The following is a 56,558-nucleotide window of genomic DNA, read 5'->3' as shown; positions in this document are numbered from 1 at the left end:
CGGCGGTGGCGCCGGTCACCGTGTCCTCCACGACGGCGCAGCGGCGCGGATCGACGTCCAGCGCGCGGGCGGCGGCCAGATAGACATCGGGCGCCGGCTTGGAACGCGGCGTTTCGTGGCCGCTGAAGATGCGGCCCTGGAAAGCATCGAGCAGGCCGACCTTGTCCAACTGCAGTTCCACCTTGATCCGGTCGGCGCCCGAGGCACAGGCAATGCGTCCGCCCAGCGCGGCATGCAACGCACGGACAGCCGACGGCGCCCCGGGCACGACGAGCAGGTCGCGATCGAGCGCTTCGTTGCGGCGCGCACGAAAGCCTTCCAGCCATCCGTGGTCCACGCGAAAGCCGGTCTTGGCCTCGATCAGTTCGATCTCGTCCTTCACCGCCTTGCCGACGAAAGTGCGCATGCATTCGTCCAGCGTGAGCGACCAGCCCAGCTCCTCCAGCATGTCGCGCAGCACGCGGTTGGTGATCGGCTCGGAGTCGACCAGCACGCCGTCGCAGTCGAACAGCACGGCATCGAAAGGCAGCATGGCCATCGGTGCCGCCATCAGGCCTGGGCCAGCCGCGCGTTCTGCGGGAACAGCGCCTTGCGCGCGTCGTCGTCCATGTCGGCCTTGTACGCATGCGCAGTCTTCAGGGCCTCCACGCGCTGTGCGGCCGGGTGCGTGTTGATCTCGTCGAGCAGGCGCTTGACGTTGGGCAGTTGTTCCCAGCACTGCGGGTTGCCGGTCACATAGGGCACGACGCGGGCCCAGCCCCACACGGCCATGTCGACCAGGGTGTAGGTGTCGCCCAGCATGAAGCGGTGCTTGGCCAGTTGGGCGTCGATCAGCTTCCAGTGGCGCCAGGCCTCGAAGTCATAGCGGTTGAGCGCGTACGTCTTGGGCTCCGGCGCAACGTGGCGGAAGTGCACGCTCTGGCCGGAATAAGGGCCGATGCCGGTAGCCACGAACATGAGCCACGACAGCATCTGGCCGCGCGCGGCCGGGGTGTTCTCGGGCAGGAACTTGCCGGTCTTCTCGGCCAGGTACAGCAGGATTGCGTTGCTGTCGAAGATGGTGGCGTCGCCGTCGACGAGTGCCGGCGTCTTGGCGTTGGGGTTGATGGCCAGGAATTCCGGCAGATGCTGTTCGCCCTTCTTGGTATCCACCGTCACCACTTCGTACGGCTGGCCGGCCTCTTCGAGAAACAGCGCGACCTTGGCGGGATTGGGCGACGGGTGGTAGTAGAGCTTGATCATGTCGTCAGTGCTTGTGCAAGAGAAGATGGAATTCGCGGGTCGGGCGCGCCCAACCGCGCGGGCATGATGGCATCGATGCCCGCACGGCGCCGGCGTGGGGGTGTTCGCCCCGGCGCCGCCTTATCCGGGATCGGCGTCCACGTAGTACCAGCGGCCTTGTTCGCGCACGAAGCGGCTGCGCTCCTGCATTCGCGTGGCCCGGCCATCGGCACCACGGCAGCGAGCGGCGAACTCGACCATGGCATGGGTCTCGTCGATCGCGCGATGCGCCTTCACTTCCAGGCCCAGCCATTTCGCGCCGGCTTCGAAATCCAGCGTGGCCGGGCGTTGGCTCGGGTGCCATGTGGCCAGCAGGTAGTCGGCCCGCTCCCGCACGAAGGCGGTGTAGCGCGAACGCATGAGCGATTCGGCATCGGGCGCCGGGGTGGTGTCGAAATGGTCGAGATAGCGCCCGCAGCAGGCCGCGTAGGCGAGCGGCTTTTTTTGCGCGCCGATGCGGCCGCAGGGACAGGCTTGCAGGTCGGCCGCCATGCGCGTCATGCGGCCAGCAATGCGCGCAGACGCTTCGCGTCGGCGGGCTTGTACAACAGGGCGAAGCCGGCGAGCTCGACCTCGCTGCGGTGCGAGGACGCAGTCTCGCCGGTGAGGATGGCCACGCGCCTGACCTTGCCCTGTCCGTGCAGGGCCTGCGCCGTCGACAGGCCCGACAGCCCGCTGCCGAGGCGCAAGTCGCCCAGCAGCAGGTCGAATTGGCCCGGGTGGGCCCAGGCCTCGTCCGGGTTGGCGGCCACCGCGACGTCGTGGCCCCAGGCCCGCAGCAGCGTCGCCATGGCACGGCGCACGGGTTCTTCGTCATCGAGCACCAGCACGCGCCGCGGCGCGGCGGATGCCAATGGCGCCGGCGCGCTCTCAGGCGCGAAATCCGCCACCGGCGCGGCCGGCAGCGTGACGCTGAACACGCTGCCCCGTCCAGGGCGCGATCGCAGATGGATGCGCGAGCCGAGCATGCGCGCCATGCTGGCCACGAGCGACAAGCCAAGCCCCAGGCCGCGCGAACGATCGCGGCCGGGGTTGTCCAACTGGAAGAAGGCCTCGAACACCTGCTCGGCGTGCTGCTCGTCGATGCCGATGCCCGAGTCACGCACCTCCAGTCGCCAGGCGGGCCGTCCTTGTGCCGTGGCGCGCCGCACGGCCACCATCACCGTGCCGCGCGGCGTGTACTTGATGGCGTTGTCGATCAGGTTGCCCATCAGGCGCGACAGCACGCGACCATCCGAGCGCACCGCCACGTCCGGCACGGCGAAGCGCAGCGCCAAACCCTTGGAAGCGGCCATGGGCTCGAACCGGCTGCGCAGCGAACGCATCAGCGGCACGAGGGCGACCGCATCGGTGGCGGCCTTGTCGCTGTCGCCGTCGAACTGGGCAATGTCGAGCAGCGCGTCGACCGAGGTGCGCAGGGCATCGACACTGTCGCGCATGGCGTGCAGCGTGTCGGCCGCGGGCGGGGTTTTAGGGCTGAGCGCGTCGACGAAGATCGACAGCGCGTGCATGGGCTGGCGCAGGTCGTGGTTGGCAGCCGCGAAGATGCGGGTGCGCTGGGCGGCCAGCGCAGCCACCTGGTCGAGTTCATGCGCCAGCGCCTGGGCCAGCCGCGTGTTCTCGAAGCCCTTCTCGATCGACTCGACGATGATGCGGTGTTGCTTGTAGCTGTAGAACAAGGCGGACCACAGCTGCACCAGCGCCAGCACCCCCATCAGGATCGTGAGGTTGTCGCCCTCCCAGATGAGCCGGGCCGACAGGCTGAGGTAGCCGGGAATGGCAAACAGCGCGGCAGCGCGCCACCAGTGGGCGGTGGCCATGGTCGAGCCGCTCGTCATGCCGCTGATGAAGAAGTACATCAGCAGGATGTAGGGCAGTTGCCCGCTCGGGAAGAACAGCCACGGCGCCAGCGCCCATACCAGGCCCGGAAACAGCATCCGCGTCTCGAGCCGGCGCCGGATGCGGAATGCCTCTTCGGCCGGATAGTCCTCGGGCCGTTCGCCGTGCAGGTGGAAGTACATGCTGACCTGCATGCCATGCACCAGCACCGCCCAGACCAGCGTGCCCTTGTCGCCGGTGAGAACCAGGAAGGTGATCCAGAACATGGCGGCCACAAAGGCAGCCGAGAAAGGCGTGTCGCGCGTGTCCAGGATGTAGGCGCGCGCCAGCCGCTGGTCGACGAGCGGGTTGGGGTGCGGGGTGTCGGTCCAGAGGTGGCGTAGGCCCCGGATCAGGGCGGCCACCGGACCGCGCTGGGCTGAAGCGGCGGTATCGGGCATGGGCGACACCAATTGTTGCCCAAACGTTGCGAATTGGCGCCAAACTTTTTTGCCGCTCCGCGCGCGGCTGACTTCGCCGCCCAGGCGGCAGGGCGCCCGGCGGGCGCCCCCCGGTTCAGTGCGACTGCTTGGGCAGGTTCAGGCTCTGCAATACCGGCAGCCAGCGATCCGCCTCGCGCTTGACGAATGCGGTGAGTTCCTCGGGCGTGCCGCCACGTGGCTCCATTCCGATCGCGCGCGCCCTGGTGATGAACTCCGGGTCGGCCACCACCTGGTTGACCGCCTTGTTCAATCGGTCGATGGCGTCCCTGGGCGTGCCTGCGGGCATCGACAGCGAATACCACAGGGTGGCCTCCATGTCGTAGCCCTGCTCGGCGAAGGTCGGTGCATCCGGCACCTGCGGCAGGCGCTTGGTGTCCATCACGCCCAGCACGCGCAGCTTGCCCGCCTTGATGTAGGGCAGCGAACCCGTGATCGACGTGCCATGAATGTCGATCTGGCCGCCCAGCAGCGCCTGCACCGCAGGCGAATCACCGTTGAAAGGGATGTGTGTCGTACTGAAGCCTTGCTTTTGCTCGAAGGCCATCGGCGCGAGATTGGTCAGGATGGCGGCACCGGGCGAGCCCCGATTGATCTTGCCGGGGTTCTTCTTCGCGTATTCGACCATCTCCTTGATGTTCTTGTAAGGCAGGTCGGTTCGACCCACGATGATGGCCGGCTGGTAGGCGATCTGGGAGACCGGCGCGAAATCCTTGGCCGGGTCGTAGGGCAGCTTGTCGTAGAGCACGCTGTTGTTGGCCAGCGTGCCCAGCGACGAGACCAGCACCGTCTGGCCATCCGGCTTGGAGCGAGCCACATAGTCGGCCGCCACGATGCCGCTGGCGCCCGGCTTGTTCTCGACGATGACGTTCATGCCGTGCTTGGCGCTCAGTTCCTGCGCCAGGATGCGGCAGTACTGATCGGTACCGCCGCCGGCAGCGAACGGCACGACGATGCGCGTGACCTGCTGAGCCAGCGCCGAGCCGAAAATGCAGACGCCGGTGGCCAGTACCGCGAGGGGCTTGAGGTATTTCACAGGTTGTCTCCTTGGTGGTTCAAAGTTCGTGTCGGTACCCCGGGGCGAGCGCATGGCGCGGCTTCAGCGCACGACCTTCTGCGTCTTCAGTTCATGCAGCCGCAGCGCGTCGACGCCGGCCAGTTCCAGCAATACTTCATCGGTGTGTTGGCCCAGACCCGGCGGCGTGTGGCGCACCTCGCAGCGCGAACCGTCCATCACGTAGGGCGGCGCATGAATCGCCTGCGCGCCGGCGTCCGGATCGTCGAAGTGGTGCAGCAGGCGTGTCTGCGCCGTGCGGGGCGACTGCATGGCTTCATAAAGCCCCAGCACTTCGCCGCAGGGGATGCCGGCCTCGCGCAGTCGGTCGAGCAGGTGCTGGCGCGTGCGCTCGCGGATGCACGACTCCAGAATCGGCAGGAGCTCTTGCCGGTGCTTCGATCGCTCGGTGTTGGTCGCGAAGCGCGGGTCGTTGGCCAGATCGGGCCGCTCGATGACATCGGTGCAGAACTTGCGGTACTGCCCGTTGTTGCCCACCGCAATCACCAGCGGTCCATCCGCCGCATCGAACACACCGTAGGGCACGATGGACGGATGCGAGTTGCCGAACTTGGCCGGATCCTGCTTGTTCACCCAGGCAGTCAGGCCGTAATAGGAGCCGATCATCATCCCGCTGTCGTAGAGCGACATCTGGATGTGGCGGCCACGGCCGGTGCGGTGCCGTTCATGCAGCACCGCCAGGATGGCCTGGGCCGAGTACATGCCGGTGAACATGTCCACGGCCGCCACGCCGAACTTCAGTGGCCCCTGGCCTTCCTCGCCGTTGGCGGCCATCAGGCCCGATTCACCCTGCACGACCAGGTCATACCCCGGGCGGGCGCGTTCGTCGCCCAGCACCGAATAGCCGGAGATGGAGCAATAGATCAGCCCCGGGTTGTCGCGGCTCAGGTCTTCGTAGCCCAGCCCCATCTTCTGCGCGCCGCCGTACTTGAAGTTCTGGATCACGATGTCAGAGCGCGAAGCCAGTTCCCGCGCCAGCGCAACGCCCTCCGGCGTCTGCAGGTCGACACAGACCGATCGCTTGTTGCGGTTGCAGCTGTTGAAGTAGGAGGTGTTGTTGCGGCCGATTCGCAAGCCCCAGTCGCGCGTATCGTCGCCGCGTTCGGGGTGCTCGACCTTGATCACGTCCGCGCCCAGGTCGGCCAGCGCCATGGCGCACAACGGCCCGGCCATGACGCGGGAAAGGTCCAGGACGCGGATGCCGGACAGAGGCTGCAGCGTGCTCATGGTGTCGTGCCTCTTCAGTTGGCCAGATAGCCGCCATCGACCGGAAGGATGACGCCCGTGACGTAGCGCGCCTGCTCCGATGCCAGGAAGACCACCGGTCCCGCGATGTCTTCCGGCAAGGCGGCCCGTCCCAACAGGGTGCGCGACACCATCCGCTCGTGGCGCGCCGCGTCCTGCAGAACCTTGGCCGTCATCGGCGTGACGACCAGGCCAGGAGCCACCGCGTTGACTCGAACGCCGTGCGGGCCGAAATCGCGCGCCAGGAACTTCGTGATCTGGCCGACCGCGCCCTTGGACGCGCCATAGGCCAGGTGCGCTCCCGTTGCCACCATCGTGGTGATGGAGGCCACGTTGACCACGGCGCCGCGCGTGCGCTTGAGGCCTTCGGCGCAAGCCATGGTGAGATTGAGCACGCCCTTGACGTTCACCGCCATCACGCGGTCGATGTCGTCGCCGAGCGAATGCGCGTCTTGCGCCGCGGCGCTGCCGCCGACGCCAGCGTTGTTCACAAGAACACCCACCGGGCCCCAGGCGTGCTGCAGATCGGCCACCACCGCCGCGCAGCGGTCGGCATCACGCACGTCCAGCGCATAGGGGCGGACGGCACCCGGTTCGGCGTCGATGTCCGAGGCGGCGCGGCGCGCGGCATCGATGTCGACATCGGTCAACGCAACGCGGCAGCCAGCGCGCGCCAGGGCGACCGCGATGGCCTGCCCGATGCCCTGGCTGGCCCCGCTGACCAGCGCGACTGCGCCTGAAAGCATGGTCGGCGCAACCATCACTGTGCCTGGCGTGGCAGTTCCAGCCGCTGCAGCAGCGGGATCCAGCGGGCGCTTTCGACCTGCACATACTGGCCGTACGCCTCGGGCGTGCCGCCGCGCGGCTCCATCCCGATGGCCCGCGCGCGGGCGGCGAAGTCCGGGTCGGCCAGCACCTCGTTGATGGTGCGGTTGAGCCGGTCGATCGTGTCCTTGGGCGTCGCGGCCGGAGCCGACAGGCCGTACCACAGCAGCGCCTCGATGTCGTAACCCTGCTCCTTGAACGTGGGCGCCTCGGGCACCTGCGGCAGTCGCTTGCCGTCCATCACGCCCAGCACGCGCATCTTGCCGGCACGGATGTGCTGCAACGGCCCCGTGATGGAAGTGCCCTGGATGTCGATCTGGCCGCCGAGCAGCGCCTGTAAGCCCGGCGCGTCGCCGCTGAACGGAATGTGGGTGGTGCTGATGTCCGCCATCTGTTCGAACGCCATCGGCGCGAGATTGGTCAGGATCGAGGCTCCGGGCGATCCGCGATTGATCTTGCCCGGGTTGGCCTTCGCATAGGCCACCATCTCCTTGATGTTCTTGTACGGAAGATCCATGCGGCCGACCACGATGGTTGGCTGGTAGGCGATCTGCGAGACGGGCGCGAAGCTCTTTTGCGGGTCGTACGGCAGCTTCTCGTACATCACCGTGTTGGTGGCCAGCGTGCTCAGCGACGACATCAGCACGGTCTGGCCATCGGGCTTGGAGCGCGCCACATAGTCAGCCGCCAGGATGCCGCTGGCGCCCGGCTTGTTCTCCACGATGGTCTGCAAGCCCCGGTGACCCAACTCGGCCGCGAGCAGGCGCGCATATTGGTCGGTACCGCCGCCAGCGGCAAAGGGTACGACGATCCGCATGGGTTGCTGGGCAGAGGCAGTTCCGGCCATGGCCATCAGGCCCAGCAGCAAACCGCCAACGTACTTTCGAAATGGCATGTGCTTGTCTCCGTCGGGGCGGGGGTTCGCCCCTTTCGATTCAGTCTAAGCATCACGCTCGCCGCCATGCATGCAAAGCCTGAAAAGCATCTTTGCAGGCCCCGATGCAGCGACGCGCGGCCGGCCATCACACTGCGCGCATGGACGTGCGAATCAACCGAATCGGAGAGACCAGGGACCTGTTGGGTGAAAGTCCCTGTTGGGACGAGCAAGCCAAGGCCGTTTGCTGGATCGACGCCCTGGCCGGAACGCTGTGGCGCCTGTATCCAGCGCAGGCGAGGCTCGAGCGTCACCTGCTGCCGGCCCCTGTGGGCGCGATCGCGCCGTGCCAGAGCGATGCGGTGGTGGCCGCGCTGCGCAACAGCTTTGCGCGCTACGACTTCGAAACCCGCGCGCTCGAAGTGCTCGCGTACATCCCGGTGGACCATCCGGACGTTCGCTTCAACGACGGGAAGTGCGACCCGTTCGGCAACTTCCTGGCTGGCACCATGCACCTGAACCGTCGGCCCGGCGAGCGTGTGCGGGGCGGGTTGTACCGCCTGCGGCCGAACTGCACCGTCGAGCAATTGGCCGGCGACATCGGCTTTGCCAACGGACCCTGCTTCAGCCCCGACGCGAGCACGCTCTACTTGGCCGACAGCCTGGAGCGCAAGGTCTGGGCCTACGACTATCACCCCGACAAGCCGCTTGGCAACAAGCGCTTGTTCGTGGACACGCAACGCTTCGACAGCGGCCCCGACGGCGCCACGGTCGATGTCGAAGGCTTCTACTGGACCGTGCTCACGCGGGCCGCAGCGCTGGCACGCTTCTCGCCTCGCGGAGAGCTCGAACGGCTGCTGCCTCTGCCCGCCACCTATCCGACCAGCCTGTGCTTCGGCGGCCCCGGCTTCGCCCAGGCCTTTGTGACATCGATCTCCAGGAGCACGCGGCTGGAAGGCACGCGGCCGGACGACGGCGGCATCTTCCTGATCGATGGCCTGCCCGCGGCAGGCCGCACGGTGGACCGGTTCGCCGATCGGTAGCGGGCGTCGCCGACACGCGCGGGTGGCTGGCCTATCCGCCAGGCTCCCGCAGCGCTTCGGCCAGGAAGTCCACAAAGGCGCGCACCTTCAAGGGCAAGGACCGGTTCTGGCGGAACACGGCGAAGATGCCGTTGGAGAAGGCGCGCACCGCGAACCGGTACTGCGGCAGCAGACGCACCAGCGTTCCGTCCTGCAGGTTGGCGCGCACCGTGGGCTCCGACAGCAAGGCGACGCCCATGCCGCCGATGGCGGCCAGGCGAAGCAGCTCACCGTTGTTCGCGCTCAGCACGCCCTGGATGACCAGATTTTGCTGCTCGCCCTGCTCATCGACGTATCTCCAAGTGGTGGTCTCGTGCTCGCGCCGGTAGGTCAGGCACGGGACGTGCGGCAGGTCGCTCGGATGCTTGATGCGCGAATAGACCTTGAGGAAGGCGGGGCTCGCCACCAGCACTTCGTCGCTGGACAGCAGGCGCTTGATCACGAAGCCTGAATCGTTCGATTCCCCGGTTCGGATGTCCACGTCGAAATCGTGTTCCACCAGGTTGACCGGATGCTCCGACAGGTCGAGCTCGATGCGGATGTCGGGGTACTGCTTCGCAAAGCGGGGCAGGAGCGGCGCCAGCACCCGCAGCCCGATGTGCGTGCGCGAATGCACGCGCAGTCGCCCCTCCGGACGCTGACGCGACGAACGCGCCGCCTGTTCGGCGTCGGCCATGGCCTCCAGCACCACCTCGGCCCGCTCCAGGAAGGCCTGGCCGGCCTCGGTCATCTTGAGATTGCGGCTGGTGCGGTCGACCAGCTGGACACCCAGTTCCTCTTCCAGCGCGCTGATGCGTCGCGAAATGGTAGCCGGCGACAGGCTCAGGCTGCGCGCCGCCGCGGACAGGCTGCCCTTGCGCTGGGTGGTGACGAAGATCCGCAGCGAATCGAAGGCCTTCATTTCGAAAGACGCAAAGAAGGTGTGCGCACGTTGGTGATCTGCGAGGGGCTGTCGTTCCTACGATTGGCCAACGTCATCAACACCAGCCAATCAGGAGCAAGCGCCATGGATTTCGGAATCTTCATTCTGATGCAGCAGCGAAACAAGCATAAGACCTCCCACCAGATCCTGCGCGATGCGGTCGAGCAGACGCGTCTGGCCGATGAGCTGGGCTTCGGGGCGGCATGGTACGCGGAGCACCACTTCAGCAACTACGGCATGTGCTCGTCGCCGCTGACCATGATCGCCCATTGCGCCGCGGTCACCCGCAACATCCGCTTGGGGACGGGCATTGTCGTCGCGCCGCTGTACACCCCCGCCCGCCTCATCGCCGACGTGGCGATGGTGGACCAGCTTTCCAACGGCCGCCTGAACCTGGGCATCGGCTCGGGCTACCAGCACTTCGAGTTCGAGCGCTTCGGTGTCTCGCTCGATACGGCCAAGGGCCGCACCTTCGAGATCCTGGACATGCTCGAGATGGGCCTCAAGCAGCCCAAGTTCAGCTACGACGGCGAGTTCTACCAGCAGCCGATGAGCGCCATCAGTCAGCGCGCGGTGCAGCAGCCCATGCCGCCGATGTGGATCACCAGCGTGGACCCGGCCTTCATCTCACGCGCGGTCAAGTCGGGCCACCACGTCTTTGTCTCTGGCGGCGACGGCGGCCTGGAAAAGCTGGCCGGCACCCGCGCGCTGATCGACAAGGTGGCCCAGGCGGAAGGCAAGGACCCGGCCGCCGTGCCCGTGGGCCTGCTGCGTGCCGCCTATGCGAGCAACGACAAGGCCGAGGTCGAGGCATACCTGGACTGCGCGCGCTACCAGCGTCGCATCGCCGTGAGCCTGAAGCGCCGCACCGCACAGATCGCCGACGACTACCAGGTGGAAGAAGGCATCGTCGAGGGCGAGCCCAGCCTCGACGAAATGCGCGCCCTGTTGCCGGTGGGCAGCATCGACACCGTGATCGAGCGCGTGGTCAAGGAGATCCGCACCTTGAAGCCGGTGCACTACTGCTTCCAGACCCAGATGGGCGACTTCGACCACAAGACCATGCTGCGCCAGCTGGAGACGTGGGCCAAGGTGATCATCCCCGCCGTGCGCCAGGAAATCGCCAACGATCCTCCGCACCGCGCCGCCGAACCTGCGCGCGAACTCGCCGCCGCCTGAACGACGCCAGCCGACGTCCAAGGAACCGCCATGTCCGAGCTTGCCGAACACGTTCTGCCTGCCATCGAACCCGTGCTGCTGCGCCAGCTGCTCGGATGCTTTCCAACCGGCGTGGCGGTCATCACCACGCGCAGCGCCGACGGTACGCCAGCCGGACTGACCTGCAATTCGTTCAGTTCGGTCTCGCTGGAGCCTCCGCTGGTGCTGTTCAGCTTGCGCAAGGCGAGCCGGCTGCTGGCGACCTTCGAAGGCGCAGACGGCTTCGCCATCAACATCCTGTCGGAGCAGCAGGACGCCCTCTCGGGACGCTTCGCTTCCAGCAAGATCGACAACAAGTTCGAAGGCGTGGCCTGGCGCGAAGGTCCGCTGGGCATGCCGCTCATCGACGACTGCCTGGCCAGCTTCGAATGCAGCGTGTTCGCAGCGCACGAAGCCGGCGACCACACCATCTTCATCGGCCAGGTGCGACACATGAGCGGCGGCGCCAGCGACCAGGCGCTGGTGTTCTACAAGGGCGCCTACATGATGCTGGCCGAGTCGCTGCGCAAGCTGGTGGTGCAGGGCGAACTGGACACGGCCGACATCGACGAAGCCTACCGGACGCTCTACGGCACCTTGCTGCGTCTGGCCTGCGAGCGCGCCGACGATGCCGAGCTCGATGCGGTGCAAGCGGCGGTGGACGCCATCGAGGCGCACCCCGACGATGCGCCGCTGAAGGATCGCATCGCTTCGGCCAGCACCTTCTTCTCGGCCATCGCTGCAGCAGGGCACAACGGTGCCCTCACGCTGATGGCCCAGACCATGACCACCGTGCTGCGCGAGCGCATGACCCATGTCATGCCCGTGCGGCCACGCCCCGACCTCTACCCCCTGCGCCGCAACATCGCCAACAGCTTGCGGCAACGCGATGCCGACGGCGCCACGGCGGCGCTGAACGAACTCATCACGCAGCTGCGCCGCGGCTGACTGCCCATCCGAGGAGACAACAAAAGATGTCCATCGACTACGCCGGCTTCCGGCGCGAACTGGAGGAGTTCGCCCGCAAGTCCTGTCCGCCCGAGATCCGCGCCGTCGTGGCCGCCGGCCAGAAGATCACCAAGCGCGAATACCAGGCCTGGCAGAAGATCCTGAGCGCGCGGGGCTGGGGTGCGCCGAGCTGGCCCACGGAGGCCGGTGGCACCGGCTGGGACATCCGCCAGCGGCTCATCTTCGAAGAGGTGATGGCCGAGAACGATTGCCCGCCGCTCTATCACCACGGCCTGGGCCACATCGGACCGGTGATCATCCGATTCGGAACGCCCGAGCAGAAGGCCCGCTTCCTGCCGCGCATCCTGGACGGCTCCGACTGGTGGTGCCAGGGATATTCTGAGCCCGGATCCGGCTCGGACCTCGCTTCGCTGTCCACCACCGCACGCCTGGATGGCGACGAGTGGGTGATCAACGGCCAGAAGATCTGGACCTCGCATGCGCACGAAGCCAGCATGATCTACATGCTGGTGCGAACCTCGAAGGAAGCCAAGCGGCAGGACGGCATCTCGCTCATCCTCGTGCCGATGGATGCGCCGGGCATCACCGTGCGGCCGATCCACACCATCGACGGCTGGCACCATCTGAACGAGGTGTTCTTCGACGACGTGCGCGTGCGCGCCGACAACCTCATTGGCGAAGTCGGCAAGGGCTGGACCTGCGCCAAATACCTGCTGGAGCGCGAGCGCCTGCCCCCTGCCAACGTGGCGAGGCTGGAACTGCTGCGTCGACAGGTCACGCGACTGGTCGAAGACGCGTCCAGGACCACTGCCGGCCGGCGCGACTTCAGCGGCCTGCATCACAAGCTGCTGCTGTGCGAAGCCGACGTGAAGGGCGCCCGCGTGATGATGGCGCAGGCCACCGATGACCTGATCCATCAGCGGCCGCTGGGCGTGCAGCCCTCGGCCATCAAGATGACCGTGGCCGACTGCGCGCAGCGGCTGACCACCATTGCGCTCGACGCCGTCGGCCCCGACGCCGCGCACCGCTTCCTCGCGGACGCGGAAGACCGGGACGTGCCCGATGCCACCTGGATCCAGAACTACATGTTCACCCGCGCCCGAACCATCGCCGGCGGCACTTCGGAAGTGCAGCGCAACGTGGTGGCCAATCAACTGCTGGGAGCCTGAGCCCATGTCCTCCCTGTCCTTTTCCCCCCTCTTCCCGGGCATGCTGCTCGACGCGGCCGAACGCTTTGCGCAGGACCATGCCGGCGCGCAGCCTGTGGCCGGCGATCCGGTTCGTGAACTCGGCTGGACAGCCACCATCGTGCCCGAGGACTGCGGCGGCGTCGGCGGCACCCTGGCCGACCTGGCCAGCGTCGTCGAAGGCCTGGCCACGCATGGGCTGCAGTTGCCCGTCGTCGAGACCTGCGCCGTGGTGCCGCTGCTGCTGCAGGCCGGGTCATCCGAAGTCGCTGCCCGTTGGCTCGAAGCCGTGGCCGATGGCAGCGCGCAGATCGCACCGCTGTGCCCCCTTTCCGCACTGCCCGACGAGCCGATCGCGATGGCCCGCCACCTGGACATCGGCCATGCTCTGAGCGGCACGCTGCAGGGCGTCGATGTCTCACTGCCCGCCACGCACTACCTGCTGCCGGCGCTGCAGGATGGCGAGAGCGCGATCTTCCTGGTCGACGCCGAACGCGTGGGCGCGCCGGCCGCGGCCTATCGCACCATGGAGGGTCGCCGCGGGGCCGACTTCGTCCTCGACAGCGTCGCGGTGCCAGAAGCCGCCTGCATCGCCCGCGGCCCGGCCGCCCTGGCCGCATTGGCTGCGGCGACCGATGCGGCGATGCTGCTCACGGCGGTCGACACCGTGTCCGCGCTGGCGGCGATGATCCAGCAGACCGTCAACCACCTCAAGGAACGCCGGCAGTTCGGCGTGTCGTTGTCCACCTTCCAGGTGCTTCGACATCGCACCGCCGACATGTACGTCAGGTACCTGGGTGCCAAGGGACTGGTCACGCATTGCTTCGATGCGCACGAACAGCAGGCCGCCGACTTGCGTCGCACCCTGCGCCTGGCCAAGGTCTCGCTGGCCGAGTCGGCGCGTGCGTGCGCCGAGGCCGCCATCCAGATGCACGGCGGGATGGGCGTGAGCGAGGAGGTGCTGGCCACCCGCCTGGCACAGCGCCTGATTGCCTCCGAGTTCCGCTACGGCGACCGTCTTGCCCATGCGGCACATCTGCTTGCGCCGCATGCGGCCGACACAGGCCGTTCTTTTTCCAACCTCACCGGGAGTGCGCGATGAGCGTCAGCCTTGAAGTCTCCGAATACATTGCCGTCGTTCGACTGGACAAGCCGCCCGTCAACGCGCTGGACCGCGCCACCCGACAGCGTCTCATCGATGCCTTCGACGAAGTATCGGAGCGCAGCGATATCCGCGTCGCCATCCTCACCGGCACCGGCAAGTACTTCTGTTCCGGCGCCGACCTGAAGGATCGCCCCGATCCGGAAAAGGCCGGCGACTTTCTCGGCCACAACCGGCTCACCCGCGAAACCGGCAACGCCATCCGCGAGTGCGCCAAGCCGGTGATCGCCGCCGTGAACGGCCCGGCGCTGGGAGCGGGCTTCGGCCTCATGTCCGCCTGCGACATCTTCCTGGCATCGGAAGACGCAACGTTCGCGATGCCCGAGATCAACGTCGGTCTGGCCGGCGGCGTTTCGATGCTGCGCACGATGGTCGGACGCTCGTTCACACGGCGCATGTTCTTCACCGGCATGAAGGTGCCGGCGGCCGAGCTGTACCGGCGCGGCGTGATCGACGAGGTGGTACCTGCCAGCGAGCTGATGCCACTGGCCATGCAGATCGCGCAGGAGATCGCGTCCAAGGCGCCCCTCGCAGTGGCCTACGCCAAACAGGCGGCCAACATGATGGACCTGATGCCGCAGCGCGATGGCTACCGCTTCGAGCAGAACTTCACCATGGCGCTGTCGCGCACCGAGGACGCGCAGGAAGCCCGCAAGGCCTTCCTGGAAAAGCGTACGCCGGTCTACAAGGGCCGCTGAGATGGACGGCATGCCAGTAGGGCACGGGCTCGAAGCCCTTTTCGCGCCCCGCTCGATCGCCATCGTCGGCGCGTCGGACGACGTGACCAAGATCGGCGGCCGGCCGCTTCAGTTCCTGCTCAAGTACGGCTACACGGGCGCCATCTACCCCATCAACCGCAAGGCCGGCCAGGTGCAGTCGATCGCGGCCTATGCCAGCGTGGCACAGACACCCGAAGCGCCCGAACTCGCGGTGATTGCGGTGCCGCCCGCGGCCGCGCTCGATGCAGTGAAGGAATGCGCAGCCCGCGGCGTGCGCGCGGCGGTCATCCTGTCGGCGGGCTTTTCCGAGATGGGCGAAGAAGGCAGCCGCCTGCAGACGCTCATCGGCCAGGTCGCGAAGGGCAGCGGCATGCGCATCGTGGGACCCAACTGCCTGGGCGCGATCGGTGTTCCGCAAAAGAGCATCGCCACCTTTTCGGTCGCCCTGGAGTCGAGCTTTCCGGATGCGGGGTCCGTCGGCATCGTCTCCCAAAGCGGCAACCTGGGCAGCTTCACCTTGAGACTTGCTTCGGAACGGGGGCTGGGCATCAGCCGGATGCTGACCACCGGCAACGAATGCGACGTCGACATCGCCGATGCGATCGCATCGCTGGCGCAGGACCCGGGCACCTCCGTCATCCTGTGCTGCATGGAAACGTGCCGCAACGGAGACAAGCTGCGGCAAGCCATGGCGCTCGCGCGCGATGCGGGCAAGCCGCTGGTCGTTCTGAAAGTGGGTGTGTCGGAAGCCGGCAGTGCAGCAGCCGCATCCCACACCGGCGCGTTGGCCTGCTCCGACGCGGTGTTCGACGCCGTGCTGCGACAAGGCGGTGCCATCCGGGTGCCGAGCATCGAGCAGTTGCTGGAAGTGGGGCATGCCCTGTCGGTGGTCGAATCCGGCCGCGTTCCGCGCGGCAACAAGGTGGCGATCCTCACGGCGTCGGGCGGCTTCGGCGTTCTTCTGGCCGACGCCGCCAGTGCCCAGGGTCTTGCGTTGCCCAGGCTGGCGCAGCGCACCCAAGAACGCGTTCTGTCGATCGTGCCCTTCGCATCGCCGGCCAATCCGGTGGACATGACGGCGCAGGTGTCGAGCAAGCCCGAGGTGCTGGCACAGGTGCTGGCGGCCGTGGCAGAGGACGAGACCTGCGACGCGCTGATCCTGCAGTCGGCCAACGCGTTCTTCGTGCCGCGTCTGCGCGAGGTTTTCCTTTCCGCGCTGACGCAGGTCGCCCGCGAGCATCCCGCCCGATTGATCCTCCTGTGCGCACGCGCGCCACAGGATGTACGAGCCCAACTCAACGCCATGGGCTTCCCGGTCGTCGAAGGCATCGACGCCGCTTGTGCGACGCTTGCCGCGCTGGTGCGCTTCGGCGCGCGCGAAGCCCGGCCCGCGGCTTTGCCGACTGAAGCGGCCCAAGCGCTGTCACCGGACGCCTTTGCCACCGAAGCCGGCGCCAAGCAGGTGCTGGCCCGCGCGGGCGTCCCGGTGCTGCAGGAGGTGGTGGCCAGGAGCCGCGAGCAGGCCCTGGCGGCGGCGCGCGACATCGGCTTTCCGCTGGTGCTCAAGATCGTCTCACCCGACATCGCGCACAAGACGGAGGTCGGCGGCGTGGTGGTCGGCGTGCGCTCGGAAGGCCAGTTGATCGATGAATACGAGAGCCTGCTCGCCCGCGTGGCACAGAAGGCGCCGCAGGCGCGCATCGACGGCGTGCTGGTGGCGCAGATGGTGCAAGGCGGCACCGAACTCATCCTGGGCAGCAAGCGCGACCCGGTCTTCGGGCCCATGGTCATGGTGGGCCTGGGCGGCATCCATGCCGAGATCATGAAGGACGTCGCGCTTCAGCCAGCCCCCGTGGACGAAGCCCAGGCGCTGGCCATGCTGCGATCGCTCAAGGCCTTCGCGCTCCTGGACGGCGCCCGGGGTCGGCCCAAGGCCGATGTCCAGGCTGCGGCCCGCGCCGTGGCCGCGCTTTCCCGGTTTGCTTCGGCACAGGAAAGACACGTCGCAGAGATCGACGTCAATCCGCTGGTGGTACTCGACGCCGGACAAGGCGCCTATGCGCTCGATGCACTGCTCGTTCCCGATCACATGGAGGAGACGCCATGAATGCCATTCACCCCACTTCCCTCGCAGGCCGCGCGGCCTTCATCAGCGGTGCCGGCCACGGTATCGGCCGAGCCACGGCCCGCGCCATGGCGGCGCTGGGTGCGACTGTCGGCATCAACGACCTGAAGCAGGAGTTCGTCGACGAAACGGTGGCCGAGATCCGGGCTGCGGGCGGGCAGGCCATTCCGCTGCCGATGGATGTGTCCACCCGCGACGGCATGAGCGAGGCGGTTCAGCGCTTTGCCAGCGATGCGCGCCGGCTCGACATCCTCGTGAACAACGCCGCCTGGGTGCGCTACCAGCCGCTGGCCGAGATCACGCCGGAGGTCATGGACCGAATGGTGGAGATCGGCTTCAAGTCGGTGATATGGGGCATCCAGGCGGCATCCGAACTGATGGACCCGCAGCGCGGTGGATCGATCATCAACGTCGCCTCGATCGCCGGCTTCAAGTCGCCGATGCGATCGGTGGTCTACAGCGGCATCAAGGCGGGCGTGCTGGGCATCACCCGCGCCGCCGCGGCGGACCTGGGAGCGCGCAACATCCGTGTGAACGCGGTGGCGCCCGGCGCGATACCGACGGAGGGCACGGCCAAGCACCGCAACGCCGAGTTGGATGCGCGCCGCATCGCACGGACGCCCCTGGGCCGGCTGGGCACCGTCGAAGACATCGCCGATGCGATCTGCTTTCTGGCGGGCGACGGCGCGCGCTTTCTGAACGCGGAAGTGCTTCGTCTTGACGGCGGCGCTTCGGAGACCTCGCTGTGAGCGGGCAGCCCTTGGCGCCCAAGCGGCTGCAGAACGTCTATGTGGTGGCGAACAAGCCCGACGCGCTGCATGGCTTCTACGAAGGCGCGCTGGGACTGCAGCTCAAGTTCCGCGACGAGGACCGCTGGATCCAGTATGGCTTGGGCAATACCAGCATGGCCCTCGCTTCACCCCAGGAAGCGGCGCCAGCAACCGCAGGCGTGGTGATGGTGTTCGAAGTGGAAGACTTTGCCGGCGCGCAGGAGCGCATCGAGGCCGGCGGCGGCCAGGTCCTGGGCGTGCGCGACATGGGCTCGCATGGCGCCGTGCTTTCGCTTCGCGATCCCGAAGGCAACGTCGTCCAGCTTTTCAAGCGCGCCGCATGAGCGCTGCAGACCTGCAGCGCCTTGTCGATCGCGAGGCGATCCGCGACTGCATGTACCGCTATTGCCGAGGCATCGACCGGGCTGATGAAGCGGCGCTGCGATCGGCCTACTGGGAAGACGCCACGGACTGCCATGGCGCCTGGAACGGCAGCGCGTCCGGCTTCATCGACCAGGCGCTGCGCAAGCTGCGCGAGGGCGGGAGGCGCGTTCACCAGGTGAGCAGCATCCTCATCGAGCTGCACGGGGATGTGGCGGCAGTGGAAAGCGCATTCATTGCGTTGCAGGCGCCGGCGGCCGCACCGCAGCGCGAAACTTTCCTGTGCGGACGCTACGTGGACCGGTTCGAACGCCGCCGCGGCGAATGGCGCATCGCCGCGCGAACAGTGGTCTACGACTGGATCGAGGAGCGCGAACGGTCCGAACTCGCACAGGACGATGTGCAACTCTACGGCCCGCGCCAGCCAACTGCGGCGTCGGCGCCTTACGACCCGATCTATCGCCTCCTGGCCAAAGTACGCGAAGGCACCCTGGGGTAGTGCGCCTGCCCCTCAGAACGGCGCGCCGGCGTCTTCTTCGTCCTGCGGCGCGGCTTCAGTGCCCGACGGTCGGCGGTTCAACTGGTCGAGCAGGTTCATCACCTGCTTTCGAAGGCCGGTGTTTTCCGCCGTGAGTTCGGCCACGCGCTTGCGCAGCGATTCCACCGTGTCGCCGGATGCGTCTGCGGCGCTGGCGTCGTCGGCATCGCTCTTGGGCGATGCCGCGCCTGCTTCGGCGGCGGACGTCTCGCGCGGCTTGCGCTTGGCTTCGCGCACCCGCTTGGCGGCCTGCTTCAGTTCATCCTTGCCGGCGGTGGCGGCAGCCACCTGCTCTTCGGCCGGCAGGCTGGCGACGGCCGCCGCGCCGTTGATGGAGATGTCGCCCGCCTTCACGGCGGCCACCAGTTCCGGCGTGGCCTGCTTCTGGATCTTCTCGATCATCGCAACCTGCGTGTTGCTCAGTCGCGCGACGCGGGCCAGCGCCTCGCGCGTGGCAAGCGCTTGTGCCTGCGCCTCGGTCTCGGCGGATGTGGCGGCTTCGGAGGCTTCAGCCTGCGCCTCGGCCTGGACATTCGCGGCTGCCCGGGCGCGGCGTTCGGCCACGATCTCCCGCTTGCGCAGCGCCAGCACGCCGCGCTGGAAGTCGGACACGCTGCGGCGGCCCAGGTGCTGGTCGATCATCCAAAGGTGGACGTCTTCCATCGACTTGAAGCGCGTGTTCTGCACGGTGTTGAAAGGCAGGCCGTGCTTCTGGCAGATGGCGTAGCGGTTGTGGCCGTCGACCAGCACATCGCCCCACAGCACCAGCGCGTCGCGGCAGCCTTCGGCGAGCAGGCTGCGTTCCAGTGACTCGTACTCATCCGCGGTCAACGGGTCGATGTAGGCCTTGAGTTCTTCGTTGACGACGATGTCCGTATTCATTTGCTTGCGCGCGCACCAGGTGGGTTCCAAAGGGGGCGCATTGTAGGCAATCGCCTCCGCGCCACCCATGGGCGCGGAGGCGATCGGTGGCGCGGATCAGAAGGTCGCGCGCAGACCCACCTTCAGCGAACGTCCAGGCAGCGGCACGCTCGGATAGGCGGTGGTCGTGAGGATCGACGTGGCGCTGTAGGCGAGCTCGTTCGTGATGTTGTCGATGCGCGCATACCAGGTGAGGTTGGCGCGCTGCACCTTCATCTTGTAGGTGAGCGAGGCATTCCACAGCGTGTAGGAATCGGTCGCGCGGTCGCCCTCGGGGACGCGGTCCTGCGCGGCGTAGTAGTCAAATCCGAACCGTGCCGCCCAGGGACCCGTGCCGTAGGCCAGCGTGGCACCGACCCGAACGGGCGAGATGCGCGGCAGCGGCAGGTACAGGTCGGTGTTGGTGGCCCGCACCACGTCGCCGCGCCATTCCAGATCGAGCGTAGAAGGCTCTTCGGGCCGCGCCAGGCCTTCGTTGCCCAGCAGGCGCAGCGTGCCGTTGGCCTCGATGCCCACGAAGCGTGCCCGCACGCCGGAGTAGGCGTATTCGGGCAGGCCCTCTTCACCCTCGGGATTGAGCTCACCCTCTTCGCCGCGCGTATTGCCGGTCGACAACAGGCCGATGTAGTTGGAAAAGCGCGTGTAGTAGGCATTGATGCGCGCGTTGTTCGGGCCGGAAGTCCACTGCGTCCCCAGGTCCACGCCGGCCGACTTTTCCTTCTGCAGGTCGGCGTCGCCCGTCTCCCAGGCGCCGGTGGCCACGTGCGGGCCGTTGGCGAACAGTTCGTAGTCCTTCGGTGCACGCTCGGTGTAGGCGAGGTTGGAGGTCAACCGCCACTGCGGGCTGAGGTTGACCAGCGCACCCAGGGCCGCGCTGCTCGGGCGGAAGCTGCGCTCGCCGACGAAGAAGCGGTCGATGTCCGGATCGGTCGATCCGCCGGACCGGACTTTCACATCCTCGGTGCGTGCGCCGAGGCTCAGGCGTCCCCAGGATGTGGCCAGGTCTTCCTGCAGGAACACGGCGTTGGCGCGGGTGCGGGTGGTGGGCACGAAAGCCTCTTCGCCTTCGGCCGAGAAGTCGCCCGACTCGCTGGAAAAGCCGATCAGCCCTTCGAGGTTGCCCAGCTTCTGGTGCCGGGCCTCGAGGCGAAAGTCGTTGGTGTCGCGCGAGAAGACCGTGCCCGTCTCGCTGCCTTCGAATTCGGTGTGGCCGTAGTTGGTGCGGCTGGCCTTCATGTGCAAGCTGCTGAAAAAGCCGCCGGGGCGCCATTCGCCCTCCAGGGCGTAGCGGTCGGACCTCATGCGGATCGACACGTCGTCCTCGGCCACGCTGCCATAGTCGCTGCGATAGGTGCTGGCGGACGCGCCGATCCAGCCCTGGTCGAAGAACAGTGTGCCGCCGAAGGCGCCACCGTCGGCCTGGCTGGCCGAATTGCAGATCTTGCGCGCCTCGCCCGGTCGCTGCGGGTTGTCGCAGGGCAGGTCGATCGGCACCGAGACGTCGTCCGAATCACGGCGAAACGCATCCGCATGCACCGCAATGCGGCCGTTGCCGGCCTCGACCAGCACGCCGCCGGACTTCTCGCGATTGCCTGTGGCGTAGCCCACGTCGGCCCGGCCGCCGACGCCTTCGATCGGCTCGGTGGGAATGCGGTTGTCCAGCAGGTTGACCACGCCGCCGACGGCGCTGCCGCCGTACTGAAGAGCCGAGGTGCCGCGCAGCACTTCGGCGCGCTCGATGACGAGCGAGTCGACCGGCACGGCGTGGTCGTAGCTCAGCGCCGAGGCATCGGCCGTTACCCCGCCGTTTTGCAGGATGCGGATGCGGTCGCCGTCCTGGCCGCGGATGGTCGGCCGGCTGGCGTTGGGACCGAAGTAGGTGCTGCTCACGCCCGGCAGGCCGTTGAGCGTCTCGCCCAGCGACGGCGCGTCGCGCAGCAGCAGGGCATCGTTGGACAGCGAGGTCACGGGCGCGATCGGATCGGGAGCGCCCAGCGGATTGCCGGTGACGGTGATCTCGCGCATGGCGGGACGGCTGTCAGGCGTCGCGGGCTGCGATTGCGCCCAGGCCGTCGCGCAGCACGACAAGGAAAGAACTGCGGCGCTGACGGCGCTGCGGCGATATGAATGAAACATGATGAGAAGACGCGTTGAATCGACGACGACGAAGCGCGCCGCCGGTTGCCGAGCAACGTCGGCAACAGCGGTGCGATCGAACGGAGGAGGGATTCAGCGGGCCGAGGGCGGCCCGCGCGCGTCGAAGAGCGCGACCCAGCGAGCCACCGCCTCCCCTTCCAGCCAGACGAAGGTCGCCGCCGGAAGGACGATGGGCAGCAGCACCTGCGGCACGCTCATGGGCGCGTGCCAGCCGGTGAACTGGTCGTAGAGATTGCAGTCCGAAACCGTGTGGTGGCCGAACAGCGCAAAGAGCCCGAAGGCGTGCCGGGAAGACTGCTTGGACGGGCCCTGCGCCTTGGCAGTCACATAGGCCGGCTCGGCCACGTAATGCGCTTCGGGCACGTGCAGCGTGCGGTGCACCATGCCGAGCATGGCGGCGAACCATACGGCGAACGCCAGCGCCGCCAACAGGCTACGCGCGCCCGCCGAACGCGCATGCCCACCCGACCGCCAGGGCGCGCGGTTGCGGCTGGCTGGGCGGGATCTGGAGATCGTGGGCGCGCTGGCGAAAAGCATCGAAGGCTCGGGAGAACCCTCGATCATAGGGCGTCAGCCCCGAAAACGTCAGTATTTGTGTCCCGCGTCTTCGCTTATGGCGTGTCTTCGGCGGAACCCGACCCGCTCACATGCAAGACCAGCTCCGGGCCATTCACGGTTTTCCAGACATCACCGTCCTGCCTCAATTCCCGGCCGTCTTCGAGCCGGGCGTTGACGGCGCTGATCTCCCAATGGTCATGTTTGGGGTCGGCGGGATCGTTGACTTTCTTTTCAACGAACTCGCATTTCACGACATAGGTGTTGCCGTCAGCGTCTTCGCCGGTCAGCTCGCGGTTGGTGCTTCGGTGCGTCGTCATGGGGCCATGGTGAACAGCCGCGAGCGGCGACCGCCTCGGCCTGACGGCCGATGTGGCGTAGGACTTTGCCGATGGGTCGGCGCGCCGAACAACTCGACACCGGCGTGCGCGCACGCCCAGGGCGGAACTTGTCGGACAGCGCGATCAGGCGTCGCGCGTGACGATGGCCGCTCCAGGAGACCATCGCCATGAAATTCAAGCTGCTCAATCAATCGCCGGAACGCACCTTCGCGCTCATCTTCGAGAAGGGCGACGAGGTGGTCCCGCTGCTGGAGTCCTTCGCGAAGGAGCAAGGGCTGGATGCCAGCCGATTCAGCGCCATCGGCGCGCTGCAATGCGCGCAACTGGGCTACTTCGAGTGGGAGAAGAAGGAGTACGAGCGCATTCCCGTGGACGAGCAGGTGGAGGTGCTTTCGCTCAATGGCGACATCGCCCTGGATGGCGACGAGCCCAAGGTGCACGCGCACACCGTGCTCGGCCGGCGCAACGGCAGCACGGTCGGCGGCCATTTGCTGCAAGCCATCGTGCGGCCGACGCTCGAGGTGCTGCTCATCGAGTCGCCGGGCTACCTGCGGAAAACCTGCAACGCCGAGACCGGGCTGGCCCTGATCGATGTGGAGGCCTGATCCGCAAGACGCTCGTCGCGCCATGCAGCGCGACCGCGCCTTGCGTCAGAGCGCGCGCTGGATCAGCAGCTTCTGGATGTCCGAGGTGCCTTCGTAGATCTGGCACACGCGCACATCGCGGTAGATGCGCTCCAGCGGGAAGTCGTTCACGTAGCCATAGCCGCCCAGCGTCTGGATCGCCGCGCTGCACACGCGCTCGGCCATTTCGCTGGCGAAAAGCTTGGCCATCGCCGCCTCCTTGAGGCAGGGCCGGCCCGCATCGCGCAAGGCTGCGGCATGCCAGATGAGCTGGCGAGCCGCCTCGATCTGCGTGGCGCAGTCGGCCAGCCGAAAGCCGACGGCCTGCTGCTCGAAGATCGTTCCGCCGAAGGCTTGACGCTCCTTCGCGTACTGGACCGCCACGTCGAACGCGCTGCGTGCCATGCCCACGCTTTGCGCGGCAATGCCGATTCGCCCGCCTTCCAATGCGCCCAGCGCGATCTTGTAGCCCTCGCCCTCCGCGCCGATCAGGTTCTCGGCAGGAATGCGGCAGTTCTCGAAATTGATCTGCGCGGTGTCGCTGCTGTGTTGGCCCAGCTTGTCTTCCAGCCTGGCCACCTGGTAGCCGGGGTTGTCGGTGGGCACCAGGAAGGCGCTCATGCCCCGCTTGCCGGCGGCCTTGTCGGTCACGGCGATGACGATGGCCACCTGGCCGTTCTTGCCGCTGGTGATGAACTGCTTGACGCCGTTGATCACGTAGCCGTCGCCCTCTTTCCGGGCGGTGGTGCGCAGGCTGCTGGCATCGCTGCCGGCCTGCGGCTCGGTCAGGCAGAAAGCGCCCAGCATCCGGCCCTGCGCCAGTGGCACGAGCCACTGCTTCTTCTGCGCCTCGTTGCCGTAGCGCATGAGGATGGCGTTGACGGGGCAGTTGGTCACGCTGATAGCGGTGCTGGTGCCACCGTCGCCGGCGGCAATCTCTTCCAGCACCAGCGCCAGCGTGAGGTAGTCCAGGCCCGCACCGCCGTATTCCTCGGGCACGCAGATGCCGTAGGCGCCCAACTCGGCAAGGCCGGCGTGCGCCTCCTTGGGGAAGGCGTGCTCGCGGTCCCAGCGCGCGGCATGGGGCCACAACTGCTCCTGCGAGAAGGCACGTACGGCGTCGCGGATGGATTCCTGATCGGGAGTCAGCAGCATCGTCTTCAGACCAGTTCGATCGCCACGGCCGTGCCCTCGCCACCGCCAATGCACAGCGTGGCCACGCCGCGCTTCTTGCCGCGCTGCTGCAGCGCGTGGATCAAGGTCACCATGATGCGGGCGCCGCTCGCGCCGATGGGGTGGCCCAGGGCGCAGGCGCCACCGTGCACGTTGACGATGTCGTGCGACACGCCCAGTTCCTTCATGAGCGCCATCGGCACGACGGCGAAGGCTTCGTTCACTTCCCAGAGGTCGACGTCATTGACGCCCCAGCCGGTCTTCGCGAAAAGCTTGTGGACGGCGCCGACCGGCGCGGTGGAAAACCACTCGGGCTGCTGCGCGTGCGTGGCGTGGGCCACCAGGCGCGCGATGGGCTTGGCGCCGATCTTCTTCGCGTGCGATTCGGTCATCATCACCAGCGCCGCGGCCCCGTCGTTGATGGACGAGCTCGATGCCGCCGTGATGGTGCCGCCATCCTTCTTGAACGCGGGCTTGAGCGACGGGATCTTGTCGACCTTGATCTTGCCCGGGCCTTCGTCGATCGCCACCACCGTCTCGCCGGCACGGGTCTTGACCGTCACGGGCGTGATCTCGGCCTTGAACAGGCCGTCCTTGGTGGCGTGCTGGGCGCGCTGCACGCTCGCCATGGCGAAGGCGTCCTGCTCTTCGCGGGTGAAGCTGTACTTGGCGGCGCAGTCCTCGCCGAAGGTGCCCATGCTGCGGCCGGGCTGGTAGGCGTCTTCCAGGCCGTCGAGCATCATGTGGTCGAAGATGCGGTCATGGCCCATGCGGTAGCCGCTGCGGCCCTTGAGCATCAGGTAGGGCGCGTTGGTCATGCTTTCCATGCCGCCGGCCACCATGACATCGTGAGTGCCGGCCAGGAGCATGTCGTGCGCCATCATCGCGGCCTTCATGGCCGAGCCGCACATCTTGCTGAGCGTGACGGCGCCCGCCGCATCGGGCAGGCCGCCCTTGTAGGCCGCCTGGCGCGCCGGCGCCTGGCCCTGGCCCGCCATCAGGCAGTTGCCGAACAGCACTTCGCCCACCTGGTCGGGCGCGACACCCGAGCGCTCCAGCGCGGCCTTGATGGCGGCGCCGCCGAGATCGTGCGCGGCCAGCGACGAGAAGTCGCCCTGGAAGCTGCCCATGGGGGTGCGCGCGGCACCGACGATGACAATGGATTCGCTCATGATGTTGCTCCTGTGGCTATGAATGAAGAATGGGTGTCGTTGCGTGCGGACGGCGAGGCGCCGTCCTGGACGAAGCGCCTGGCCTCGTCGTAGGGAAAAACGTCGAGCATCTGGCCCGCGCCGATGCGCTCCTTGTGGCTTTGCCAGAACGCGGGGTCGAGCAGGTCGGCGTGGTGGGCCATGAAGGCCGCGCGCACGCGGTCGTTGCCCAGAAGGAAGGGGGCGAAGGTCTCGGGGAAGACGTCCTTCGGACCGACGCGGTAGTAGATCTCGCCGCTCATCTCTTCTTCCTCGTTGCGTGGCGGCGGCACCTTGCGGAAGTTGCAGTCGGTGAGGTATTCGATCTCGTCGTAGTCGTAGAACACCACCTTGCCGCCACGGGTGACGCCGAAGTTCTTCCACAGCATGTCGCCCGGGAAGATGTTGGCGGCCACCATGTCCTTGATTGCATTGCCGTACTCCACGACCACATCTACCAGGTGCTGTTGCGCGCGGCGCGCTTCGGTTTCGCCGTCGGCATGGTCGATCTGGTCGAAGGCTTCCTGCAGGTAGATGTTCAGCGGAATCATGCGCCGCTCGATGTAGACGTGGCGCAGCACCAGTTCCATCTCACCATTGCCGTCGCGGTCTCCGATCTCGACCTGGCTGGGCGCGAAGCGGCGGATCTCGTCGACCAGAGCGCTCTCGAAGCGCTCCAGCGGAAAGCCGACGTTGCTGTATTCGAGCGTGTCGGCCATGCGGCCCACGCGGTCGTGCCGCTTGACCAGCAGGTACTTGCTCTTGACCTGTTCGCGCGTGGTTTCCTTGGGCGGCGGAAAGAAATCCTTGATGACCTTGAAGACGAAGGGGAAGGACGGCAGGTCGAACACCAGCATCACCATGCCCTTGATGCCCGGGGCGATGCGGAACTTGTCGCTCGAATAGTTCAGGTGCGAGAGAAAGTCCCGATAGAACAGCGTCTTGCCCTGCTTGGCCAGGCCCAGCGCGTTGTAGATCTCGGCGCGCGGCTTGCGCGGCATGAGCGATCGCAGGAACTGCACATAGGCCGAAGGCACTTCCATGTCGACCATGAAGTAGGCGCGCGCGAACGAGAACAGCATCTGCAGGTCGTCCTCGCCAAACAGCGCCGCGTCCACGTAGAAGCGGCCGCTTGCGTCGTGCAGGATGGGCAGCGCGAAAGGCAGTTCGGTAAAGCCGTTGATGATCCTGCCCACCACGTACGCGCCCTTGTTCCGATAGAACAGGCTGGAGATGACCTGGATCTGGAAGTTGGCCCGCAGCCGCACCTTGCGAAAGCGCGCCAGGATGGCCTGCGCGACCCGGCGTGCGTCGCGCGGCTTGTCCGCCCAACGGCCGAGCAGGCCGTAGTCGTCCAGCATCCGCGCGATGGTGTCGTCCAGCGATTCATGGGGCGGGTAGTAGGGCCGGTAGGTGGGCGCGTCGCGCGTCTCCAGGTACTCGGTGCTGATGGCGGGGCGAACGAAGATGAAGTCGCTCTGGAAGTACGAGCGGTGCAGGATCTTGGTGGTGACGGAGTTGAAGAAGCTCTCGGCCAGCTCGGGCTGGTGGTGGTCCACCAGCAGCCCGATGAAGTGCAGCTTGACCTGCTGCCACACCTCCATCGGCTGCTCGCCCGCCTTGAATTCCTTTTCGAGGCGGGCCACCGCCTCGGCCACGCGCAGGTCGTAGAACTCGATGCGCTCGCGCTGCGCACGCTGCTGGCCGCGCCAGTCGGCCGTCTCGAAGCGATGCTTGGCGCGCGCCGATTCGGCACGGAACAACCGGTAGTGCCGGTTGAATCCGTCGGCCATGGCCTTGGCCACCGAGTAGGCCAGTGGCGAATCGAGGCGCTGCGGAAACATGCGCTACGAGCGAGGGCGATGGCGCGGGTGCGTCGGCCTCAGGCCGCCTGCGTCCACTTGGCGCGGATGCGTTCGATCGCTTCGGGATACACGGTATGGAATTTCTCGGAGCTGTTGACCGTCAGCTTGAGGTCGTTGAGCAGGCCGTCGTGCACGCCGAAGGTCCAGCCATGCACGCGAACGTTCTGGCCGCGGCCCCATGCGTCGAGCATGACGGTGCTGCCACACACATTGGCCACTTGCTCCACCACGTTGAGCTCGCACAGCGCGTCGGCCCGCTTGTCGGTGGGCACGGCATCGAGCAACGCGCGATGGCGGTCGCGCACGTCCTGGATGTGGCGGATCCAGTTGTCGGCCAGGCCCACGCGGATGCCGTCCAGGCCCGCCTTGACGCCGGCGCAACCGTAGTGACCCACCACCATGATGTGCTCCACCTTCAGCAGGTCCACCGCGAACTGGATGGTCGACAGCGCGTTGAGGTCCGAGTGCACCACGATGTTCGCCACGTTGCGATGCACGAACACCTCGCCAGGCTCCAGGCCGGTGATCTGGTTGGCCGGCACGCGGCTGTCCGAGCAGCCGATCCACATGTACTTGGGCGTCTGCTGCGCCACCAGGCTGGTGAAGAAGCCGGGCCGGTCGCGTTCGGTCTGCGCGGCCCAGGAACGATTGAGGGCGAAAAGGTCGCTGAGGCTGTCAGGCATGGTGTTGTGCTCTTGGTGGGTGAATGGGGTGGTGGTGGTCGACGGGGACAGAGGTGGTCAGGCCGCTGCTCGACGCGCCCGGGCCAGGTTGCTGCGCCCCTGGCGCTCCTGGGCGCGCACTTCCTCGAGATTGGCCTGCAGGTCTTCGAGCTGCGCCTCCAGCTGCCGGCGGTGCGTGCCGAGCACCTCCAGGAAGCGCTCCAGCTGCGGCACGGTGTCACGCGGGCTGTCGTACATGTCGAGGATTTCCTTGGCCTCGTTCAGGCTCAGGCCCAGGCGTTTGGCGCGCAGCGTGAGCGCCAGCCGCGTGCGATCGCGCCCGCTGTAGACCCGCTGGCGCCCGCCCGGGCCGGCGCGCTCGGGCGCCAGCAGCCCCATGTCTTCGTAGAAGCGGATCGCACGCGTGGTGAGATCGAACTCCTCGGCCAGCTCGCTGATGGAATAGGTCTGGGCAGACATGTATCGATGCGTGTCAAGCGTGGCGGTTGCAGGGGCGACAGCAGCAATTGGCTGCAGTCCCTAAAATGTACTGCTCACCAATGACGTTTACGTAAACGTCAATCGTACATGAATCTGCTCGAACGCGAACTCCAATATCCCCTCGGCGATCAACTGCCCTTGCCCGGCACCACGGTGGAGGTCGCGCCCGGCGTGCGCTGGGTCCGCATGGTGCTTCCATTTGCGCTCGATCACATCAACCTCTGGCTGCTGCGCGACGAGATCGACGGGCGCCAGGGCTGGACGGTGGTGGACTGCTGCATCGCCCGTGACGAAGCCCGCGCGCAGTGGGACCAGATCTTCGAGACGCAACTGCAGGGCCTGCCGATCCTGCGCGTGGTCGTCACCCACATGCATCCCGACCACATCGGCCTGGCCGACTGGCTTTGCCGACGCTGGAACGCGCCGCTGTGGATCAGCTCCACCGACTATCACACCGCTCGCGTGCTGTGCTCCGCCGGCGATTCGGCCGCCGGCGGCGAGGCGGCCGCCAAGTACTTCCGCTCGCACGGACTGACCGACCCCGACGCGCAAGCCGCCATCCTCGGGCGCAAGAACTACTACGCCGACATGGTGCCCTCGGTGCCCGCAGAGTTCGTGCGCATGCTCGACGGCGACGAACTGGTCATCGGCGGCAACGTGTGGCGCTGCATCAGCGGCTACGGCCATGCGCCGGAGCACATCTCGCTGTACTGCCCCACGCTGAACGTGCTGCTGGGCGGCGACATGATGCTGCCGCGCATCTCCACCAACGTGAGCGTCTACGCTGGCGAGCCGGAAGCGAACTCGCTCAAGCTGTTCCTGTCGAGCATCCGGCGCTTTCTCGAACTGCCCGCCGACGTGCTGGGGCTGCCCGCGCACGGCAGGCCCTTCGTCGGCGTGCACAAGCGCGTGGAGCAACTTGAGAACCATCACCGCAAGCATCTGGCTGCATTGCTGGAGTTTTGCAGCACCCAGGCGCGCACGGCGGCCGAGTCGCTCCCCATCCTGTTCACCCGCAAGCTGGATGTGCATCAGACCACCTTCGCGATGGGCGAGGCTGTTGCGCACCTGCACTACCTGCGCTTTGCCGGCCAGTTGCAGCGCACGCTGGGCGAAGACGGCATCTACCGCTTCGGCCTGCCCGGCAGCGCGGGATGACGGACGCGGCGACCGCGCGCGTTCTCGACGACCTGCGCGCCGGCCGGCTCCAGGGCACGCGCGAGCTCAAGCTGCGCGGCGGCCTGACCGAGTTTCCGCGCGAAGTCTTCAACGTGGCGGACACGCTCGAAGTGCTCGACCTGTCCGGCAACTCGCTCGATGCACTGCCAGGCGACTTCGCGCGCCTTCGCCGTCTGCGCATCGTGTTCGGATCGGACAATCGCTTTACCCGTCTGCCAGACGTGCTGGGCGACTGCCCGCTGCTGGAGATGGTGGGCTTCAAGGCCAACCGCATCGAGCATGTGTCCGCCGCTGCGCTGCCGCCGCTGCTGCGCTGGCTGATCCTGACGGACAACCGCATCGCCGAACTGCCGGCCGAACTCGGCCACCGCCCTCGCCTGCAAAAGCTCATGCTGGCCGGCAATGCGCTCACGACCTTGCCGCCGCAACTGGCGGGTTGCGATCGCCTGGAACTGCTGCGCATCGCCGGCAACCGGCTCGATGCGCTGCCCGACTGGCTCCTTGCCCTGCCGCGTCTGGCCTGGCTGGCCTTTGCCGACAACCCCGCCTCCCAGGCTGCCGAGGCTCGCGCCCTGGCGGCGCACCCCGTGCCCGACATCGACTGGTCGCGGCTGGCGCTGGGCGAACTGCTGGGTGAAGGCGCATCCGGTCGCATTCACCGCGCAACCTGGATGGACGGCGCGGGCGCCCCCCAGGACGTGGCGGTCAAGCTGTTCAAGGGCGCGGTGACCAGCGACGGCTCGCCCCTGAGCGAAATGGACGCCTGCATCGCCGCAGGCGCGCATCCAACACTGATCGGCGTGCGTGGCCGCGTCACCGGCCATCCGGACGGCACGCCCGCGCTGGTGCTCGGCCTGGTCGATCCTGATTGGCGCAACCTGGCCGGCCCGCCGAGCCTGCAAAGCTGCACGCGCGACGTGTACGCGCCGGACACGCGCTTCGACCTGCCCGCCGCGCTTGGCATGGCCGGCGGCGTAGCGTCCGCCGTGCGGCAGTTGCATGCGCATGGCATCACCCACGGCGACCTCTACGCCCACAACATCCTGTGGGATGGCGGCGCGAGGGCGCTGCTCGGCGACTTCGGTGCCGCGTCGTTCTTCGAGCCATCAGGCGCGCATGCCGCCGGCCTGCAGCGCATCGAGGCACGCGCCTTCGGCTGCCTGCTCGAAGAGTTGATCGACCGTGTCAATTCACCCCCCACCGACGCCGATCCAACAGAAGGCGAAAACCACTCGGCCGTGCAAGCGCTTCGGCGGCTGCAGGCCCGCTGCAATTCCCCAGTGCCAGCCGAGCGCCCCAGCTTCGCCGAGATCGAAGATTCGCTCGAAGCGATCGGCCGCTCCCTTCGCGGCACGCACGGCGCCTGAAAAGCGAACCCCGCGGCCGCGCGACCCGGCCATGCCCGACTGGCGCCAATGTGACGCCATCCGGCCACCTTGCGCACTTAAGCTCCGGCCTTCGATCCTTCAGGAGACAACAGGCATGGACACCAGCCAACTCTTTTCGCTCAAGGGCCGCAGCGCCCTCATCACAGGCGGCTCGCGCGGCATCGGCCGCATGATCGCCGAAGGCTTCCTGGCCCAGGGCGCGCGCGTCTACATCACGGCGCGCAAGGCCGAAGCCTGCGACGCGGCGGCCCGCGAAATGTCGGCGCTGGGCCAGTGCGTCTCGCTGCCTGGCGACGTTTCGACGCTCGAAGGTGTCCAGGCCCTCGTAGCCCAACTGCAAAAGCACGAGAAGACGCTGGACATCCTCGTGAACAACGCCGGCGCCGCATGGGGCGCCGCGTACGAGACCTTCCCCGAAAGCGGATGGGACAAGGTCGTCGACCTGAACCTCAAGACGCCCTTCTTCCTCACGCAGGCGCTCACGCCCATGCTCAAGGCGGCAGCGACCGACCATCTTGCCAAGGTCATCAACATCGCCTCGATCGACGGCATTGCGGTCAACCCGCTGGAGACCTATTCGTATGCCGCCAGCAAGGCGGGGCTGATCCACCTCACCCGCCGCATGGCCACGCGACTGGCCCAGGACCGCATCGTGATGAGCGCCATCGCACCGGGCGCCTTCGCTTCCGACATGAACCGCACTGCGCGCGACCATGGCGACGAGGTGGCCAAGCGCATTCCTGCCGGGCGCATCGGCGAGCCCGAGGACATGGCCGGCGCCGCCATCTTCCTGGCCTCCCGTGCGGGCGACTACGTGATGGGCTCGACGCTGGTGGTGGATGGCGGCGTGATCCACACGCGCGGCGAATAGCAACACGGCGCAGACCGCTTCACTCAGAATCGGGGGCCATCCATGCAAGGACGCCCCATGTCACAAGAAGACAGCGTTGCGCCACCGACCGCCCCCTACGAGGGCGGATGCACCTGCCGACAAGTGCGCTACCGCCTGGCCAGTTCACCGCTGTTCGTGAACTGCTGCCATTGCCGCTGGTGCCAGCGAGAAACCGGTAGCGCCTTCGTCATCAACGCGATGATCGAAAGTGACCGCGTGTCGCTGCTGCAGGGCGACATCGACATGGTCGATACACCCTCGCTCAGCGGCAAGGGCCAGAAGATCGCACGCTGCCAGCGCTGCCGCGGCGCGCTCTGGAGCCACTACGCCGGCTTTGGCACCGCGGTGAGTTTTGTGCGGGTGGGCACGCTGGACAACCCCGATGCGCTGCCTCCGCAGGTGCACATCTTCACCGAGTCCAAGCAGCCTTGGGTGCAGTTGCCCGCCGGTACGCCGGTCATGCCCCAGTACTACAAGGCTTCGGAGATCTGGCCAGCGGAAAGCCTGGAACGCCGCGCCGCCTTGCTGGCGAAGTTGGCGCCGCCCAGCGCGTAGCGCCCTGCCCTGCGCAGCGCCTGCACCAGCGCGCGCAGTTGCCGCGCCGCGCGAACCCGGATCGGCGCGGGCTCATGCTGCAGCCACTGCGCTGCACCGTCGCCCAGGACCCGCAGCGACAACCATCCGGATTGCGCCACTTGGTGGGCCTCGCCCTCGCCAAGCCGGACGTCGGCCCAAAACATGGTCTCGGCCAACCATCGCGGTGACTGCGTCAGCTGCACGCTGCCCTGCGTCAGCTGGATGAACGTACCGGCCGCCACCGGCACCAGCAAGGTTTGGCCCGCTTCGGCGGTCAGCGCGCGGGTGGTGAACAAGGGCGATTCGGTCGAGGTCATGGCACTGCTCCTGCAAGGGAAGAACATGGCTTCAATCGTAGGAATGCGCAGGCTGGCCGATAAGGCACAGAACGAAGTCGTTGCAGCGAAGCAGACGCGGCGCGCACGCGTCTGTTATGGTCCTTTCGCGGCGGATCTGCATCTGTTCGGGCCGATGCATCCGCGCCACCATGCGGCGTCCAGGTCCGCCCCGAAGATGGAAACCCCTGCCCTTTACAAGCGCCTGGCGGCGCACTACCTCGACGCCATTCGCGCCGGCACATTGGCGCGCGGGCAGCGCATGCCGTCGCTGCGCAGCCTGATGCGCACGCATTCGATCAGCCTTTCCACGGCGCTGCAGTTGTGCCGCGAGCTGGAAAGCGCTGGCTGGCTGGAGGCGCGCGAGCGCTCAGGCTATTTCGTACGCCAGCCGGCGCGCCTGGCTTTGGCGCCCATGGCCGAGCCAGCGGTGCACCGCGCGCCCGATCCGGCACAGTACGTCGGCATCCATGCCCGCGTATCGGCCTTCGTGGCGAACCGGCGCGCGCAATCGGTCAAGCTCAATTTCTCGATCGCCCGGGCCGCTCCGCAGCTCTATCCGGGCGAGCCACTGCGCGTCGCACTTTCAAAGGCATTGCGCGAGCGCCCGCAACTGCTCACCTCGGCACCCCAACAGCGCGGTGATGCCGTGTTCCGATCGGTGCTCGCCCGCCGAGCGCTGGCCAGCGGCATGACGCTGGCGCCGGACGACGTGCTCGTCACCAACGGCTGCATCGAGGCGCTCAACCTGGCGCTGCGCGCCGTGGCCCAGGCGGGCGATACGGTGGCGGTGGAGTCGCCCACCTTCTACGGCCTGCTGCAGGTGCTCGAAAGCCTGGGGCTGCGCGCGCTGGAGATCCCGACCAGTCCGCGCACCGGCCTGTCGCTCGAAGCGCTCGACCTGGCGCTGCAGGCCTACCCCGACATCCGCGCGGTGGTGGTCGTGCCTCACCTCCAGAATCCGCTGGGCAGCCTGATGCCCGATGCGCACAAGGAGCGGCTCGTGCAGATGTGCGAGGCGCGCGACATCGCCTTGATCGAGGACGACACCTACACCGCCCTGGTCGACGCGGCCACGCCGCCGCGGGCCATCAAGCATTGGGACCGCAGCGGTCGGGTGATCCACTGCGCCTCGCTGCACAAGATCCTGGCGCCTGGCCTGAGGCTGGGCTGGATGGCGGCCGGCCGCTGGCAGGCACGGGTAGAAATGCTCAAGTACGCCCAGACGCGCAACAACGAAGGCCTGGCGCAGGTGGGCGTGGCGCAGTTCATGGGCACGGGCGCCTACGACCGGCACCTGCGCCGCTTGCGCAGCGCCCTTGCCGAACAGCGCGAGCGCACGGCAGAGGCCATCGCCCGCCACTTTCCCACCGGCACGCGGATGAACCTGCCGCCCGGAGGCCTTCAGCTTTGGGTGGAGCTGCCCGACGGCATTTCAGGCCAGGACCTGTGCGACGCTGCGTTGGCCGAACAGATCCTGGTGGCGCCCGGCGCGCTCTTCAGCAACTCCGAGCGCTTCGACCACTTCGTGCGCATCAACTGCGGCTGGCCCTTCGGCCCGGACGTGGAAGAAGGCTTGCGCAAGCTGGGCCAGATTGCCGCGCATCTAGGGCGCCAGAAACCAACTCGGCAGCGCCGATCGGCGGCCCCGGACCCTTCGGCACTGGCTTAGGCGCAGCGGCCTGCCAGCATCACCGCCTCCTCGCGGTGGCGCCTGCTTCGAGCCTCCGGGTTCAGGCCCAGCGCGGCATCGTGGTTTCCTTGAGCTGGCGGCGCAGCAGCGCGTAGTCCGGCATGACGCTTTCGACCGTCTCCCAAAAACGGGGGCTGTGATCCATCACGCGCAGATGGCTCAGTTCGTGGGCCACCACATAGTCGATGACCGGCATGCGCAGATGCACGAGGCGCCAGTGCAGGCGGATGGTGCCGTCGGCGCTGGCACTGCCCCAGCGCGTGCTGGCGTTGGTCAGCGACACCTTCTTCCAGGCGACGCCCAGCAGCGGCGCGAAATGATCCAGCCGTTCGATGAAGATGCGCCGCGCCTGCCGCATCAGCCAGGCTTGCGCGGCGTCGCGCACCTGGGCGCTGCCGGCATGCCGCGCGAGCGGCAGTCGCAGCACACGTCCGCTGCCGTCGGCACCGGCATCGAGCATGGCGCCGCCGGCACCGTGCGCAGAATCCAGCACCACGGTAATCGGCTCGCCCAGGAAATGAAAGACCGCGCCGTCGCGCCATTCGATGCGCTGCGACTCCTGACGCTGCTGGCGCTCGCGCATCTCGCCGAGCTTGCGCACGATCCAGTCGGCCTTCTCCTGCAAAGCGGTGTCCACGTCGCGCAGCGGGATCCAGCGTGGTGCGCGCACGCTCAAACCCTCCGGCGCAACGACGAAGCCGATGCTCTTGCGCTGCACGCGGGTGAACTCGTAGTCGACAAAGGCGTGGCCCAGGCGCGCCTGCCGGCTCGCACGTGGATGGGTGAAGCGGGCCGGCGCCATTGCATCGGCCAAAGGCATCGCCGGGGCGGCTTGCAGATCGGCCACTGCGGACGGCGATGGCGGCGCTTGCTCTTTGGTGGGCGATGTCGGTGCGCCGTTGGTCCGCGCTGCATCGGGCGCAGGCTGTGTGGGCGGCGCTTCGCCGAACAAGTCCAGGGTCAGTTGCTGCAGCGCGCGGAGCATGGGGCGATTGTGCCCATCATTCATCAGGCGGGATCGCCCGTCAGCGATACGCCTCGGGGTCGAGGCGGCGCATTTCGGCCTCGATCCAGGCCTCGACTTCGCGCATGAGTTCGTCGGGCTTGCGTCCCACGCTGGGAATGGGCTTGCCGATGGACACATCCACCACGCCCGGCCGCTTGATGAACGCCTTGCGCGGCCAGACCTTGGCCGAGGTGACCGCGACCGGGATCACCGGCGCGCCGGTTTCCACCGCCAGCCGCGTGCCGCCCGATTTGTACTGCCCGGCCTGCCCGCGCGGAATGCGCGTGCCTTCGGGAAACATGATGATCCAGATGCCCTGCTCGAGCAGGCGCTTGCCCTGCGCGACCACCTTGTTGAATGCCTGCGACCGCTGGCTGCGATCGATGTGGATCATGTCGAGCCGCGCCATGGCCCAGCCGAAGAAGGGCACGTAGATCAATTCCCTCTTGAAGACGAACGCCAGCGGATGCGGCATGAGCGTAGGCATCAGGAAGGTTTCGTAAGTGGACTGGTGCTTGACCAGCAGCACCGCCCCCGCGAGCTTGTCGGTGGGCAGGTTTTCCATGCCCGTGACCCGCGTGCGGATGCCCATGATGACGCGGGCACCGTCGATGGCCCAACGCAGCCAGCGCACCGCCATCCAGTACAGCGGAATGCCGCGCCGCCAGATCGAGGCGACCAGCATGATGATGGCCCAGGGCACGACAGTGACGAGCATCCAAAGCGCATGGATGATGGAGCGGATCAGGGACATCGGAGATGAAGGAAGTAAGAGGTTCTGGGCCGATCAGCCCTTGGCCGCCGCATCGGCCTGCGCCTGCAGTTCGCGGGCGAGCAGGAAGTCGACGAAGGCGCCGAGATCGGCATGAACGCGGGTGCCCGGAGGGTATTCGGGCGGCAGCGGATCCACGCCGCGGCACGCCTCGCCCATGCCGGTGAGCAGCAGATGCGGCTCGCAGCCCACCGCGTGCCCGGCCTGCAGGTCGCGCAGGCTGTCGCCGGCGGTGGGCATGCCGACCAAATCGACGCCATAGCGCTCGGCAATCTGCAGGAACAGGCCGGGCGCGGGTTTGCGGCACTGGCAGCCTTCGTCCGGCGCATGCGGGCAGAAGAAGACCGCGTCGATGCGGCCACCCACGGCGGACAGCATCTTGTGCATCTTGGCGTGCATGGCATTGAGCGACGCCATGTCGAACAGCCCCCGGCCCAAACCCGACTGGTTGGACGCGATGACCACGCGCCAGCCAGCATGATTGAGCCGCGCGATGGCCTCCAAGGCGCCGGGCAGCGGCGTCCATTCGACATCGCTCTTGACGAAGTCTTCGCGGTGCACGTTGATCGTGCCGTTGCGATCGAGGATGACGATCTTCATGGCAGCGCTCATGGGGCAGCCCGCCTCAAGTGGCCAACCTGTCGAGCTGAGCCACGCGGTTCATGGCGGCATGCAGCTTGGACAAGAGGCCGAGTCGATTGAGGCGAAGGTCTGCCTCTTCGGCATTGACCATCACGCCGTCGAAGAAGGCATCGACCGGCGCGCGCAAAGCGGCCAGGGTCTGCAGCGAACCGGTGTAGTCGCCAGCGTCGAACTGCGCGTCGGCCTTGGGCACGACAGCCTGCATCGCCTCGAACAGCGCTGCCTCGGCCGGCTCGCGCAACAGGGCGGTATTGACGTGGGCGTCGGCCTCGGGCGACTTCTTCAGGATGTTGCCGATGCGCTTGTTGGCCGCGGCCAGTGCGGGCGCCTCGCCGAGTTGAGCGAACGCGCGGACCGCCGCCAGCAGCGCGGGCACCTGCGCCAGTCGCTGCGGACGCGAAGCCAGCACCGCCTCGGCCTCCTGGGCGCTGGCGCCCTGCTCGCGCAGAAGGCCGGACAGGCGGTCGAAGATGAAGTCCTGCAGCGCATCCACCGCGCGGGCTGCGTCGAAGTCGGCAATGCCGTTGAATTGCCCGGCCGTCAGCGACAGAAGCTCGCGCAGGTCGAGCGGCAACTTTTTCTCGATCAGCATGCGGATCACGCCGAGCGCGTGGCGACGCAGCGCAAAGGGATCGCGGTCCCCCGAAGGCAGGTTGCCGATGCCGAACATGCCCGACAGCGTTTCGAGTTTGTCGGCCAACGCGACGACGACACCGGCGTCGCCGCGCGGCAGCGTGTCGCCGGCAAAACGCGGCTTGTAGTGATCTTCGATGGCGTCTGCCACCGACTTGTCCAGGCCATCATGCAGCGCGTAGTAGCGCCCCATGGTGCCTTGCAGTTCTGGGAACTCGCCCACCATATCGGTGACCAGATCGGCCTTGGCCAGCTGCGCCGCCTGCGTGGCGTGGCGAGCCAGATCCGCGTCGCCCATCGATTCGGCAATGCCGCGCGCGATGCGCATGACGCGTCCGACGCGCTCGCCCTGGGTGCCCAGCTTGTTGTGATAGACCACCTTGTCGAGCGACTCGACGCGCGAGGCCAGCGTCTTCTTGCGGTCCTGGTCGAAGAAGAATTTGGCATCGGCCAGGCGCGGGCGCACCACGCGCTCGTTGCCGCCGATGACGGCGCTCGCGTCCTGCGGGCTGATGTTGCTGACGACCAGGAACTTGTTGGTCAGCTTGCCGGTGGCATCGAGCAGCGGGAAGTACTTCTGGTTGGCCTTCATCGTGAGGATGAGGCACTCCTGCGGCACGTCGAGAAATTCCTTTTCGAACTCGCACACCAGCACGTTGGGACGTTCGACCAGCGCCGTCACTTCGTCGAGCAGCGCGTCGTCGTCGATGGGCTGGCAGCCGCCGCCCACCTGCACCGCGGCTGCGGCAAGCTGGCGTGCGATCTCGGCGCGGCGCGCCTCGAAGCCGGCGATGACGGCGCCGTCGTCGAGCAGTTGCAGCGCATAACTGTCGGCGTCGCGCAGCACGACCGGATCGACGGCGGCTTCGAAGCGATGGCCGTGCGTCTCACGTCCGGCATTCAGCCCCAGCGCGCCCACCGATACCACCTCGCTGCCATGCAGCGCGACCAGTCCATGCGCGGGGCGCACGAAACTGACGCTGGTCCAGCCGGGCAGCTCGCAGCCGCTTTCGAGCTGGTAGCTCATGACCTTCGGAATGGGCAGCTTGGCGATGGCTTCGGCCAACGCCTTCTGCAGGCCCTCGGCCAGCGTGGCGCCCTTGGCAGTGCTTTCGAAGAACAGGGCTTCGGCCTTGCCGTCCATCGCGCGCTTGAGGCCGGCGACGGCCGATGCGTCCGCACCCAGGCCGGCCAGTCGCTTGAGCAGTGCAGGTGTGGGCTGCCCGTCCGCGCCGATGCCGACCGAGACGGGCATGAGCTTTTGCGACACGGCCTTGTCGGCGCCAACGGCGGCCACATGCGTCAGGTGCGCGGCCAGCCGGCGTGGAGAGGCGAACGCGGTCAGCACCGAAGTGCCGTCGGCCAGTCCCTGCGCAACGAGTTGCTCGCGCAGCACGCCAGCGAATGCTTCGCCCAGCTTGCGCAGCGCCTTGGGCGGCAGTTCTTCGACAAAGAGTTCGACCAGCAGGGATTTCGTCGTCATGGAATTGCTCATGGCTCAGGCCGCCTTCTTCTGCGGAATCTGCGCGACCCATTCGCGCGGCGCCATCGGAAAGCCCAGGCGTTCCCGGCTGTCGTAATAGCTCTGCGCCACGCTGCGCGCCAGATTGCGGATGCGGCCGATGTAGGCGGCGCGTTCGGTCACGCTGATGGCGCCGCGCGCGTCCAGCAGATTGAAACTGTGGGCGGCCTTGAGCACCTGCTCGTAAGCCGGCAGCGCCAGTTGCGCCTGCATCAGGTGCTTGGCCTGCTTTTCATGCGCGGCGAAGGCGGTGAACAGGAACTCGGCGTCGGAATGCTCGAAGTTGTAGGTGGACTGCTCCACCTCGTTTTGCTTGTAGACATCGCCGTAGCTCAAGCCCTCGGTCCATTTGAGGTTGTAGACGTTGTCCACGCCTTGCAGGTACATGGCCAGGCGTTCCAGGCCGTAGGTGATCTCGCCGGTGATGGGCTTGCAGTCGATGCCGCCCACCTGTTGGAAATAGGTGAACTGCGTCACTTCCATGCCGTTGAGCCAGACCTCCCAGCCCAGGCCCCAGGCGCCGAGGGTGGGGTTCTCCCAATCGTCTTCGACGAAGCGGATGTCGTTCTTCTTGAGGTCGAAGCCCAGCGCTTCGAGCGAGCCCAGATACAGCTCGAGGATGTTGGCCGGCGCCGGCTTGAGCACCACCTGGTACTGGTAGTAGTGCTGCAGGCGATTGGGGTTTTCGCCGTAGCGGCCGTCCTTGGGGCGGCGGCTGGGCTGCACGTAGGCGGCCTTCCACGGCTCCGGGCCGAGCGCTCGCAGGAACGTCGCGGTGTGCGAAGTGCCCGCTCCCACTTCCATGTCGTACGGTTGCAGGAGTGCGCAGCCCTGGGCGTCCCAGTACGACTGCAGGGTAAGAATGATTTGTTGGAAGGTCAGCATGGTCGGCCTGTGCCAGGTGGACGTCCGCGGCGGAAGGGGCCGGCGGCGCGACGAACCGGCCATTTTAAGAGGCGGGGCGCGAGCGCTACCATCGGCACACTGGCGGGGCGCATCTTCGATGTCGCGGCCAGCCTCCGCCCAAGCCATGAAAGCACCTGCCGTCGATTCCGCGCTGCCTGACCTGCCCGCTCCCGAAGGGCCTCTGTCGCGCAGCCGACCGGGTCGCGAACGCATCATGGCGGCCATCCGTGCGGCGGCAATCACCGAGTTCAGCCTGCACGGCCTCAAGGGCACGTCGACCCAGGGCATCGCCGACCGCGCCGGGCTGACCAAGCCGCAATTGCACTACTACATCGCCGGCAAGGAAGAGCTGTATGCCGAGTTGCTGATGCAGGTGCTGCACGACTGGAAAGTGGTGTTCTCCTTCGACGAAGGCTCCAGCGATCCCGGCCGCGTGCTGGCTGGCTACATCCGGCAGAAGCTCGACCATGCGTTCGACAAGCCGGAGATGTCGCGCATCTTCACCCGCGAGGTGCTCGACGGCGGGCGCAACCTGGAGCGCTACTGGCCGATGTCGCGCCAGTGGACGCAAAAGAAGATCGACGTGATCAATGGCTGGATTGCCCGCGGCCTGATGCGCCCGCTGGATGCCCGCCTTCTGCTGCAGCACATCTGGGCCATGACCCAGTACCACGCCGACTATGCGCTGCAAGTGCGTGCAATGGGCGGCCTGCCCGAAGAAGCCACGGTCGACCGCGAACCGGTCGCGCGTGAGTTGATCGCGTTCACCCTGCTGGGGTGCGGGATCAAGCCGCCGGGCTGAACCAGCCGCACGCGCCGCTCGACGCGCGCTCCCGCTCCACCGAGGCCTTTGGCCTGGGCGGAACACAGACGCAATCCCCAATTCGGTGCCCATCGCCCAGCCTGCGGCTGGCACGACGCTTGCATAACCTGACCACTTGCTCTGATTAAGCGGTCAAGAACACACCATGCGAGTGCTCGTCGTCTATTGCCACCCGGTAGAAACCAGTTTTCATGCCGCCCTGCACCAGGAAGTGCTGCGCAACCTGCGTGCAGCCGGCCACGACGTGGACGACTGGGATCTGTATGCCGAGCAGTTCAACCCCGTCATGTCGCGGGAGGAGCGCCTGGGCTATCACGAAGTGCCCAGCAACCGCGAGAAGGTGCAGGGCCACATCGACCGGCTGCAGCGTGCCGAGGCCATCGTCTTCTGCTTCCCGACCTGGTGCTTCGGCCTGCCCGCCATGCTCAAGGGCTGGTTCGACCGGCTGCTGATGCCCGGCGTGGCCTTCGACATCAGCGATCCGGCCAACGTCAAGCCCATGCTCACCAACATCAAGCGCATCAGCGCGGTGGTGACCTATGGCCGTCCGCGCTGGATGGCCTGGTACATGGGCGATCCCCCTCGAAAGATCGTCACGCGCTACATGAAGCGCCTGACTGCGGCGCAGGCCCGCGTGGACTACCACGCCCACTACCACATGAACGTGGCGACCGAGTCGCAACTCAAGCGCTTCATGCATCGCGTGGGCCATGCGATGGCGCGCTTCGCCTGATCCGTCCCCAGCACAAGGAACCCCATGCTTCACGGCTACATCCCCCCGCACCGTTTCCTGCCCTACCTGAGCTGGAGCGAGATCGACCAACTGCCCGACAAGGAAAACACCGTGATCGTGCTGCCCTGCGGCGCGATCGAGCAGCACGGCCCGCACCTGCCCTGCTCGGTGGACAGCGTGATCTCTTCCGGCGTGATGGGCGCCGCGCTGAATCGCCTGCCGGCGGAGGTGCGTGCCTTCGCGCTGCCACCGATCACCTACGGCAAGTCGGAAGAGCATCTGCACTTTCCGGGAACCATGACGCTGACCGGCACGACGCTGCTTTCGACGGTGACGGAAATCGGTGAGTCGGTCTATCGGAGCGGCTTCAGAAAGCTGGTGTTCGCCAACGGCCACGGCGGGCAGCCGCAGGTGCTGGAGATGGCGGCGCGCGAGCTGCGGCTGCGCCATGGCGATTTCGTCGTGGTGCCGCATGGCGTCTCACGCCTGCCCAGCGCGGCCAGCAAGCAGGTCAGCGAGCAGGAGAAGAAGCTGGCCATGCACGCCGGCCATTCCGAGACGGCGCTGATGCTGGCGCTGGCGCCGGAGACCGTTCACATGGAGCGCGCCGTCGCCAACTATCCGCCCGCATTCCCGATCAAGCTGCTCTCGGGCGATGGCCGCCCCGCATGCGCCTGGACGGCCCGCGACTTCGGGCCGAGCGGCGTGATCGGCGATCCGACCAGCGCCACGCGCGAGCAGGGCCAGGAGATCCTGGACACGCTGGCCGACAGCTGGGCCCAGGCGCTGACCGAGCTGTTCGCCCTGCGCTGGGTGGTGCGCGACGAGCCCACATGGGAGCGCGGCCACCACAACGGCTTCATTCAATCGGTCCAGGGCACGGCCCTGGGCAGCTGACTGCTTCGACCCGACCTTTTTCAACCAACGCGCCCACTTCGAGGAGAAACCATGCGCAAGACCATCGCCCATCGAATCGCTCCCCTGGCTGCCGCCACCGCGCTTGCGCTCGGCATCGGCGCAACGGCTCACGCCGAAGAGAAATTCACGTACATGACCAACTGGTATGCCCAGGCCGAGCACGGCGGCTTCTACCAGGCGGTCGCCACCGGCATCTACAAGAAGTACGGGCTGGACGTCACGATCAAGATGGGCGGCCCGCAGGTCAACATCGCCCAGATGATGGCCGCCGGCCAGGCCGACTGCATCATGGGCTCCAGCGACATCCAGGTCATGCAGATGCGCGAGGGCGGCCTGCCGGTGACCACGGTGGCGGCCTACTTCCAGAAAGACCCGCAGGTCATGATCGCCCACGAGGACGTCAAGTCGCTGGCCGAGCTCAAGGGCAAGACCATCCTGATCGCCAACAGCGCCAATCGAGGCTACTGGCCGTGGCTGAAGATGAAGTTCGGCCTGTCGGATTCGCAGACGCGCCCCTACACCTTCAACATCCAGCCCTTCGTGGCCGACAAGAACTCGGCGCAGCAGGGTTACCTGACGTCCGAGCCCTACGCCATCCAGAAGGCGGGCGTGAAGGCCAATACGCTGATGTTCAGCGACTTCGGTTATTCGTCGTACGCCACCACCGTCTCGTGCATGGACAAGACGCTCAAGGATCGCGCCAAGGCCGTCGAATCGTTCGTCAAGGCGACTGCAGAAGGCTGGAAGAGCTACTTGGCCGACCCCGCGCCCGGGAATGCGCTGATCAAGAAGGACAACCCGAACATGAGCGACGACCAACTCGCCTACAGCGTGGCCAAGCTCAAGGAAGTGGGCCTGATCACGAGCGGCGACGCGGTCAAGAGCGGCATCGGCATCATCACCGACGAGCGCTCGAAGGCGAACTACGACTTCCTGGTCGAAGCCAAGCTGCTGGACCCGGCCAAGGTCAAGCTGGCCGACACCTACACGACCGCGTTCGTGAAAAACGCCAAGGTCCTGCCCTGACCGTCGCGCGGGCCGGGTCCTCGTGGCCTTGCCCGCTTTTCCCCCTCGCGCGCAAGCGTCCTCACGCCCTGACACAGGCTCCGGCGACTCGCAGACCACTTGCCTCGCCACCATCGAAAGGCTCCCATGACCGCCACCGAATCCGAAGTCTTCGCGCCCCATCTGGACGCCAGCAGTGCGCCTGCCGCCGTCGAAGTCCTGTCGGCTGAAAAGACCTACCCCGACGGCACGCAGGCGTTGCTGCCGGTCGACCTTCGAATCGCCGAAGGCGAATTCATCACCCTGCTTGGACCTTCGGGCTGCGGCAAGAGCACGCTGCTCAAGATGGTGGCTGGCATGCTCGAACCCACCGACGGACGCCTGCTGCTGTGGCGCCGTCCGGTCCAGCAGATCGAGCAGACCGGTCGCAAGATGGCGTTCGTCTTCCAGGCGCCGACGCTCATGCCGTGGGCCAGCGTTCAGACCAACGTCCGGCTGCCGTTGGACCTGGCCGGCGTCCCACGCAAGGAAGCCGACGCACGCGTCGCCGATGCGCTGGCGTTGGTGGGACTGTCGAAGTTCGCGAGCGCCCTGCCTCGCGCGCTGTCCGGCGGCATGCAGATGCGCGTGTCGATCGCTCGCGGCCTGGTCACCGAACCCGACCTGCTGCTGATGGACGAGCCCTTCGGAGCCCTGGACGAGATCACGCGCCACAAGCTGGACGCCGATCTGCTCGAGCTGTGGCGCAAGAAGAAGCTCACCGTCATCTTCGTCACGCACTCGATCCACGAGGCGGTCTTCCTGTCCAGCCGCGTCGTGATGATGGCCGCGCGGCCCGGTCGGGTGGTGGAGGAATTCATCATCGACGAGCCCTATCCGCGCAACGCCGACTTCATGGTGTCGCCGCAATTCGCGCGTCACGCGAAGCGCCTGCAGGACAGCCTGATGCGTGCCAGCAGCCTCAACGAAGCGGAGGAAACAGCATGAGCAGCGTTGCCGCACACAGCCCCGCCGGAGCCACCGTGAAACCTGCCGCCCATCCAACTTCAGCAACGCAAGGCCGCGCGGCACAAGTGCTCGCTGCAACGCCGTCGGCCACGCTCACGACGCCCCCGGGCAAGTCGAAGCCGGCAAAACCGCAAACGCCGCTGTTCGCCCGGCCGAACGTGCAGCGCGTGCTCTACCCGCTGGCCGTGGGCCTGGTGCTGCTCGGCCTGTGGCAGGCGATGGTCACCATCATGGAGTTGCCGCCCTACCTCGTGCCATCTCCCTATCTGATGATGCAGACGCTGGTGACCGACTGGGCACCGCTGGGCATGGCGCTTCTGACGACCTTGAAGGTGACGGTGCTGTCGTTCGTACTGGCCACGGTCGTCGGCGTGCTGGTGTCCTTCCTGTTCGTGCAGAGCAAGCGCATCGAAACCGCGCTGTTTCCCTATGCCGTGCTGCTGCAGGTGACGCCCATCGTCGCGGTCGCGCCGCTCATCATCATCTGGGTGCGCAATCCCACTGCCGCGATGGTGGTGTGCGCCGCGCTGGTGGCGCTCTTTCCGATCATCAGCAACACCACGCTCGGCCTGCGCAGCGTCGACCCCGATCTGCAGGCCTACTTCAAGCTCAACCATGCAACGCGCTGGCAACAGCTGGTGCGACTGCGCATTCCGAGCGCGCTGCCGTATTTCTTCGGCGGTCTGCGCATCTCCAGCGGGCTCGCGCTGATCGGGGCTGTGGTGGCTGAGTTCGTCGCTGGCACGGGCGGCCAAGGCGCTGGACTGGCCTACCAGATCCTGCAGGCAGGCTTCCAACTCAACATTCCCCGCATGTTCGCGGCGCTGCTGCTGATTTCGTTGGCAGGCGTTGCACTGTTCGTACTGATGGCCTGGCTCACGCGCGTGGCATTGGGCTCCTGGCATGCGAGCGAACTCTCACAGGATTGATACGCCCATGAACGCACCTCTTTCGCCGATCGAGCAATTGCAGTTGGAGCTGCCGGATCTCGACTGGATCACCGACGCGAGCCGCATTGCCCGCTTGTCGCAGGATTTCGCCTGGTTCAGTCCGGTACTCCATCGGCAGTTGAAGGACAAGGTTGCGGATGCCGTCGTCCGTCCGCGCACCGAAGAAGAGATCCGCCAGTTCGTCTCCGCCTGCGCGCGTCGACGCGTGCCGATCACGCTGCGGGGCAGCGGCACCGGCAACTACGGGCAGACCACGCCGCTGGCCGGCGGCGTGGTGCTCGACATGAGCGCCTACAACGCCAGCATCTGGGTTCGCCCCGGCGTGGCGCGGGCGCAAGCCGGCATTCGCCTGGGCGCGCTCGAGAAGCAGGTGCAGGAAACCGGACAGGAATTGCGCTGCATGCCTTCGACCTATCGCAGCGCGACGCTGGGCGGCCTGTTCGGCGGCGGCTTCGGCGGCGTGGGCTCGATCAACTACGGCCCCCTGGGGGCCAGCGGGAACGTACTAGGCATCCGCGCGATGACGATCGAGCCGGAGCCACAGGTCGTGGAACTGCGTGGCGCCGAAGCAATGCGCATGCATCACCTGTGGGGCACCAACGGCCTGGTGCTCGAGCTGGAAGTCGGCCTTTCGCCAGCCCATCCCTGGCTGGAAACGCTGGTGGTGTTCGAGGACTTTGATTCGGCCTTGTCATTTGGCGATGCCCTGGCCAATGCGCCCGGCATCATCAAGCGCGAAGTGGCGTTCTTCGGCAGTCCGGTGCCCGACCACCTCGGCCAGCTGGCCGAATTTCTGCCCAAGGGCTGCCACGCCGTGCTCTCGCTGGTCGCCGAGTCCTGTGAAGAACCGCTGCAGGAGATGGTGGCTGTGCACGCCGGGCGCGTGAGCTATCGCAAGACGGCCGAGGAAGTGCGCAAGAGCAATCGCACGCTGATGGAGTTCACCTGGAACCACACGACGCTGCACGCCCTGAAGATCGACAAGTCTTTGACCTACCTGCAGAGCTCGTTCGTCCCAGGACAGCATGTGCAGCAGATCCGCGAGATGGAGGCGCGCTTTGCCGGCGAAGTGCTGATGCACGCCGAGTTCCTTCGCGGCCTCGACGGCCGGATCAGTTGCAGCGCACTGCAGTTGGTTCGCTTCACGACGGAGGAGCGTCTTGACGAGATCATGCGGCTGCACCGCGAGGCGGGCGTGCGCATCAACAATCCGCACGTGTTCGTGGTGGAAGACGGCAAGGCTGGCGGGCCGCTTCCGCCGGAAGTGGTTGCGATGAAAAAGCGCTTCGACCCGCTGTCGCTGCTCAATCCCGGCAAGCTGCGGGATTGGCCCGTCAGCGCCTGATACGCGCGGCCAGCGCCGCGGCGGCACAAACAGCCAAAGCGACGATCCAGAGCGGCCACAGGCCGAAGCGCGAGACCCAGCGCGCATAGGGCGTCAGGCCGTTGCGGCCTTCCACTTCCACATCGAGCACACCGCGCGTCATGCGCGGTATGGCGTGCGTGACGCGCCCACGATGGTCAATGGCCACAGTGGCCCCGGTGTTGGTCGCGCGCAGCATTGGCCGGTCGAACTCGATCGCGCGCATCCGGGAGATGGCTTCGTGCTGGTCGATGGCGATGCTGTTGCCGAACCAGGCGATGTTGCTCACATTGAGCAGTACGGTCGGCGCAGTGGCCTCGTCGCGGAAGTTGGCGCCGATTTCGTCGCCGAACAAGTCTTCGTAGCAAATGTTTGGAGCGATGCGCTGGCCCTGCCAATGGAGGGACGGCTGCGCCAGGCCACCGCGCCGGAAGTCCCCCAGGGGGATGTTCATCAGGTCGGTGAACCAGCGGAACATGGATGGCACGAACTCGCCAAAGGGCACGAGATGGTGCTTGTCATAGCGATAGCGGGGCACATGACCCGGCAGCAGCCCCAACACTGAATTGGTGTAGTCGCTTCCGCCGCCCAGCGGAATGCCGACGATCGCCGCTTGCGCACCATTGGAGAATCTGGCGGTGATGGCATCGAGATAGCCGGCTGGCAATTGCGAAGGGAACAGAGGGATCGCAGTCTCGGGTGTTATGACCAGCGGTGCCTCTGTCGCCTGGAGCTTTTCGCCGTACCACTGCAGTGCGGTGGCGATGCCACCGCTCGGAACAAATTTCTCGTCCTGCGGAATGTTGCCCTGAAGGAGCTGCGCGCGGATGCGTCCGGCGCTGAGCGGATCGGGCGCGTCGGCTGGCTTGCATTGCGTGCTGATGCAATGAGACTCGTACCCGCCCCACCCGAGGAAGACCACCAGGGCCAATGGTGCGGCCCATGCTGCTGGGCGCCGCACCGACCGCGCCCTTTCAGGGTTCGAAAGCCACGCGGCAACGATGGCAACGATGAAGGCAGACAACGCTCCAACGCCATAGACGCCGACGTCGCGCGCGAAAGCCATGAGTGGGCCATCCAGATGCGCGTAGCCACCTGCACCCCACGGGAAGCCGGTAAACCATGTGTTTCGCAGCAGTTCCGCCAGTAGCCACGCTGCAGCGAAGAGCGCGGCCCTTGCCGCAGGACGCCGGGGCGCCCAAAGGACCTGAAGCGCTCCCGCCACGCCGTAGTAAAGCGACAGCGCAGCCGACAACGCGAGCACTGCGACAGCCGCCATGGCGGCCGGCAATCCGCCGTAGGTGTGCATCGAGATGAAGAGCCACCACGTCGTGCCGGTCAACCAAGCAGCGGCAAAGAGCCATGCAGCGAGCGCGCCACTGCGCCAGTCACGCGAACCATCTCGCTGCGCGTTGATGCGTTCGAGCCGCCATGCCAGAACGCCCAGTGTGGCCATCTGCAGCCACCATTGGGGCTGCCCGTCCCAAGGCGACGCAATGCTCATGGCCTGGCCCAGGCCGGCCACGACCATCAGCATCAACTGGAACCAGCGCGAAGAAATCAATCGGCTGCGTCGCCGCCCTGAGACGGAGACACCTTGAACCAGCGGACTGCGCCACCCTTGGTGTGCAGCACGACAAAATCGAAGCCGCCGATGCTGTGGCGTTCGCCGCGCTTGGGCACGTGACCCATCTCATGGGCGATCAGGCCGCCAATGGTTTCGAAGTCTTCGCTCAACTGCTCTTCATTGAACGCAATGGCAAAGGCCTCGGCCACTCTTTCGACGGGCGTGTCGCCCGACACACGATACGTGTGATCGGCAAGGCCGAAGATGTCGCCCTCGTCCTCGATGATGTCGAACTCGTCCTCGATCTCGCCCACGATCTGCTCGAGCACATCTTCGATCGTGATGAGGCCGGCCACTCGACCGAACTCGTCGATCACGATGGCCAAGTGGTTGCGGTTTCCCCGAAATTCGCGCAGCAGATCGTTCAGGCCCTTGCTCTCGGGCACGAAGGTGGGAGGCCGCAGCAGAGCGCGAATACTCAGGTTGGGGGCACGCTGGAGCTTCAAGAGGTCCTTGGCCAGCAGGATCCCGATGATGTTTTCCTTGTCGCCCTCATAGACGGGAAACCGCGAGTGCGCTGTGTCGATGACCAAGTGCAACAGGTCCTCGTACGCCTCGTCGATGTTGACCAGATCCATGCGCGGCGCCGCGACCATCACGTCGCCCGCGGTCATGTCGGCCATGCGCAGCACGCCTTCGAGCATCACGCGCGAATCCGCGCCAATGATGTCGTTGTCTTCGGCCTCGGCCAACGTCTCGATAAGCTCGTCGCGCGAATCGGGGCCGGGATTGATGAACTCTACGAGCCGCTGAAAAAAGCTGCGCTTGTCTTCCCGCTCGTTGCCGGGGCGTTCAGGGTGTGGGTCTGCCACTGCTTGAGGGCGAATGTTGTGAAGAAGGGTGCAAGGATAGCGGATTGCAGTGGTCGATCCGACAGCACCCTGGAGCAAGGCGTTTGCCTTAACTCAGGCAGACGACTTTGAACGCGCCTGTTGAACGCCGCTCCGCACCTCCTGGACCGCCTGAAGGAAGCTCCAGAATTGCTTCGCACGCGACTTGAGTTGGAAGTCGACTTCCGCAAAATGCTCCAGCGCGATTTCGCTCATCCGGCTGTCGAGCGTCCGCTCTGGCAACTCGAGGTGGGCTTCCGCCTCCGAACCGCTTCGCACCACGCTGGCGCCAGCCTTGCGGGCAATTCTGAGCATGGCGCCGTTTTCCGACAATGCGTGGATGAAGAGCATCCGCACGCCGGCGTTTCGTGCGCTGACCCCCGCGCGCTCGAACAGTTTGGCCCCATAGCCGCGCCCACGCGCGTGCTTGGCGACCGAGACGCCAAACTCGGCGCATTCGCTCGGTTGGCCCGCGGGCGCAAAAGCCAGATGTGCCATGGCAATGAGCTCCAGGCGCCGGTTGTAGATGCCCAGAAGTTCGTCATGCCCGAACTTCAGTCCCTCGACGTACCTGACGATCTGCTCGTCTGATGCCGCATAGCCAAAGCGTAGATATCGATCGTGAGGCTCCAGCGCCAGTAGATGAGCGGCGATGCTGTCTCGCTCGCCAGGCCCGATCGTGCGAATAGGCACCAGGACCGGTGACGTCCTTGACGAACTGGCCTCAGCTGCGCGCGAGTGCACCCCCGGCACCCGCAAGAAGCCATAGGCACCGAAGGAACTACGAAGGATGTCGATGACATGTTGCATCGCACAAATATAAGGGTTTTCCCTGCTCGTTCGCGTAGTCGAGCGTCCATTCACCGGCGAGCAGTAGGCACTTTTCAGTGAATTGCCAAGGTTAAGGTCCGATATGGAGGCCACGCGTTCAGCGGCCATAGGCTGCGCATGCTCACGGCGTCCGATCAGACCGCGCGACGACGGCTGGAAGTCGACAGGGCGATGTCTGTAGGGAGAAGGGTGTGTGCCGCCTCAATGACATTCAGCGTCGGGAACAGGCCTACCGCAGACTATTAGTGCCGCCGCCGCATGGAGTCGTGACTGGAGAGATTTATTGCAAGCGGGCGTGGCTCAATTCAGCTGACAGCGCAAACCGCCAAGATGGCACCGTTGGAGACCGGCGATAACGAGGCCAATCAATGAGTGCCTAGACGCACGCACACGAGGCGTGGCTATTGGTCCGCACACGAGGGAAGTTCGGACTCCACCGCTGAGTCCTAATAGGACACTAAAAGCAAAAAGGCCCAACCGTCATGGTTGGGCCTTTTTGGGCTGTAAGAGCCTGACGATGACCTACTTTCACACGGGAACCCGCACTATCATCGGCGCTGAGGCGTTTCACGGTCCTGTTCGGGATGGGAAGGAGTGGGACCACCTCGCTATGGTCATCAGGCATAAAGGGTTGCCGACCTGCTTTTGAGTTCAGGTCAGCGAATTCATAGAGTCTTGAATCAGTTGGGTGACTTGATTGCGCCCAACGTTTGGGCATAAGCCTTGATTTTAAATCAAAGTTATAGGGTCAAGCCGCACGAGCAATTAGTACAGGTTAGCTTAACGCATTACTGCGCTTCCACACCCTGCCTATCAACGTCCTGGTCTAGAACGACTCTTTAGGGGGCTCGAGGCCCCGGCAGATCTCATCTTGAAACGAGTTTCCCGCTTAGATGCTTTCAGCGGTTATCTCTTCCACACTTAGCTACTCGGCAATGCCACTGGCGTGACAACCGATACACCAGAGGTGTGTCCACTCCGGTCCTCTCGTACTAGGAGCAGGCTTCCTCAAATCTGCAGCGCCCACGGAAGATAGGGACCAAACTGTCTCACGACGTTTTAAACCCAGCTCACGTACCTCTTTAAATGGCGAACAGCCATACCCTTGGGACCGGCTACAGCCCCAGGATGAGATGAGCCGACATCGAGGTGCCAAACACCGCCGTCGATATGAACTCTTGGGCGGTATCAGCCTGTTATCCCCAGAGTACCTTTTATCCGTTGAGCGATGGCCCTTCCATACAGAACCACCGGATCACTATGTCCTGCTTTCGCATCTGCTCGACTTGTCAGTCTCGCAGTTAAGCACGCTTATGCCATTGCACTATCGTCACGATGTCCGACCGTAACTAGCGTACCTTCGAACTCCTCCGTTACGCTTTGGGAGGAGACCGCCCCAGTCAAACTGCCTACCATGCACTGTCCCCAGCCCGGATAACGGGCCTAGGTTAGAACCTCAAACACACCAGGGTGGTATTTCAACGTCGGCTCCACGAGAACTAGCGTCCTCGCTTCAAAGCCTCCCACCTATCCTACACAGATCTGTTCAAAGTCCAATACAAAGCTACAGTAAAGGTTCATGGGGTCTTTCCGTCTTTCCGCGGGGAGATTGCATCATCACAAACATTTCAACTTCGCTGAGTCTCAGGAGGAGACAGTGTGGCCATCGTTACGCCATTCGTGCAGGTCGGAACTTACCCGACAAGGAATTTCGCTACCTTAGGACCGTTATAGTTACGGCCGCCGTTTACTGGGACTTCAATCAAGAGCTTGCACCCCATCATTTAATCTTCCAGCACCGGGCAGGCGTCACACCCTATACGTCCACTTTCGTGTTTGCAGAGTGCTGTGTTTTTAATAAACAGTCGCAGCCACCGATTTCTTGCAACCCTTTCATGCTCCGTTGTTCACTTCACACTACTAGGGCACACCTTCTCCCGAAGTTACGGTGTCAATTTGCCGAGTTCCTTCTCCTGAGTTCTCTCAAGCGCCTTAGAATACTCATCTCGCGCACCAGTGTCGGTTTGCGGTACGGTCGTGTGCAGCTGAAGCTTAGTGGCTTTTCCTGGAACCCCGTTCAGTCACTTCGCGAGCAAGCTCGCTCGATCGCTGGCCTCGGTATATGACGGGCGGATTTGCCTACCCGTCGCCTACATCCAGCTAAACCAGGACATCCAACACCTGGATGACCTATTAGGATCCGTCCCCACATCGCACTACACATCGGTACAGGAATATTGACCTGTTTCCCATCAGCTACGCATCTCTGCCTCGCCTTAGGGGCCGACTCACTCTACGCCGATGAACGTTGCGTAGAAAACCTTGCGCTTACGGCGAGCGGGCTTTTCACCCGCTTTAACGCTACTCATGTCAGCATTCGCACTTCTGATACCTCCAGCAGCCTTTACAAGCCACCTTCACAGGCCTACAGAACGCTCTCCTACCACGCACAGTAAACTGTGCATCCGCAGCTTCGGTAACTGGCTTAGCCCCGTTACATCTTCCGCGCAGGACGACTCGATCAGTGAGCTATTACGCTTTCTTTAAATGATGGCTGCTTCTAAGCCAACATCCTGACTGTTTTAGCCTTCCCACTTCGTTTCCCACTTAGCCAATTTTAGGGACCTTAGCTGGCGGTCTGGGTTGTTTCCCTCTTGAGTCCGGACGTTAGCACCCGGTGCTCTGTCTCCCAAGCTGTACTCTTCGGTATTCGGAGTTTGCCAAGGTTTGGTAAGTCGCCATGACCCCCTAGCCTAAACAGTGCTCTACCCCCGAAGGTAATACTTGAGGCACTACCTAAATAGTTTTCGGAGAGAACCAGCTATTTCCAGGTTTGTTTAGCCTTTCACCCCTATCCACAGCTCATCCGCTAGTTTTGCAACACTAGTCGGTTCGGACCTCCAGTACCTGTTACGGCACCTTCATCCTGGCCATGGATAGATCACCTGGTTTCGGGTCTACACCCAGCGACTCGAACGCCCTATTCGGACTCGATTTCTCTACGGCTTCCCTATTCGGTTAACCTTGCCACTGAATGTAAGTCGCTGACCCATTATACAAAAGGTACGCCGTCACCCCGAAGGGCTCCGACTTTTTGTAAGCACGCGGTTTCAGGATCTATTTCACTCCCCTCCCGGGGTTCTTTTCGCCTTTCCCTCACGGTACTAGTTCACTATCGGTCGATGATGAGTATTTAGCCTTGGAGGATGGTCCCCCCATATTCAGACAGGATTACACGTGTCCCGCCCTACTTTTCGCTAGCTCAGTACCACACAGATCTTTTCGCATACGGGGCTATCACCCACTATGGCCGGCCTTTCCAGACCGCTTTGCTAAGTTCTGCGCTATCACTAGCAGGCTCTTCCGATTTCGCTCGCCACTACTTTCGGAATCTCGGTTGATGTCTTTTCCTCGAGCTACTGAGATGTTTCAGTTCACCCGGTTCGCCTCGCACACCTATGTATTCAGTGTGCGATACCTTTCGGTGGGTTTCCCCATTCGGAAATCTCCGGATCAAAGCTCATTTGCCAGCTCCCCGAAGCTTATCGCAGGCTATCACGTCCTTCGTCGCCTATCATCGCCAAGGCATCCACCACGTGCTCTTATTCACTTGACCCTATAACTTTGACGTCTCTCACGAGATCCAAAGCCCATCAAGGAATTGCCAGGTCTTTCACCTGGCGCGTTATGCCGTCTTCAATTTTCGTCATTGCAGACGAAGATGAAGTTCGTTTGACGCAATCAAGTATGTCATCGACGGCACGGTGAGCTAAAACCTTTACGAATTCGCTCTTTCCGTCGACAACGCTGATTCGACTCTATGAATTTTTAAAGAACAGCCGATTGATCGAACAATCTCGATCAACAACAAAAAAGCCTCACGCCCTATCGCGTCAAGCCGCTTTGTTGTTGAGGCGTACCACACGCACGCCTTCGCTTGTATTTGGTGGAGGATGACGGGATCGAACCGACGACCCCCTGCTTGCAAAGCAGGTGCTCTCCCAGCTGAGCTAATCCCCCAAACCTGGATGGATGGTGGGTCTGGTTGGATTCGAACCAACGACCCCCGCCTTATCAAGACGGTGCTCTAACCAACTGAGCTACAGACCCGAAGCACACCAAGGCGCTTTGGGCCAGGCCAAATGCCTCAGTCGCCGGGCGACAACCCTCCAACAACCGATAAGTGTGGACGTTTGAATTGAACTGCAGTTTCCAGAAAGGAGGTGATCCAGCCGCACCTTCCGATACGGCTACCTTGTTACGACTTCACCCCAGTCACGAACCCTGCCGTGGTAATCGCCCTCCTTGCGGTTAGGCTAACTACTTCTGGCAGAACCCGCTCCCATGGTGTGACGGGCGGTGTGTACAAGACCCGGGAACGTATTCACCGTGACATTCTGATCCACGATTACTAGCGATTCCGACTTCACGCAGTCGAGTTGCAGACTGCGATCCGGACTACGACTGGTTTTATGGGATTGGCTCCCCCTCGCGGGTTGGCAACCCTTTGTACCAGCCATTGTATGACGTGTGTAGCCCCACCTATAAGGGCCATGAGGACTTGACGTCATCCCCACCTTCCTCCGGTTTGTCACCGGCAGTCCCATTAGAGTGCCCTTTCGTAGCAACTAATGGCAAGGGTTGCGCTCGTTGCGGGACTTAACCCAACATCTCACGACACGAGCTGACGACAGCCATGCAGCACCTGTGTTACGGCTCTCTTTCGAGCACCAAGCCATCTCTGGCAAGTTCCGTACATGTCAAAGGTGGGTAAGGTTTTTCGCGTTGCATCGAATTAAACCACATCATCCACCGCTTGTGCGGGTCCCCGTCAATTCCTTTGAGTTTCAACCTTGCGGCCGTACTCCCCAGGCGGTCAACTTCACGCGTTAGCTTCGTTACTGAAGAAATGAATCCCCAACAACCAGTTGACATCGTTTAGGGCGTGGACTACCAGGGTATCTAATCCTGTTTGCTCCCCACGCTTTCGTGCATGAGCGTCAGTGCAGGCCCAGGGGATTGCCTTCGCCATCGGTGTTCCTCCGCATATCTACGCATTTCACTGCTACACGCGGAATTCCATCCCCCTCTGCCGCACTCCAGCAATGCAGTCACAGATGCAGTTCCCAGGTTAAGCCCGGGGATTTCACACCTGTCTTACATCACCGCCTGCGCACGCTTTACGCCCAGTAATTCCGATTAACGCTTGCACCCTACGTATTACCGCGGCTGCTGGCACGTAGTTAGCCGGTGCTTATTCTTACGGTACCGTCATGAGCCCCCTTTATTAGAAGAGACCTTTTCGTTCCGTACAAAAGCAGTTTACAACCCGAAGGCCTTCATCCTGCACGCGGCATGGCTGGATCAGGCTTGCGCCCATTGTCCAAAATTCCCCACTGCTGCCTCCCGTAGGAGTCTGGGCCGTGTCTCAGTCCCAGTGTGGCTGGTCGTCCTCTCAGACCAGCTACAGATCGTCGGCTTGGTGAGCCTTTACCCCACCAACTACCTAATCTGCCATCGGCCGCTCCATTCGCGCAAGGCCCGAAGGTCCCCTGCTTTCATCCGTAGATCGTATGCGGTATTAGCACAGCTTTCGCTGCGTTATCCCCCACGATTGGGCACGTTCCGATGTATTACTCACCCGTTCGCCACTCGCCGCCAGGATTGCTCCCGCGCTGCCGTTCGACTTGCATGTGTAAGGCATGCCGCCAGCGTTCAATCTGAGCCAGGATCAAACTCTATAGTTCGATCTTGAAGTTTTCGCTCATAAACGGAATTGAAGTGAACTTCAATTTCCATGAGCATTTGAGAGGCCTTGCGGCCTCAGTTCCGAAGAACTTGGCAATTCGCCTCAAACGCCCACGCTTATCGGCTGTATATTTTTAATGATCCCACTCAAAATTCTTCATTTCGAGCCAGACTCGCTGCGATCAGCGAAGCCTTAGATTATCGCACAGATTTTAAAGACCTGTCAAACTTCGGGGTTATCCCCCGCACCAAGGATTCGATCCGGCATCAGCCTTCCCGTCTTGGGCGAAGCCTTGCATTATGGCACACCAACGAATCCTTCGTCAACACTGACGAAGCATATCTTCAGCAGATGCTCCCAGCCATTCACTTGAGTGAGCGACCCGGCAGTTCCAAAAACGCAGTGCTTACACTAAAAGCAAAAAGGCCCAACCGTCATGGTTGGGCCTTTTTGGGCTGTAAGAGCCTGACGATGACCTACTTTCACACGGGAACCCGCACTATCATCGGCGCTGAGGCG

51 protein-coding genes, 2 tRNA genes and 3 rRNA genes (1 of these 56 running past the window's edge) are annotated in these 56,558 nt (G+C 65.2%); 24 read left to right on the top strand and 32 right to left on the bottom strand.

Annotated elements, in window-relative coordinates; genetic code table 11:
• From QTH91_RS00280 to QTH91_RS00245, 8 genes are all read right to left on the bottom strand, one after another.
• Positions 1–538, bottom strand: the 5' portion of a protein-coding gene (locus tag QTH91_RS00280) for an HAD family hydrolase (protein WP_286658036.1). The gene continues 155 nt to the left of window position 1, outside the view; only the first 538 of its 693 coding nucleotides appear in the window; it begins with the start codon at positions 536–538; its stop codon lies beyond the left edge, outside the window.
• Positions 539–549: 11 nt separating this feature from the next.
• Complete coding sequence (locus tag QTH91_RS00275) at positions 550–1,242, bottom strand: glutathione S-transferase family protein (protein WP_286658035.1); 693 nt, start codon at positions 1,240–1,242, stop codon at positions 550–552.
• A 120-nt stretch (positions 1,243–1,362) separates the two neighbouring features.
• Complete coding sequence (locus QTH91_RS00270; RefSeq protein ID WP_390367226.1) at positions 1,363–1,782, bottom strand: YchJ family protein; 420 nt, start codon at positions 1,780–1,782, stop codon at positions 1,363–1,365.
• Positions 1,779–3,560 carry an ATP-binding response regulator gene (locus QTH91_RS00265; RefSeq protein ID WP_286658034.1) on the bottom strand — a complete coding sequence of 594 codons (1,782 nt, stop codon included), beginning with the start codon at positions 3,558–3,560 and terminating at the stop codon, positions 1,779–1,781. The genes QTH91_RS00270 and QTH91_RS00265 overlap by 4 nt, the downstream gene beginning before the upstream one ends.
• A 115-nt stretch (positions 3,561–3,675) precedes the next feature.
• Entirely contained in the window at positions 3,676–4,635 is a 960-nt protein-coding gene (locus QTH91_RS00260; RefSeq protein WP_286658033.1) for a Bug family tripartite tricarboxylate transporter substrate binding protein, read from the bottom strand.
• A gap of 63 nt (positions 4,636–4,698) precedes the next feature.
• Complete coding sequence (locus tag QTH91_RS00255; protein WP_286658032.1) at positions 4,699–5,901, bottom strand: CaiB/BaiF CoA transferase family protein; 1,203 nt, start codon at positions 5,899–5,901, stop codon at positions 4,699–4,701.
• Positions 5,902–5,915: 14 nt separating this feature from the next.
• On the bottom strand, positions 5,916–6,665 hold the full coding sequence (locus tag QTH91_RS00250; RefSeq protein ID WP_286658031.1) for an SDR family NAD(P)-dependent oxidoreductase: 750 nt from the start codon (positions 6,663–6,665) through the stop codon (positions 5,916–5,918).
• Between the two features lie 14 nt (positions 6,666–6,679).
• Entirely contained in the window at positions 6,680–7,639 is a 960-nt protein-coding gene (locus tag QTH91_RS00245) for a Bug family tripartite tricarboxylate transporter substrate binding protein (RefSeq protein WP_286658030.1), read from the bottom strand.
• 140 nt (positions 7,640–7,779) lie between these two features.
• Here QTH91_RS00245 and QTH91_RS00240 point away from each other — a divergent pair, with 140 nt between their 5' ends.
• Positions 7,780–8,661 (top strand): SMP-30/gluconolactonase/LRE family protein, encoded by an 882-nt coding sequence (locus QTH91_RS00240; protein WP_286658029.1) that lies wholly within the window; start codon positions 7,780–7,782, stop codon positions 8,659–8,661.
• A 31-nt stretch (positions 8,662–8,692) separates the two neighbouring features.
• Here QTH91_RS00240 and QTH91_RS00235 read toward each other — a convergent pair whose 3' ends face one another.
• Positions 8,693–9,601, bottom strand: coding sequence for a LysR family transcriptional regulator (locus QTH91_RS00235; protein ID WP_286658028.1), 909 nt, complete (start codon positions 9,599–9,601; stop codon positions 8,693–8,695).
• Positions 9,602–9,706: 105 nt separating this feature from the next.
• Here QTH91_RS00235 and QTH91_RS00230 point away from each other — a divergent pair, with 105 nt between their 5' ends.
• Genes QTH91_RS00230 through QTH91_RS00190 form a run of 9 tightly spaced genes read left to right on the top strand, consistent with a single transcriptional unit; the run spans position 9,707 to position 18,631 of the window.
• Positions 9,707–10,801, top strand: coding sequence for an LLM class flavin-dependent oxidoreductase (locus QTH91_RS00230; RefSeq protein ID WP_286658027.1), 1,095 nt, complete (start codon positions 9,707–9,709; stop codon positions 10,799–10,801).
• A gap of 30 nt (positions 10,802–10,831) precedes the next feature.
• Positions 10,832–11,767, top strand: a complete 936-nt coding sequence (locus tag QTH91_RS00225) for a flavin reductase (RefSeq protein ID WP_286658026.1) — start codon at positions 10,832–10,834, stop codon at positions 11,765–11,767.
• Positions 11,768–11,793: 26 nt separating this feature from the next.
• Positions 11,794–12,957, top strand: a complete 1,164-nt coding sequence (locus QTH91_RS00220; RefSeq protein ID WP_286658025.1) for an acyl-CoA dehydrogenase family protein — start codon at positions 11,794–11,796, stop codon at positions 12,955–12,957.
• A 4-nt stretch (positions 12,958–12,961) separates the two neighbouring features.
• Complete coding sequence (locus tag QTH91_RS00215) at positions 12,962–14,077, top strand: acyl-CoA dehydrogenase family protein (protein ID WP_286658024.1); 1,116 nt, start codon at positions 12,962–12,964, stop codon at positions 14,075–14,077.
• A complete protein-coding gene (locus tag QTH91_RS00210; protein ID WP_286658023.1) occupies positions 14,074–14,835 on the top strand; it encodes an enoyl-CoA hydratase/isomerase family protein in 762 nt (253 codons plus the stop codon). Before QTH91_RS00215 ends, QTH91_RS00210 begins: the two co-directional genes overlap by 4 nt.
• Before the next feature lies 1 nt (position 14,836).
• Positions 14,837–16,963: an acetate--CoA ligase family protein gene (locus QTH91_RS00205; protein WP_286658022.1), complete on the top strand. Its 2,127-nt coding sequence runs from the start codon at positions 14,837–14,839 to the stop codon at positions 16,961–16,963.
• Complete coding sequence (locus tag QTH91_RS00200) at positions 16,960–17,730, top strand: SDR family NAD(P)-dependent oxidoreductase (RefSeq protein WP_286658021.1); 771 nt, start codon at positions 16,960–16,962, stop codon at positions 17,728–17,730. Before QTH91_RS00205 ends, QTH91_RS00200 begins: the two co-directional genes overlap by 4 nt.
• On the top strand, positions 17,727–18,095 hold the full coding sequence (locus QTH91_RS00195) for a VOC family protein (protein ID WP_286658020.1): 369 nt from the start codon (positions 17,727–17,729) through the stop codon (positions 18,093–18,095). The genes QTH91_RS00200 and QTH91_RS00195 overlap by 4 nt, the downstream gene beginning before the upstream one ends.
• Positions 18,092–18,631, top strand: a complete 540-nt coding sequence (locus QTH91_RS00190; RefSeq protein WP_286658019.1) for a nuclear transport factor 2 family protein — start codon at positions 18,092–18,094, stop codon at positions 18,629–18,631. The genes QTH91_RS00195 and QTH91_RS00190 overlap by 4 nt, the downstream gene beginning before the upstream one ends.
• Positions 18,632–18,643: 12 nt before the next feature.
• Here the strand turns inward: QTH91_RS00190 and QTH91_RS00185 are convergent, their stop codons facing one another.
• From QTH91_RS00185 to QTH91_RS00170, 4 genes are all read right to left on the bottom strand, one after another.
• Complete coding sequence (locus QTH91_RS00185; RefSeq protein ID WP_286658018.1) at positions 18,644–19,552, bottom strand: ParB N-terminal domain-containing protein; 909 nt, start codon at positions 19,550–19,552, stop codon at positions 18,644–18,646.
• Positions 19,553–19,648: 96 nt separating this feature from the next.
• Positions 19,649–21,727 (bottom strand): TonB-dependent receptor, encoded by a 2,079-nt coding sequence (locus QTH91_RS00180; protein ID WP_286658017.1) that lies wholly within the window; start codon positions 21,725–21,727, stop codon positions 19,649–19,651.
• A 93-nt stretch (positions 21,728–21,820) separates the two neighbouring features.
• A complete protein-coding gene (locus QTH91_RS00175; protein ID WP_286658016.1) occupies positions 21,821–22,312 on the bottom strand; it encodes a hypothetical protein in 492 nt (163 codons plus the stop codon).
• Positions 22,313–22,359: 47 nt separating this feature from the next.
• Positions 22,360–22,623, bottom strand: a complete 264-nt coding sequence (locus tag QTH91_RS00170; protein ID WP_286658015.1) for a hypothetical protein — start codon at positions 22,621–22,623, stop codon at positions 22,360–22,362.
• 188 nt (positions 22,624–22,811) lie between these two features.
• Between QTH91_RS00170 and QTH91_RS00165 the strand changes: the two genes are divergently transcribed.
• Complete coding sequence (locus tag QTH91_RS00165; RefSeq protein WP_286658014.1) at positions 22,812–23,249, top strand: PPC domain-containing DNA-binding protein; 438 nt, start codon at positions 22,812–22,814, stop codon at positions 23,247–23,249.
• A 45-nt stretch (positions 23,250–23,294) separates the two neighbouring features.
• Here QTH91_RS00165 and QTH91_RS00160 read toward each other — a convergent pair whose 3' ends face one another.
• From QTH91_RS00160 to QTH91_RS00140, 5 genes are read right to left on the bottom strand one after another with little or no spacing between them, the layout of a single operon-like run.
• A complete protein-coding gene (locus QTH91_RS00160) occupies positions 23,295–24,422 on the bottom strand; it encodes an acyl-CoA dehydrogenase family protein (RefSeq protein ID WP_286658013.1) in 1,128 nt (375 codons plus the stop codon).
• 5 nt (positions 24,423–24,427) lie between these two features.
• Entirely contained in the window at positions 24,428–25,612 is a 1,185-nt protein-coding gene (locus tag QTH91_RS00155; RefSeq protein ID WP_286658012.1) for an acetyl-CoA C-acyltransferase, read from the bottom strand.
• Complete coding sequence (gene aceK, locus QTH91_RS00150) at positions 25,609–27,474, bottom strand: bifunctional isocitrate dehydrogenase kinase/phosphatase (RefSeq protein WP_286658011.1); 1,866 nt, start codon at positions 27,472–27,474, stop codon at positions 25,609–25,611. The genes QTH91_RS00155 and aceK overlap by 4 nt, the downstream gene beginning before the upstream one ends.
• A gap of 38 nt (positions 27,475–27,512) precedes the next feature.
• Positions 27,513–28,178 (bottom strand): carbonate dehydratase, encoded by a 666-nt coding sequence (gene can / locus QTH91_RS00145; RefSeq protein ID WP_286658010.1) that lies wholly within the window; start codon positions 28,176–28,178, stop codon positions 27,513–27,515.
• Between the two features lie 57 nt (positions 28,179–28,235).
• Positions 28,236–28,637 carry a MerR family transcriptional regulator gene (locus QTH91_RS00140; RefSeq protein WP_286658009.1) on the bottom strand — a complete coding sequence of 134 codons (402 nt, stop codon included), beginning with the start codon at positions 28,635–28,637 and terminating at the stop codon, positions 28,236–28,238.
• Between the two features lie 108 nt (positions 28,638–28,745).
• Between QTH91_RS00140 and QTH91_RS00135 the strand changes: the two genes are divergently transcribed.
• The 4 genes from QTH91_RS00135 (at position 28,746) to QTH91_RS00120 (ending at position 32,672) form a co-directional block, all read left to right on the top strand.
• Complete coding sequence (locus QTH91_RS00135; RefSeq protein ID WP_286658008.1) at positions 28,746–29,816, top strand: MBL fold metallo-hydrolase; 1,071 nt, start codon at positions 28,746–28,748, stop codon at positions 29,814–29,816.
• A complete protein-coding gene (locus tag QTH91_RS00130; protein WP_286658007.1) occupies positions 29,813–31,204 on the top strand; it encodes a leucine-rich repeat-containing protein kinase family protein in 1,392 nt (463 codons plus the stop codon). Before QTH91_RS00135 ends, QTH91_RS00130 begins: the two co-directional genes overlap by 4 nt.
• 115 nt (positions 31,205–31,319) lie before the next feature.
• Entirely contained in the window at positions 31,320–32,096 is a 777-nt protein-coding gene (locus tag QTH91_RS00125) for an SDR family oxidoreductase (protein ID WP_286658006.1), read from the top strand.
• 57 nt (positions 32,097–32,153) lie between these two features.
• Complete coding sequence (locus QTH91_RS00120; protein WP_286658005.1) at positions 32,154–32,672, top strand: GFA family protein; 519 nt, start codon at positions 32,154–32,156, stop codon at positions 32,670–32,672.
• Here the strand turns inward: QTH91_RS00120 and QTH91_RS00115 are convergent.
• On the bottom strand, positions 32,588–33,010 hold the full coding sequence (locus QTH91_RS00115) for a hypothetical protein (protein ID WP_286658004.1): 423 nt from the start codon (positions 33,008–33,010) through the stop codon (positions 32,588–32,590). The genes QTH91_RS00120 and QTH91_RS00115 overlap by 85 nt on opposite strands.
• Before the next feature lie 196 nt (positions 33,011–33,206).
• On the opposite strand from QTH91_RS00115, the gene QTH91_RS00110 reads away from it, so the two are divergent.
• A complete protein-coding gene (locus QTH91_RS00110; protein ID WP_286658003.1) occupies positions 33,207–34,700 on the top strand; it encodes an aminotransferase-like domain-containing protein in 1,494 nt (497 codons plus the stop codon).
• A gap of 61 nt (positions 34,701–34,761) precedes the next feature.
• On the opposite strand, the gene QTH91_RS00105 is transcribed toward QTH91_RS00110, so the two are convergent.
• The 5 genes from QTH91_RS00105 to glyQ are packed head-to-tail and all read right to left on the bottom strand — an operon-like array spanning position 34,762 to position 40,181.
• The gene (locus QTH91_RS00105) at positions 34,762–35,706 is read right to left on the bottom strand and encodes a M48 family metallopeptidase (RefSeq protein WP_286658002.1); all 945 of its coding nucleotides are present in this window, start codon (positions 35,704–35,706) and stop codon (positions 34,762–34,764) included.
• A gap of 40 nt (positions 35,707–35,746) precedes the next feature.
• A complete protein-coding gene (locus QTH91_RS00100) occupies positions 35,747–36,481 on the bottom strand; it encodes a lysophospholipid acyltransferase family protein (protein ID WP_286658001.1) in 735 nt (244 codons plus the stop codon).
• A 33-nt stretch (positions 36,482–36,514) separates the two neighbouring features.
• Entirely contained in the window at positions 36,515–37,099 is a 585-nt protein-coding gene (gene gmhB / locus QTH91_RS00095) for a D-glycero-beta-D-manno-heptose 1,7-bisphosphate 7-phosphatase (RefSeq protein ID WP_286658000.1), read from the bottom strand.
• 25 nt (positions 37,100–37,124) lie between these two features.
• A complete protein-coding gene (gene glyS / locus QTH91_RS00090) occupies positions 37,125–39,257 on the bottom strand; it encodes a glycine--tRNA ligase subunit beta (RefSeq protein WP_286657999.1) in 2,133 nt (710 codons plus the stop codon).
• Positions 39,258–39,272: 15 nt separating this feature from the next.
• Positions 39,273–40,181, bottom strand: a complete 909-nt coding sequence (glyQ, locus tag QTH91_RS00085) for a glycine--tRNA ligase subunit alpha (RefSeq protein ID WP_286657998.1) — start codon at positions 40,179–40,181, stop codon at positions 39,273–39,275.
• Between the two features lie 145 nt (positions 40,182–40,326).
• Between glyQ and QTH91_RS00080 the strand changes: the two genes are divergently transcribed.
• The 7 genes from QTH91_RS00080 (at position 40,327) to QTH91_RS00050 (ending at position 46,984) form a co-directional block, all read left to right on the top strand.
• Positions 40,327–41,004 carry a TetR/AcrR family transcriptional regulator gene (locus tag QTH91_RS00080; protein WP_286657997.1) on the top strand — a complete coding sequence of 226 codons (678 nt, stop codon included), beginning with the start codon at positions 40,327–40,329 and terminating at the stop codon, positions 41,002–41,004.
• 166 nt (positions 41,005–41,170) lie between these two features.
• Positions 41,171–41,758: an NAD(P)H-dependent oxidoreductase gene (locus tag QTH91_RS00075; protein ID WP_286657996.1), complete on the top strand. Its 588-nt coding sequence runs from the start codon at positions 41,171–41,173 to the stop codon at positions 41,756–41,758.
• A gap of 24 nt (positions 41,759–41,782) precedes the next feature.
• Positions 41,783–42,655 (top strand): creatininase family protein, encoded by an 873-nt coding sequence (locus QTH91_RS00070; RefSeq protein ID WP_286657995.1) that lies wholly within the window; start codon positions 41,783–41,785, stop codon positions 42,653–42,655.
• A 51-nt stretch (positions 42,656–42,706) separates the two neighbouring features.
• On the top strand, positions 42,707–43,702 hold the full coding sequence (locus QTH91_RS00065) for an ABC transporter substrate-binding protein (protein WP_286657994.1): 996 nt from the start codon (positions 42,707–42,709) through the stop codon (positions 43,700–43,702).
• 126 nt (positions 43,703–43,828) lie between these two features.
• Positions 43,829–44,668, top strand: coding sequence for an ABC transporter ATP-binding protein (locus QTH91_RS00060; RefSeq protein WP_286657993.1), 840 nt, complete (start codon positions 43,829–43,831; stop codon positions 44,666–44,668).
• The gene (locus tag QTH91_RS00055; protein ID WP_286657992.1) at positions 44,665–45,618 is read left to right on the top strand and encodes an ABC transporter permease; all 954 of its coding nucleotides are present in this window, start codon (positions 44,665–44,667) and stop codon (positions 45,616–45,618) included. The genes QTH91_RS00060 and QTH91_RS00055 overlap by 4 nt, the downstream gene beginning before the upstream one ends.
• A gap of 7 nt (positions 45,619–45,625) precedes the next feature.
• Positions 45,626–46,984, top strand: a complete 1,359-nt coding sequence (locus tag QTH91_RS00050) for an FAD-binding oxidoreductase (protein WP_286657991.1) — start codon at positions 45,626–45,628, stop codon at positions 46,982–46,984.
• On the opposite strand, the gene lnt is transcribed toward QTH91_RS00050, so the two are convergent.
• The 8 genes from lnt to QTH91_RS00010 all read right to left on the bottom strand — a co-directional run bounded on the left by lnt (position 46,974) and on the right by QTH91_RS00010 (position 56,037).
• On the bottom strand, positions 46,974–48,539 hold the full coding sequence (lnt, locus tag QTH91_RS00045; protein WP_286659569.1) for an apolipoprotein N-acyltransferase: 1,566 nt from the start codon (positions 48,537–48,539) through the stop codon (positions 46,974–46,976). The genes QTH91_RS00050 and lnt overlap by 11 nt on opposite strands.
• Positions 48,540–48,562: 23 nt before the next feature.
• Entirely contained in the window at positions 48,563–49,441 is an 879-nt protein-coding gene (locus tag QTH91_RS00040; RefSeq protein ID WP_286657990.1) for a CorC family transporter, read from the bottom strand.
• A 93-nt stretch (positions 49,442–49,534) separates the two neighbouring features.
• A complete protein-coding gene (locus tag QTH91_RS00035; RefSeq protein WP_286657989.1) occupies positions 49,535–50,269 on the bottom strand; it encodes a GNAT family N-acetyltransferase in 735 nt (244 codons plus the stop codon).
• 530 nt (positions 50,270–50,799) lie between these two features.
• Positions 50,800–50,912 (bottom strand): 5S ribosomal RNA (gene rrf, locus QTH91_RS00030).
• Positions 50,913–51,034: 122 nt separating this feature from the next.
• A 23S ribosomal RNA gene (locus QTH91_RS00025) occupies positions 51,035–53,906 on the bottom strand.
• Positions 53,907–54,234: 328 nt separating this feature from the next.
• Positions 54,235–54,310: transfer RNA gene (locus QTH91_RS00020), tRNA-Ala, on the bottom strand.
• Between the two features lie 13 nt (positions 54,311–54,323).
• A tRNA-Ile gene (locus QTH91_RS00015) sits at positions 54,324–54,400 on the bottom strand.
• A 106-nt stretch (positions 54,401–54,506) separates the two neighbouring features.
• A 16S ribosomal RNA gene (locus QTH91_RS00010) occupies positions 54,507–56,037 on the bottom strand.
• The 16S, 23S and 5S rRNA genes sit together here with 2 tRNA genes alongside, the layout of an rRNA operon.
• Positions 56,038–56,105: 68 nt before the next feature.
• Between QTH91_RS00010 and QTH91_RS00005 the strand changes: the two genes are divergently transcribed.
• Positions 56,106–56,558 (top strand): hypothetical protein (locus tag QTH91_RS00005; protein WP_286657988.1); only part of this gene is annotated, 453 nt, incomplete at its 3' end.

This window comes from Variovorax dokdonensis, from assembly GCF_030316895.1.
GTDB lineage: Bacteria > Pseudomonadota > Gammaproteobacteria > Burkholderiales > Burkholderiaceae_C > Variovorax > Variovorax dokdonensis.
This window is presented reverse-complemented; position numbering and strand designations above follow the sequence as displayed.

Bases quoted from the DNA above. Each gene is read 5' to 3' on its own strand.
- QTH91_RS00050 (WP_286657991.1), top strand. From the start codon at position 45,626: ATGAACGCACCTCTTTCGCCGATCGAGCAATTGCAGTTGGAGCTGCCG.
- QTH91_RS00255 (WP_286658032.1), bottom strand. From the start codon at position 5,901: ATGAGCACGCTGCAGCCTCTGTCCGGCATCCGCGTCCTGGACCTTTCC.
- QTH91_RS00190 (WP_286658019.1), top strand. From the start codon at position 18,092: ATGAGCGCTGCAGACCTGCAGCGCCTTGTCGATCGCGAGGCGATCCGC.
- QTH91_RS00185 (WP_286658018.1), bottom strand. From the start codon at position 19,552: ATGAATACGGACATCGTCGTCAACGAAGAACTCAAGGCCTACATCGAC.
- QTH91_RS00225 (WP_286658026.1), top strand. From the start codon at position 10,832: ATGTCCGAGCTTGCCGAACACGTTCTGCCTGCCATCGAACCCGTGCTG.
- QTH91_RS00065 (WP_286657994.1), top strand. From the start codon at position 42,707: ATGCGCAAGACCATCGCCCATCGAATCGCTCCCCTGGCTGCCGCCACC.
- QTH91_RS00250 (WP_286658031.1), bottom strand. From the start codon at position 6,665: ATGCTTTCAGGCGCAGTCGCGCTGGTCAGCGGGGCCAGCCAGGGCATC.
- QTH91_RS00160 (WP_286658013.1), bottom strand. From the start codon at position 24,422: ATGCTGCTGACTCCCGATCAGGAATCCATCCGCGACGCCGTACGTGCC.
- QTH91_RS00175 (WP_286658016.1), bottom strand. From the start codon at position 22,312: ATGATCGAGGGTTCTCCCGAGCCTTCGATGCTTTTCGCCAGCGCGCCC.
- QTH91_RS00120 (WP_286658005.1), top strand. From the start codon at position 32,154: ATGTCACAAGAAGACAGCGTTGCGCCACCGACCGCCCCCTACGAGGGC.
- QTH91_RS00245 (WP_286658030.1), bottom strand. From the start codon at position 7,639: ATGCCATTTCGAAAGTACGTTGGCGGTTTGCTGCTGGGCCTGATGGCC.
- QTH91_RS00130 (WP_286658007.1), top strand. From the start codon at position 29,813: ATGACGGACGCGGCGACCGCGCGCGTTCTCGACGACCTGCGCGCCGGC.
- QTH91_RS00060 (WP_286657993.1), top strand. From the start codon at position 43,829: ATGACCGCCACCGAATCCGAAGTCTTCGCGCCCCATCTGGACGCCAGC.
- QTH91_RS00210 (WP_286658023.1), top strand. From the start codon at position 14,074: ATGAGCGTCAGCCTTGAAGTCTCCGAATACATTGCCGTCGTTCGACTG.
- QTH91_RS00230 (WP_286658027.1), top strand. From the start codon at position 9,707: ATGGATTTCGGAATCTTCATTCTGATGCAGCAGCGAAACAAGCATAAG.
- QTH91_RS00155 (WP_286658012.1), bottom strand. From the start codon at position 25,612: ATGAGCGAATCCATTGTCATCGTCGGTGCCGCGCGCACCCCCATGGGC.
- QTH91_RS00220 (WP_286658025.1), top strand. From the start codon at position 11,794: ATGTCCATCGACTACGCCGGCTTCCGGCGCGAACTGGAGGAGTTCGCC.
- QTH91_RS00275 (WP_286658035.1), bottom strand. From the start codon at position 1,242: ATGATCAAGCTCTACTACCACCCGTCGCCCAATCCCGCCAAGGTCGCG.
- QTH91_RS00125 (WP_286658006.1), top strand. From the start codon at position 31,320: ATGGACACCAGCCAACTCTTTTCGCTCAAGGGCCGCAGCGCCCTCATC.
- QTH91_RS00080 (WP_286657997.1), top strand. From the start codon at position 40,327: ATGAAAGCACCTGCCGTCGATTCCGCGCTGCCTGACCTGCCCGCTCCC.
- QTH91_RS00215 (WP_286658024.1), top strand. From the start codon at position 12,962: ATGTCCTCCCTGTCCTTTTCCCCCCTCTTCCCGGGCATGCTGCTCGAC.
- lnt (WP_286659569.1), bottom strand. From the start codon at position 48,539: ATGCTGATGGTCGTGGCCGGCCTGGGCCAGGCCATGAGCATTGCGTCG.
- QTH91_RS00235 (WP_286658028.1), bottom strand. From the start codon at position 9,601: ATGAAGGCCTTCGATTCGCTGCGGATCTTCGTCACCACCCAGCGCAAG.
- QTH91_RS00265 (WP_286658034.1), bottom strand. From the start codon at position 3,560: ATGCCCGATACCGCCGCTTCAGCCCAGCGCGGTCCGGTGGCCGCCCTG.
- QTH91_RS00055 (WP_286657992.1), top strand. From the start codon at position 44,665: ATGAGCAGCGTTGCCGCACACAGCCCCGCCGGAGCCACCGTGAAACCT.
- QTH91_RS00105 (WP_286658002.1), bottom strand. From the start codon at position 35,706: ATGCTCCGCGCGCTGCAGCAACTGACCCTGGACTTGTTCGGCGAAGCG.
- glyQ (WP_286657998.1), bottom strand. From the start codon at position 40,181: ATGCTGACCTTCCAACAAATCATTCTTACCCTGCAGTCGTACTGGGAC.
- QTH91_RS00110 (WP_286658003.1), top strand. From the start codon at position 33,207: ATGGAAACCCCTGCCCTTTACAAGCGCCTGGCGGCGCACTACCTCGAC.
- gmhB (WP_286658000.1), bottom strand. From the start codon at position 37,099: ATGAAGATCGTCATCCTCGATCGCAACGGCACGATCAACGTGCACCGC.
- QTH91_RS00180 (WP_286658017.1), bottom strand. From the start codon at position 21,727: ATGTTTCATTCATATCGCCGCAGCGCCGTCAGCGCCGCAGTTCTTTCC.
- aceK (WP_286658011.1), bottom strand. From the start codon at position 27,474: ATGTTTCCGCAGCGCCTCGATTCGCCACTGGCCTACTCGGTGGCCAAG.
- QTH91_RS00075 (WP_286657996.1), top strand. From the start codon at position 41,171: ATGCGAGTGCTCGTCGTCTATTGCCACCCGGTAGAAACCAGTTTTCAT.
- QTH91_RS00270 (WP_390367226.1), bottom strand. From the start codon at position 1,782: ATGACGCGCATGGCGGCCGACCTGCAAGCCTGTCCCTGCGGCCGCATC.
- QTH91_RS00140 (WP_286658009.1), bottom strand. From the start codon at position 28,637: ATGTCTGCCCAGACCTATTCCATCAGCGAGCTGGCCGAGGAGTTCGAT.
- QTH91_RS00135 (WP_286658008.1), top strand. From the start codon at position 28,746: ATGAATCTGCTCGAACGCGAACTCCAATATCCCCTCGGCGATCAACTG.
- QTH91_RS00100 (WP_286658001.1), bottom strand. From the start codon at position 36,481: ATGTCCCTGATCCGCTCCATCATCCATGCGCTTTGGATGCTCGTCACT.
- QTH91_RS00170 (WP_286658015.1), bottom strand. From the start codon at position 22,623: ATGACGACGCACCGAAGCACCAACCGCGAGCTGACCGGCGAAGACGCT.
- QTH91_RS00205 (WP_286658022.1), top strand. From the start codon at position 14,837: ATGGACGGCATGCCAGTAGGGCACGGGCTCGAAGCCCTTTTCGCGCCC.
- QTH91_RS00070 (WP_286657995.1), top strand. From the start codon at position 41,783: ATGCTTCACGGCTACATCCCCCCGCACCGTTTCCTGCCCTACCTGAGC.
- can (WP_286658010.1), bottom strand. From the start codon at position 28,178: ATGCCTGACAGCCTCAGCGACCTTTTCGCCCTCAATCGTTCCTGGGCC.
- QTH91_RS00035 (WP_286657989.1), bottom strand. From the start codon at position 50,269: ATGCAACATGTCATCGACATCCTTCGTAGTTCCTTCGGTGCCTATGGC.
- QTH91_RS00240 (WP_286658029.1), top strand. From the start codon at position 7,780: ATGGACGTGCGAATCAACCGAATCGGAGAGACCAGGGACCTGTTGGGT.
- QTH91_RS00200 (WP_286658021.1), top strand. From the start codon at position 16,960: ATGAATGCCATTCACCCCACTTCCCTCGCAGGCCGCGCGGCCTTCATC.
- QTH91_RS00165 (WP_286658014.1), top strand. From the start codon at position 22,812: ATGAAATTCAAGCTGCTCAATCAATCGCCGGAACGCACCTTCGCGCTC.
- QTH91_RS00115 (WP_286658004.1), bottom strand. From the start codon at position 33,010: ATGACCTCGACCGAATCGCCCTTGTTCACCACCCGCGCGCTGACCGCC.
- glyS (WP_286657999.1), bottom strand. From the start codon at position 39,257: ATGACGACGAAATCCCTGCTGGTCGAACTCTTTGTCGAAGAACTGCCG.